Annotated in this window: 51 protein-coding genes, 1 tRNA gene and 1 other RNA gene (1 of these 53 cut by a window edge); 26 read left to right on the top strand and 27 right to left on the bottom strand. The window is 65.0% G+C overall.

What is annotated here, in order from left to right; translation table 11 throughout:
• Positions 1–411: the 5' portion of an Mrp/NBP35 family ATP-binding protein gene (locus tag HNW77_RS09390; protein ID WP_241694378.1), read on the bottom strand. The gene continues 744 nt to the left of window position 1, outside the view; the window shows 411 of its 1155 coding nt (coding positions 1–411); its start codon is at positions 409–411; its stop codon lies beyond the left edge, outside the window.
• Between the two features lie 222 nt (positions 412–633).
• On the opposite strand from HNW77_RS09390, the gene HNW77_RS09385 reads away from it, so the two are divergent.
• From HNW77_RS09385 to HNW77_RS09370, 4 genes are all read left to right on the top strand, one after another.
• Complete coding sequence (locus HNW77_RS09385) at positions 634–1785, top strand: OpgC family protein (protein ID WP_172157182.1); 1152 nt, start codon at positions 634–636, stop codon at positions 1783–1785.
• Positions 1786–1865: 80 nt separating this feature from the next.
• Positions 1866–3449 (top strand): DegQ family serine endoprotease, encoded by a 1584-nt coding sequence (locus HNW77_RS09380; protein WP_172157181.1) that lies wholly within the window; start codon positions 1866–1868, stop codon positions 3447–3449.
• A 5-nt stretch (positions 3450–3454) separates the two neighbouring features.
• Entirely contained in the window at positions 3455–4603 is a 1149-nt protein-coding gene (locus HNW77_RS09375; RefSeq protein WP_172157180.1) for an FUSC family protein, read from the top strand.
• Positions 4604–4621: 18 nt separating this feature from the next.
• On the top strand, positions 4622–6088 hold the full coding sequence (locus HNW77_RS09370) for a mannitol dehydrogenase family protein (RefSeq protein WP_172157179.1): 1467 nt from the start codon (positions 4622–4624) through the stop codon (positions 6086–6088).
• 59 nt (positions 6089–6147) lie between these two features.
• On the opposite strand, the gene HNW77_RS09365 is transcribed toward HNW77_RS09370, so the two are convergent.
• Positions 6148–6681: a GNAT family N-acetyltransferase gene (locus HNW77_RS09365; RefSeq protein ID WP_172157178.1), complete on the bottom strand. Its 534-nt coding sequence runs from the start codon at positions 6679–6681 to the stop codon at positions 6148–6150.
• Positions 6682–6762: 81 nt separating this feature from the next.
• On the opposite strand from HNW77_RS09365, the gene HNW77_RS09360 reads away from it, so the two are divergent.
• The 3 genes from HNW77_RS09360 (at position 6763) to mdoH (ending at position 10910) form a co-directional block, all read left to right on the top strand.
• The gene (locus HNW77_RS09360; RefSeq protein ID WP_061272474.1) at positions 6763–7107 is read left to right on the top strand and encodes a winged helix-turn-helix domain-containing protein; all 345 of its coding nucleotides are present in this window, start codon (positions 6763–6765) and stop codon (positions 7105–7107) included.
• Between the two features lie 135 nt (positions 7108–7242).
• Positions 7243–8748 (top strand): glucan biosynthesis protein, encoded by a 1506-nt coding sequence (locus tag HNW77_RS09355; protein ID WP_172157203.1) that lies wholly within the window; start codon positions 7243–7245, stop codon positions 8746–8748.
• Entirely contained in the window at positions 8736–10910 is a 2175-nt protein-coding gene (gene mdoH / locus HNW77_RS09350; RefSeq protein ID WP_172157177.1) for a glucans biosynthesis glucosyltransferase MdoH, read from the top strand. The genes HNW77_RS09355 and mdoH overlap by 13 nt, the downstream gene beginning before the upstream one ends.
• Before the next feature lie 267 nt (positions 10911–11177).
• On the opposite strand, the gene HNW77_RS09345 is transcribed toward mdoH, so the two are convergent.
• The 5 genes from HNW77_RS09345 to queA are packed head-to-tail and all read right to left on the bottom strand — an operon-like array spanning position 11178 to position 15599.
• Positions 11178–11993, bottom strand: coding sequence for a TerB family tellurite resistance protein (locus HNW77_RS09345; RefSeq protein WP_172157176.1), 816 nt, complete (start codon positions 11991–11993; stop codon positions 11178–11180).
• A 27-nt stretch (positions 11994–12020) separates the two neighbouring features.
• Positions 12021–12320, bottom strand: a complete 300-nt coding sequence (locus tag HNW77_RS09340; RefSeq protein ID WP_241694377.1) for a ribbon-helix-helix domain-containing protein — start codon at positions 12318–12320, stop codon at positions 12021–12023.
• Positions 12317–13384, bottom strand: a complete 1068-nt coding sequence (gene queG / locus HNW77_RS09335; RefSeq protein ID WP_172157175.1) for a tRNA epoxyqueuosine(34) reductase QueG — start codon at positions 13382–13384, stop codon at positions 12317–12319. Before queG ends, HNW77_RS09340 begins: the two co-directional genes overlap by 4 nt.
• Positions 13384–14544 (bottom strand): tRNA guanosine(34) transglycosylase Tgt, encoded by a 1161-nt coding sequence (tgt, locus tag HNW77_RS09330; RefSeq protein ID WP_172157174.1) that lies wholly within the window; start codon positions 14542–14544, stop codon positions 13384–13386. Before tgt ends, queG begins: the two co-directional genes overlap by 1 nt.
• On the bottom strand, positions 14541–15599 hold the full coding sequence (gene queA / locus HNW77_RS09325; protein ID WP_172157173.1) for a tRNA preQ1(34) S-adenosylmethionine ribosyltransferase-isomerase QueA: 1059 nt from the start codon (positions 15597–15599) through the stop codon (positions 14541–14543). The genes tgt and queA overlap by 4 nt, the downstream gene beginning before the upstream one ends.
• 310 nt (positions 15600–15909) lie before the next feature.
• Between queA and HNW77_RS09320 the strand changes: the two genes are divergently transcribed.
• Together HNW77_RS09320 and HNW77_RS09315 are read left to right on the top strand one after the other, a co-directional pair.
• On the top strand, positions 15910–16137 hold the full coding sequence (locus tag HNW77_RS09320) for a hypothetical protein (protein ID WP_061272309.1): 228 nt from the start codon (positions 15910–15912) through the stop codon (positions 16135–16137).
• 61 nt (positions 16138–16198) lie between these two features.
• The gene (locus HNW77_RS09315) at positions 16199–16693 is read left to right on the top strand and encodes a kinase inhibitor (protein WP_172157172.1); all 495 of its coding nucleotides are present in this window, start codon (positions 16199–16201) and stop codon (positions 16691–16693) included.
• Positions 16694–16782: 89 nt separating this feature from the next.
• Here HNW77_RS09315 and HNW77_RS09310 read toward each other — a convergent pair whose 3' ends face one another.
• The 4 genes from HNW77_RS09310 to ssrA form a co-directional block, all read right to left on the bottom strand.
• Positions 16783–17175: a VOC family protein gene (locus HNW77_RS09310; RefSeq protein ID WP_061272305.1), complete on the bottom strand. Its 393-nt coding sequence runs from the start codon at positions 17173–17175 to the stop codon at positions 16783–16785.
• A 65-nt stretch (positions 17176–17240) separates the two neighbouring features.
• Positions 17241–18893, bottom strand: a complete 1653-nt coding sequence (locus tag HNW77_RS09305) for a fumarate hydratase (protein ID WP_172157171.1) — start codon at positions 18891–18893, stop codon at positions 17241–17243.
• 109 nt (positions 18894–19002) lie between these two features.
• Positions 19003–19578: an SspB family protein gene (locus tag HNW77_RS09300; protein ID WP_172157169.1), complete on the bottom strand. Its 576-nt coding sequence runs from the start codon at positions 19576–19578 to the stop codon at positions 19003–19005.
• Between the two features lie 194 nt (positions 19579–19772).
• Positions 19773–20094, bottom strand: a transfer-messenger RNA (tmRNA) gene (gene ssrA / locus HNW77_RS09295).
• A 278-nt stretch (positions 20095–20372) separates the two neighbouring features.
• Here ssrA and thyX point away from each other — a divergent pair.
• The 3 genes from thyX (at position 20373) to HNW77_RS09280 (ending at position 23117) form a co-directional block, all read left to right on the top strand.
• Complete coding sequence (gene thyX, locus HNW77_RS09290) at positions 20373–21329, top strand: FAD-dependent thymidylate synthase (RefSeq protein ID WP_172157199.1); 957 nt, start codon at positions 20373–20375, stop codon at positions 21327–21329.
• 419 nt (positions 21330–21748) lie between these two features.
• A complete protein-coding gene (locus HNW77_RS09285) occupies positions 21749–22483 on the top strand; it encodes an MlaA family lipoprotein (RefSeq protein ID WP_187353223.1) in 735 nt (244 codons plus the stop codon).
• Between the two features lie 19 nt (positions 22484–22502).
• Positions 22503–23117 carry an MlaC/ttg2D family ABC transporter substrate-binding protein gene (locus HNW77_RS09280; protein ID WP_172157167.1) on the top strand — a complete coding sequence of 205 codons (615 nt, stop codon included), beginning with the start codon at positions 22503–22505 and terminating at the stop codon, positions 23115–23117.
• A gap of 166 nt (positions 23118–23283) precedes the next feature.
• Here HNW77_RS09280 and HNW77_RS09275 read toward each other — a convergent pair whose 3' ends face one another.
• Positions 23284–23472, bottom strand: coding sequence for a hypothetical protein (locus tag HNW77_RS09275; RefSeq protein ID WP_172157119.1), 189 nt, complete (start codon positions 23470–23472; stop codon positions 23284–23286).
• Between HNW77_RS09275 and HNW77_RS09270 the strand changes: the two genes are divergently transcribed.
• From HNW77_RS09270 to HNW77_RS09260, 3 genes are read left to right on the top strand one after another with little or no spacing between them, the layout of a single operon-like run.
• Positions 23386–24354, top strand: coding sequence for a glycosyltransferase family 2 protein (locus HNW77_RS09270; protein WP_172157165.1), 969 nt, complete (start codon positions 23386–23388; stop codon positions 24352–24354). The two genes, HNW77_RS09275 and HNW77_RS09270, sit on opposite strands and share 87 nt — an antisense overlap.
• A gap of 4 nt (positions 24355–24358) precedes the next feature.
• Positions 24359–25441 carry a hypothetical protein gene (locus HNW77_RS09265; RefSeq protein ID WP_172157163.1) on the top strand — a complete coding sequence of 361 codons (1083 nt, stop codon included), beginning with the start codon at positions 24359–24361 and terminating at the stop codon, positions 25439–25441.
• 17 nt (positions 25442–25458) lie between these two features.
• Positions 25459–25704 carry a hypothetical protein gene (locus HNW77_RS09260; RefSeq protein ID WP_172157161.1) on the top strand — a complete coding sequence of 82 codons (246 nt, stop codon included), beginning with the start codon at positions 25459–25461 and terminating at the stop codon, positions 25702–25704.
• A 20-nt stretch (positions 25705–25724) separates the two neighbouring features.
• Here the strand turns inward: HNW77_RS09260 and HNW77_RS09255 are convergent, their stop codons facing one another.
• The 4 genes from HNW77_RS09255 to HNW77_RS09240 form a co-directional block, all read right to left on the bottom strand.
• On the bottom strand, positions 25725–26708 hold the full coding sequence (locus HNW77_RS09255) for an isoaspartyl peptidase/L-asparaginase (protein ID WP_172157159.1): 984 nt from the start codon (positions 26706–26708) through the stop codon (positions 25725–25727).
• A 123-nt stretch (positions 26709–26831) separates the two neighbouring features.
• Entirely contained in the window at positions 26832–27362 is a 531-nt protein-coding gene (locus HNW77_RS09250) for a GNAT family N-acetyltransferase (RefSeq protein ID WP_172157157.1), read from the bottom strand.
• Positions 27363–27437: 75 nt separating this feature from the next.
• A complete protein-coding gene (gene ettA / locus HNW77_RS09245; RefSeq protein WP_172157155.1) occupies positions 27438–29117 on the bottom strand; it encodes an energy-dependent translational throttle protein EttA in 1680 nt (559 codons plus the stop codon).
• 99 nt (positions 29118–29216) lie between these two features.
• Positions 29217–29290 (bottom strand) — tRNA-Ile (locus HNW77_RS09240).
• Between the two features lie 262 nt (positions 29291–29552).
• Here HNW77_RS09240 and ppa point away from each other — a divergent pair.
• The gene (ppa, locus tag HNW77_RS09235) at positions 29553–30080 is read left to right on the top strand and encodes an inorganic diphosphatase (RefSeq protein ID WP_172157153.1); all 528 of its coding nucleotides are present in this window, start codon (positions 29553–29555) and stop codon (positions 30078–30080) included.
• 104 nt (positions 30081–30184) lie between these two features.
• Here the strand turns inward: ppa and HNW77_RS09230 are convergent, their stop codons facing one another.
• The 8 genes from HNW77_RS09230 to HNW77_RS09195 all read right to left on the bottom strand — a co-directional run bounded on the left by HNW77_RS09230 (position 30185) and on the right by HNW77_RS09195 (position 43098).
• Positions 30185–31432: a glycosyltransferase family 4 protein gene (locus tag HNW77_RS09230; RefSeq protein WP_172157151.1), complete on the bottom strand. Its 1248-nt coding sequence runs from the start codon at positions 31430–31432 to the stop codon at positions 30185–30187.
• 25 nt (positions 31433–31457) lie between these two features.
• Complete coding sequence (locus tag HNW77_RS09225; protein WP_241694376.1) at positions 31458–32633, bottom strand: hypothetical protein; 1176 nt, start codon at positions 32631–32633, stop codon at positions 31458–31460.
• An 82-nt stretch (positions 32634–32715) separates the two neighbouring features.
• Positions 32716–35649, bottom strand: a complete 2934-nt coding sequence (locus HNW77_RS09220; protein WP_172157149.1) for a glycosyltransferase — start codon at positions 35647–35649, stop codon at positions 32716–32718.
• Positions 35646–37283: a tetratricopeptide repeat protein gene (locus tag HNW77_RS09215; protein ID WP_172157147.1), complete on the bottom strand. Its 1638-nt coding sequence runs from the start codon at positions 37281–37283 to the stop codon at positions 35646–35648. The genes HNW77_RS09220 and HNW77_RS09215 overlap by 4 nt, the downstream gene beginning before the upstream one ends.
• 10 nt (positions 37284–37293) lie before the next feature.
• Entirely contained in the window at positions 37294–38748 is a 1455-nt protein-coding gene (locus HNW77_RS09210; protein ID WP_172157145.1) for an HlyD family type I secretion periplasmic adaptor subunit, read from the bottom strand.
• The gene (locus tag HNW77_RS09205) at positions 38745–40976 is read right to left on the bottom strand and encodes an ABC transporter transmembrane domain-containing protein (RefSeq protein ID WP_172157143.1); all 2232 of its coding nucleotides are present in this window, start codon (positions 40974–40976) and stop codon (positions 38745–38747) included. Before HNW77_RS09205 ends, HNW77_RS09210 begins: the two co-directional genes overlap by 4 nt.
• 101 nt (positions 40977–41077) lie before the next feature.
• Positions 41078–42619, bottom strand: coding sequence for a glucosyltransferase domain-containing protein (locus HNW77_RS09200; protein ID WP_172157141.1), 1542 nt, complete (start codon positions 42617–42619; stop codon positions 41078–41080).
• A 104-nt stretch (positions 42620–42723) separates the two neighbouring features.
• Positions 42724–43098 (bottom strand): hypothetical protein, encoded by a 375-nt coding sequence (locus HNW77_RS09195; protein WP_276592076.1) that lies wholly within the window; start codon positions 43096–43098, stop codon positions 42724–42726.
• A gap of 186 nt (positions 43099–43284) precedes the next feature.
• On the opposite strand from HNW77_RS09195, the gene metH reads away from it, so the two are divergent.
• From metH to ybaK, 6 genes are all read left to right on the top strand, one after another.
• Complete coding sequence (gene metH, locus HNW77_RS09190; protein ID WP_172157139.1) at positions 43285–46794, top strand: methionine synthase; 3510 nt, start codon at positions 43285–43287, stop codon at positions 46792–46794.
• A gap of 69 nt (positions 46795–46863) precedes the next feature.
• Entirely contained in the window at positions 46864–47271 is a 408-nt protein-coding gene (locus HNW77_RS09185) for a phosphoribosyl-ATP pyrophosphatase (RefSeq protein WP_172157137.1), read from the top strand.
• A 175-nt stretch (positions 47272–47446) separates the two neighbouring features.
• Positions 47447–47971 (top strand): CvpA family protein, encoded by a 525-nt coding sequence (locus HNW77_RS09180; RefSeq protein ID WP_172157135.1) that lies wholly within the window; start codon positions 47447–47449, stop codon positions 47969–47971.
• Between the two features lie 52 nt (positions 47972–48023).
• Positions 48024–49538: an amidophosphoribosyltransferase gene (gene purF / locus HNW77_RS09175; RefSeq protein WP_187353219.1), complete on the top strand. Its 1515-nt coding sequence runs from the start codon at positions 48024–48026 to the stop codon at positions 49536–49538.
• Complete coding sequence (locus tag HNW77_RS09170) at positions 49535–50275, top strand: SDR family NAD(P)-dependent oxidoreductase (protein WP_172157133.1); 741 nt, start codon at positions 49535–49537, stop codon at positions 50273–50275. The genes purF and HNW77_RS09170 overlap by 4 nt, the downstream gene beginning before the upstream one ends.
• Positions 50272–50748 carry a Cys-tRNA(Pro) deacylase gene (gene ybaK / locus HNW77_RS09165; protein ID WP_172157131.1) on the top strand — a complete coding sequence of 159 codons (477 nt, stop codon included), beginning with the start codon at positions 50272–50274 and terminating at the stop codon, positions 50746–50748. The genes HNW77_RS09170 and ybaK overlap by 4 nt, the downstream gene beginning before the upstream one ends.
• Before the next feature lie 95 nt (positions 50749–50843).
• On the opposite strand, the gene HNW77_RS09160 is transcribed toward ybaK, so the two are convergent.
• Positions 50844–52229 carry an MFS transporter gene (locus tag HNW77_RS09160; RefSeq protein ID WP_172157129.1) on the bottom strand — a complete coding sequence of 462 codons (1386 nt, stop codon included), beginning with the start codon at positions 52227–52229 and terminating at the stop codon, positions 50844–50846.
• Positions 52230–52443: 214 nt separating this feature from the next.
• The gene (purD, locus tag HNW77_RS09155) at positions 52444–53739 is read right to left on the bottom strand and encodes a phosphoribosylamine--glycine ligase (RefSeq protein WP_172157127.1); all 1296 of its coding nucleotides are present in this window, start codon (positions 53737–53739) and stop codon (positions 52444–52446) included.
• A 66-nt stretch (positions 53740–53805) separates the two neighbouring features.
• Here purD and xseA point away from each other — a divergent pair, with 66 nt between their 5' ends.
• From xseA to HNW77_RS09135, 4 genes are all read left to right on the top strand, one after another.
• Entirely contained in the window at positions 53806–55266 is a 1461-nt protein-coding gene (gene xseA / locus HNW77_RS09150; protein ID WP_172157125.1) for an exodeoxyribonuclease VII large subunit, read from the top strand.
• A gap of 47 nt (positions 55267–55313) precedes the next feature.
• A complete protein-coding gene (locus HNW77_RS09145; RefSeq protein WP_172157190.1) occupies positions 55314–55667 on the top strand; it encodes a BA14K family protein in 354 nt (117 codons plus the stop codon).
• A 329-nt stretch (positions 55668–55996) separates the two neighbouring features.
• Complete coding sequence (locus HNW77_RS09140) at positions 55997–56404, top strand: MerR family transcriptional regulator (protein WP_172157123.1); 408 nt, start codon at positions 55997–55999, stop codon at positions 56402–56404.
• Positions 56405–56530: 126 nt separating this feature from the next.
• On the top strand, positions 56531–57247 hold the full coding sequence (locus tag HNW77_RS09135; RefSeq protein WP_172157121.1) for an OmpH family outer membrane protein: 717 nt from the start codon (positions 56531–56533) through the stop codon (positions 57245–57247).
• Here HNW77_RS09135 and HNW77_RS17515 read toward each other — a convergent pair.
• Positions 57210–57418: hypothetical protein (locus HNW77_RS17515; protein ID WP_206677823.1), on the bottom strand; the 209-nt coding region annotated here is incomplete at its 5' end. The genes HNW77_RS09135 and HNW77_RS17515 overlap by 38 nt on opposite strands.

The raw sequence follows: 57418 nt of genomic DNA, 5'->3' as shown, positions 1-57418 counted from the left end.
GCCCGAGGCCACGGCAATGACCACGCCAACGCCTGCGGGCTGCGGGCCAGTGGCTGCTTTGCCGACCTTGCCGCCGCCCAGGTTGAGCGGGCGGTGGCCACCGCCCGCCGCCGGGGCGGCCGCAGCGGGAGCCGCAGTGGAGGCGGCAGTGGAAGCCGGGCGGTGCGCGGTCAGGATGACGCTGGCCCCCGTGCTGCCGGGAACTGCCGCGACAAGGGCACGTTCGAGTGCAGGCAGCAGGGGCTGCAGGCGTTCGGCCCGCGCCCGGTCGGTGGCCAGGGCGACATGGAGCACGCCATCGCGCACCATGAAGGCATCAAGGCTGCCCAGTTCCGCAACGCTTGCGGCATGATCGTCCGTACGCACCTGGCGCAGAACGGTTTCTAGGGTTGCCCGGTCGGGACTGGTCATGGTTGCGCTCCCTGCTCTCTTGCCCGTGCGGGTATAGAAGGGGTGAGGCAGGGTGGTCGAGTCATGAAACGGTGCGCACCCGCCCATCGCGCCGCCATGACAGTGTTGCGGGGCATCCCTGCCATGATGAGAATGGTTTGCGATCTGATTTGCTGCTTTACGCTCATCAGGCGGCACCGGGCATGGGCCGGGCGCATCGTGTTGGGGCAGGCAGGGAACATCATGGGCATTTCAAGTGAGCGGGCGGCGGCCCCGCACCGGCGCGACCACCGGATCGACGCCCTGCGCGGGGTGGCCCTGCTCATGATGTGCATCGACCATATCCCCCAGAACTGGCTCAACCGCTTTACCATGCGCAATATCGGCTTTGCCGATGCGGCCGAGGTGTTCGTGCTGCTGGCGGGCTATGCCTCATGGCTGGCCTATGGCCGGGCCTTTGCCAAAAAGCCGGTGCCTGACGTGCTGGCCCGCATCGGGCGGCGGTGCTGGCAGCTTTACGTGTTCCAGATCGTGATGGTGGTGGTGTGTATTGCCACCATCCGCATCTGGCGGCATTTCTGGCCGGTGCCGGTTGATTTTCTGGAGCCGGAACTGGCGCACGGGCTTGATTCGGTCTGGCGGGTGCTCTCGCTCGTGGCGCTGCCGGGCAACCTCAACATCCTGCCGCTCTATATCGTGCTGCTGCTGGGCTTTGCTCCGCTTTACGCCCTGCTGCGCGGGGTGGGCACGCCGGTGGTGCTGGGGCTGAGTGCGGCGGTGTGGCTGGGGGTCAATTACGACCCGCGGCTGAACTTTCCCAACTGGCTCGATCCTGATGGCTGGTATTTCGACCCGCTGGCCTGGCAGTTCCTGTTCGTGCTGGGCGTGTGCGCCGCCCGGGTTGCGGGCCGGCATGATGGCAGCCTGCCGCGCTCGCGGCCGCTTGCGGGCCTGTGCGCGCTCTACCTGCTGTTCTCCGCCGTGCAGTCCTTTCCGTGGACGGACTGGGGCTTTGCCGACCTGAGGCCCGTGGTCATGGCGCTGCCGGACAAGATGATCCTCTCGCCGTGGCGGCTGGTGGATGTGCTGGCGCTGTTCTACCTCGTGCAGTCCTCGCCGCGCGCGAGCGTGTGGGCCAATACGCGGCCGGGCCAGCTCATGGCGCTGTTTGGCCGCCATTCGCTTGAAATCTTCACCGCGGGCACGCTGGTCGACCTGTACGGGCGGCTGGTGCTGACCAGTTTCGGCACGGGCTGGATGATGCAGGTGGCGGTGAACGTGGCGGGATTTTACGTGCTGCTGGCCGTGGCAAGGGTGAAGGAACGCCAGCGCGTGGCGGCACGGCAGGGCCGGGCGGCCGCCATGCCTGCGGGCGCTCCGCTATGCCGGGGCTGAAGCCGTGGTTTCCGCCCCCGTAAAGGGCGTGATATAGGTGCCCGTCCGATCGATCCCGTTCAGCAGGATGTAAGAGCCCCATGTCCTTTCGCGCCGCAGTCTTTTCCCGATCCTGCCTTGCCATGGGGCTGGTCACGGCCCTTGGGGCCCAGGCCGCCCGCGCGGCCGATCCCGCCCCGGCCTCGACGCCCGTTCCGGCCCCCGCCACGCCGGCTACTCCCCCGGCGCCGCTGCGCCTGCCCGGCGAGGGGCGCAACATGCCCGACAGCTTCGCCGACCTGGCCGCAAGGCTTTTGCCCGCCGTGGTGAACGTCTCCACCACCGAGATGGTCCGCCCCGGCGAGGACGATGACGACGGCGATGATGGCGACAGCACGCCGCAGGTACCCAACTTCCCCGAAGGGTCGCCGTTCGAGAAGTTCTTCCACGACTTCATGAACCGCCAGGACAGCCCCAACGCGCCGCCGCGCAAGATGCAGGCGCTGGGCTCGGGCTTCATCATCGACCCCTCGGGCGTGATCGTGACCAACAACCACGTCGTGCGCCATGCCGACCAGATCACCATCACGCTGCAGGACAACACCGTGCTCAAGGCCCGCCTGCTCGGCCATGATGACCGCACCGACCTTGCCGTGCTGAAGGTGGACAGCCCCAGGCCCCTGCCCGCCGTGCCGTTTGGTGACAGCGACCACGCCCGCGTGGGCGACTGGGTGCTGGCGATCGGCAACCCCTTTGGCCTGTCGGGCACGGTGACGGCGGGCATCGTGTCATCACGCGGGCGCAATATCGAGCAGGGGCCGTATGATGACTTCATCCAGACCGACGCGCCCATCAACAAGGGCAATTCCGGTGGCCCGCTGTTCAACCTGCGCGGCGAGGTGATCGGCATCAATACCGCCATCTACTCGCCTTCGGGCGGGTCGGTCGGCATCGGCTTTTCCATCCCCTCGGCGGAGGCGCAGGGCATCATCGAGCAGTTGCGCCACCACGGGCGGGTCACGCGCGGGTGGATTGGCGTGCGCATTCAGGACGTGACGCAGGAAATTGCCGATGGGCTGGGCCTGAAAGACCCCCACGGCGCACTGATCGCGGGCGTCGAGCCCAAGGGGCCGGCGGCGGTGGCGCATCTGCAGACAGGTGACGTGATCCAGAGCCTGAACGGCAAGGACATCGATGGCCGCGCCCTGCCGCGCCTCGTGGCGGAACTGGCGGGGGGCAGTGTCGCGCATCTGGGCATCTGGCGTAAGGGCCAGCAGATGACCGTGGCCATTACCATCGGCGCCCTGCCCGAGGAAAAGACCGACAAGGCCGACAGCAAGCCCGCCAGCAAGAACCCCGCCCAGGGCAGCCTGGCCATTGCGGGCATGGGCTTTACCGTGGGCGAGATCGATGACATCGCGCGCCAGAAATACAACATGGCCGAAGGGCAGAAAGGCGTGCTGGTCACTGGTGTTACCGATGACAGCCCCGCCGCCGAGCGCGGCCTGCGCCCCGGCGACGTGGTGACCGAGGTGCAGCAGGCGGCCGTCAACACGCCCGCCGACCTGCGCCGCCAGATCGACGCCGCCCGCACCCAGCACCGCAAGACCGTGCTGTTCCTGGTGCAGAACGCCGATGGCCTGCGCTGGGTGCCCTTCCCCCTGCCGGAAGGGGGCGGCCACTGAGCCGCATGCCGGAACGCGTGAAGACACTCTTTTATTCCATCATGGGGCGGGGCACGTGGCGGCAGGTCGTGCGGATGAATGTCTCGCTCATCCTGTCCGGCATTGTCGCCACCATCATCCATCTTGATGAGCCGGTCTGGGCGCTCATCACCTCGGTCATCGTCATTACCCAAAGCCGCCTGACGCAGACGTTGTCTACCGGGCGCGAGCAGATCGTGGGCACGCTCATCGGGGCTGCGGCGGGCATGTCCGCCATTGCGCTCGAGCAGTACACCACGCTCTCGGTGGGCATGGTGTTCTGGGTCATGCTCATGCCGCTTGCCGTGCTGGTGGCGCTGCGGCCCAAGATGCGGGTGGCCATTGTCACCCTCATGGTGGTGCTGCTGTTCCCCGCCACGGGCGAGCCGTTTTCGCGCCCGCTGCAACGCATCGCCTCGATCATGACCGGGGTGGTGGTATCATTCGCTGTCTCGTTCTTCGTGCTGCGTGGCGAGGCGCGGCGCGAGGTGCTGGGCAATGCCGCAAGCCTGCTGCGCCGCCTGTCGGACCTGCTTTCGGGGGCATTGCAGAACCACCCCGACCACGATGCGCTGGCCACCATCGATACGATGTGCCGCTCCCTGCTGCAGGACATGAATGACGGCGTGCAGGAGGCGGAGGTGGAGCACCCGTCCTCGCTGGCGAAGCATGACCCGCTGGTGCTGCGCCTGCCGGGGCTTTTGCGCCGGATCCGCTCGGATGCCATTTTCATCGCGCGCGCGGGCACCGAGGGCGAGACCGCCCGTACGGGTGATATCCTTGCCCATGAGCGCGACATGCTGGTCGATATACTGGGCCAGATGGCCGCGCGGTGCGACCGGCTGGCCGCGACCCGCCGGGGCCACACCCTGCCCGATGATGACATGCGCCCCCTGCTCGACCGGCTTGAACAGCAGCAGGGCAGGGAACACTGGACCCCTGTCATGCGTTTCGCTTTAGGGCTGCTGCATGCCGACATGCGGCTGGCCGTGCGAAATATCTGGTCGGACGGGCGCACGGATGATGGTCCGTTCCCGCTTGATGGCCACCCGCTGGTGGCCGAGGCCGGATTCGAACCTGCGGGCAAGGCTGCGTCCGTCCCCCTGCCGGAGGGTCGTGCCCGCCCCTCACCCTAGAAGGAGCGCAAGAACACCATGCTGAACGAAACAACCCTCACCACCCTTCCCGCTGGCGTGCAGGCGCTGCCATACAGGCGCGAGGCGGTGGGGCGAGGGATCGTGCATTTTGGCGTGGGCAATTTCTTTCGCGCGCATGAGGCGTGGTACGTCAACCGGTGCCTTGGCCTGCCGGGCCAGGCGCAGTGGGGCATCGTGGGCGTGGGGCTCAATGGCGGCCCGCGCGGGGAGGCCAAGGCGCGCCAGTTCCAGCAGCAGGACTGCCTGTATTCCCTGACCGAGGTGGCGGCGGATGGCGCGCGCACCGTCTCCATCATCGGGGCATTGCGCGAATACCTGCTCGCCCCCACCGACCCCGAGGCCGTGCTGGCCCGCCTGGCAGACCCCGAGACGCGCATCGTCAGCATGACGATTACCGAAGGCGGCTACAATATCGATGAGGAAACCGGCCGCTTCCGCCTTGATGAGGCAGGCGTGAGCGCGGACCTTGCCCATCCGCGCAGGCCATCCACCGTGTTCGGTTACGTGGTGGAGGGGCTGCGCCGCAGGCGCGAGGCGGGCCTGCCGCCCTTTACCGTGCTCTCATGCGATAACCTGCGCAGCAATGGCCATGTCGCGCGGGCGGCCTTTGTGGGCTATGCGCGCGCGGTTGACCCCGATCTGGCCGACTGGATCGAGGCCAGCGTGACCTTTCCGTGCTCCATGGTGGATCGCATCACGCCCGGCGTGGACCGGGCCACGCGCCAGGCGCTGAACGCGGCCAGCGGGCTGGATGACGCGCTGCCCGTGCTGGCGGAGGATTTCAGCCAGTGGGTGCTGGAGGACAATTTCTGCAACGGCCGCCCCGCGCTGGAAAAGGCAGGCGTGCAGTTTGTGGATGACGTGGCAGGCTACGAGCAGGTGAAGGTGCGCATGCTCAATGCCGGGCACATCCTGCTCGGTGCCGCAGGGCTGCTGCTGGGCTACCGCTACGCGCATGAAACCGTGGCGGATGCCGACCTCGAGCGCCTGGCCAATGCCTACTGGACGCTGGATGCCATGCCCCAGATCGATGCGCCCGCCGGTTTCGACCTTGATGCCTATCGCCTGCGCCTGCTCAGCCGTTTCTCCAACCAGGCGGTGGCCGATACGCTGTTGCGGATCTGTAGCGACGGGGCCTCGAAAGTGCGGGTGTTCTGGACCGATACGGTGCGCCGCTCGCTGGAGAGCGGGCATGATCTGGGCCGCATCGCCTTTGGCATTGCCGCCTATCTGGAAATGCTGCGCGGCCGTGACGAGAAGGGCGAAAGCTACGCCCCGCTTGAACCCACGCTTGATGCCGATGACATGGCGCTGGTCAATGAGGCCAATCTTGCGGCAGCCCTTGCCCTGCCTGCCTTTGATGGCTGGCGCGACATGGATTCGATCGCGCTTGATGCCGCCGTGGTCAAAACGCGCCACGCCATCCGTGAACGCGGCGTGCGAGCGGTCATGCAGAACCTGTAAAACGCCTCTGGTGAAGCTTTTTTCACAAGGCTTCATGACTTTTATTATTTTGAAATATGTCAGCCACCCGGTAACGCCCGGCGCATGGGGCAGGCATCCGCGCCATAACTTGCGGTAATGGCGGCGGGCACGTCAGGTATTGGCGCAAAGCCCAGATGCGCCCAGAGCGTGCGGGCCCCTTCCGCCGCCATCAGGGCCAGCCATTGCACGCCATGCACACGGGCCTGCGCGCTGATATGGCTTAGCGCCGCATGGGCATGGCCCTGGCCACGCAGGGCGGGGTCGATGGCGATATCGTGGAGATACCAGCAATCAGGCCGGGCGGGCAGGCGGCCAAGAGGGGTATCGAGCGCGGGCGGGCAGCCCATGCGCCACGGGTGGCTCAGCATGTAGCCACCCGCCTGCCCGTTTTCCGCCAGCAATACCCGGCAGCCCGCCGGGCACAGCCTGCGGCGTTCATCAAGCACCTCCGCCCGCTCGGGGCAGCCGGGGTGCAGGCGGGCGGCGAGCGCCACCACCGCGGGCAGATGGCCCGGCTGCATCGGGGCCCATGCGGTGGCAGGCGCCCCCGATGGGAGGGCGGCTTGGTGCATGATGGGAAAAATCCATTCCAGACAAGGATATTTCAGGTAGAAGGAGCCATTATCATAGCGGCTGCCGGGAGTATGGAAAATATGACACAGATGCGCCTGACCTTGCGGCTCGACGCCAATGGCACGCCCCTGCTCGGGCATGGCAAGATCCGACTGCTCGAACAGATTGGCGAGACCGGCTCGATCTCGGCGGCAGCGCGGGCCATGGGCATGTCCTACCGGCGCGCCTGGCTGCTGGTCGAGGCGATGAATACCACATTTGCCCGCCCGCTGGTCAGCGCGCGGCCGGGCGGCGGCGGCGGGGCCGGCCTTTCGGCGGAGGGCGAGGCCGTGCTGCGCCTGTATCGTGAAATCGAGCAGGCCGCGCGCGAGGCAGTACGGGGCCCACTTGAAACATTGGCAGGTATGTGTTCATCCACGCCGTGAAAAAGCCATCAGCACTGCTGATCACGGTTGTGGCATAAGTACCTTTGCCCAATGGTAAAAAATAAAGAATAGTGTGGCAGCACTCCTGAAAAGAAGAACGGACTGGAGTTGAATTAGGTGTTACGACGTAATTTCATGAAAGCGGGCACGGCCCTGTCCGCCCTGTCGGTCGTTGGGTTTGCCGCGCCACGCGCGGCAAGGGCAACCCAGAGCAGCAATTTTGACTCCAACACGGTTCGCACGCTGGCCCATCAGTTATCGCAGCAGGCATACCAGCCGCCTTCCCAGTCGCTGCCAGCACCTTTGCGCAACCTCAATTTCGATCAGTACAATTCCATGGCCTACCGCCCCGAGCAGGCATTGTGGCATGGCGAGAACCTCGGTTTCGAGGTCGAGTTCTTTCCCCGTGGCTATCTGTACGCGCCCCGTATCGACATGAACGAGGTGGTTGACGGCCAGAGCCGCCCCATCGCCTTCAACCCCGACATGTTTACCTTCAACGACCCCGCCCTGCGCGTGAATGATGACATCGGCTTTGCCGGGCTGCGCCTGCGCGCGCCCATCAATACGCCGGGCGTGATGGAAGAGTTCTGCGTCTTCCTTGGCGCATCCTATTTCCGCGCCGTGGCCAAGGGGCAGACCTATGGCCTGTCCGCCCGTGGCTTCGCCAATGGCACCGGCGACCCGACGGGCGAGGAATTCGCCCTGTTCCGCGCCTTCTGGCTGGAAAAACCCAAGGCGGGCGTGGATAGCGTGGTGCTGCATGCGCTGCTTGACAGCCCCTCGCTCACCGGGGCGTTCCGCTTTACCATCCGCCCCGGCGAGACCACGGTGTTTGACGTGCAGTCCTCGCTTTATCCGCGCAAGGCGATTACCGAGTCCGGCATAGCCCCCCTGACCGGCATGTTCTATTTTGATGCCAATGACCGCTCGCGCGTCGATGACTGGCGCCCCGCCGCCCATGACAGCGAGGGCCTCTCCATGTGGACCGGCAGCGGCCAGCAGTTGTGGCGGCCGCTGCGCAACCCGCGCGACCTCCAGTTCTCCGCCTTTACCGATGTGCGGCCGCATGGCTTTGGCCTGATGCAGCGCAAGCGTGCCTTCACCGATTTCGAGGATGTGGCGCTGAATTATGAAAAGCGCCCCTCGCTATGGATCGAGCCGATCGGGGACTGGGGGGCAGGCGCTGTCGACCTGGTGGAAATTCCCACCCCCAACGAGGTCAATGACAACATCGTCTCGTTCTGGCGCCCGCAGGAGCCGCTGGCCGCAGGGCGCGAATACGTGTTCACCTACCGCATGTACTGGGGTTGGGACACGCCGTGGCCCACAAAGCTCGCGCGTATTGCCGCCACCCGGGTGGGAGAGTCCACCGATGATTCGCATACGCGCTTCTTCGACCTCGATTTTACCGGCACGCCTTTTGACAGGCTGCCCGACAACCCGCATTTCCACCTGCAATGCCGCGCCTCGGCGGGTGAGATCCGCAATGTGGTGGTCGAGCCGGTCGAACCCATCCATGGCTGGCGCAGCACGTTCGAGTTTGCCCCCGGCGATGCGAAGGTTGCGGAACTGAACTGCGTGCTGGCCGATGATAACGGCCCCGTATCGGAAGAATGGGTCTATCGATGGACGCCGTAGGGGCGCCCCCATACCCGGCGCAGCCTGCAGCACCTGCCAGCCTGCTGCCGCAGGGCTGGGCCGCCCTGCCCCCTGCCGCCCCGCTCGACATGCCCGTGCGCGCGCTCGAAACCGATCCCGACCGGCATGGTCGCGGCCCGGTGCCCGCCACCCAATGGCGGCTGATCGGGCTGCGGCGGCTTTTGGTGATTGGCGGTGCCGTGGCCATGACCGGCATGGCCGGTTACGAGATGGACCTCGTGTTCAATGCCGTGCAGCGCTCGGTGGCGGGCATGGTCATGCTGCTGCTGTTCGTCATGCTGTTTTTATGGATTGCGCTGGCCTTTACCTCGGCGCTGGCGGGCTTTGCCTCCATGCTGGCCCATGGCGGGCTGGGGCTTGGCATCAAGCGCAGCGGGGCGCTGCCGCGGGTCACCACCCGCACGGCGCTGCTCATGCCCACTTATAACGAAGATCCGGGCCGGGTCATGGCCGGGCTGCGCGCCACCATCGACAGCCTGGGGGCCACGCGGCAGGAACGCGCGTTTGACGTGTTCATCCTGTCCGACACCACCGATCCCGACATCTGGGTGGCGGAGGAAGCCGCCTACATGGCCCTGTGCCGCGCCACGGGCTGGGGCGGGCGGCTGTTCTACCGCAGGCGCGCGGTCAATACCGACCGCAAGGCTGGCAATATCGGTGAATGGGTGCGCACCTACGGCGCGGCCTACCAGCAGATGATCACGCTCGATGCCGACAGCGTCATGTCGGGTGATGTGATCGTGCGCCTGACCGCGGCCATGGAAAGCAACCCCGGCGTGGCCCTGATCCAGTCCCTGCCGGTGATCGTGAACGGGCGCACGCTGTTTGCGCGCATGCAGCAGTTCGCAGGCCGCGTGTACGGCCCGCTGATCGCCCACGGCATTGCCTGGTGGCATGGGTCGGAGGGCAATTACTGGGGGCATAACGCGGTCATCCGCACCGCAGCCTTTGCCGAGCAGGCGGGCATGCCGCACCTGCCGGGGCGCAAGCCCTTTGGCGGCGCGATCCTGAGCCATGACTTTGTGGAGGCGGCCCTGATGCGCCGGGGCGGCTGGGCCATTCACATGGTGCCCGCCCTGATGGGGTCGTATGAGGAAAGCCCGCCCTCGCTGACCGATATCGCCATCCGTGACCGGCGCTGGTGCCAGGGCAACCTGCAGCACGCCAAGGTGCTGCCCGCGCGGGGGCTGCACTGGGTCAGCCGCATGCACATGCTCATGGGCATCGGCTCCTATGTCACCGCGCCGCTGTGGCTGATCTTCCTGCTCGTGGGCATCTTGGTCTCGTTGCAGAACCGCTTTTACAAGCCGGAATATTTTGGCGATACCAAGCTGCTCTACCCGCACTGGCCGCATGTTGACCCCGTGCAGGCGGAATACATGTTCATCGGCACCATGATCGTGCTGCTTGCCCCCAAGATCCTGGCCTACATGCTGCTGCTCATTGATGGCCCGCTGCGCCGGGGCTGCGGCGGCGCGATCATGGCGGCTGCGTCCATTGTGGTCGAGACCGTGATCGGCGGCCTGATCGCGCCCATTGCCATGATGATCCAGACGGCGGGCGTGCTGTCCATCCTGCTCGGCCGTGATTCCGGCTGGAATGCGCAGCGGCGTGATGCAGGCGGCCTGCAGATCATGCAGAACGTGCGGCTGTACTGGCTGCATACGGTGCTGGGCATTGCGCTGGCGGGGGCGGCGTGGAGCGTGTCGCTGCCGCTGTTCTTGTGGATGCTGCCGGTCACGCTGGGGCTGGTCTGCGCCATTCCGCTGGCCGCCCTGACCGGCAGCGAAGCCGCGGGCCAGGCCCTGCGGCGCGCGCGGCTGCTGCTCATCCCCGAGGAGACGGACCCGCCGCCGGTGCTGCACGAGGCCGTGGCCTATATGGGCCAGATGGCGGGCCGCCCGATACAGGAGGCCATCGCCGCCCTGCGTGCCCGCGCGGGGCTGTTGCGGGTGCATGAGATCATGCTGCCGCCGCCACGCAGGCGGGGCGACCCGATCAACCCGGCACTCCTCGTAGGGCTGCTCAAGCTGCGCGAAGCACCTGACCTGGCCACGGCAGTGCGCGAACTCAACCGCGCGGAAAAATCCGCCGTGCTGGGCAGCGCAGAAGGGCTGCACCTGCTGGCGCAGCTACCCTGATATGTGCTGACCTAGAGCAATTCCACTGAACCCTGGCTCAGTGGAATTGCTCCAACTCATTGTTTATCGAGCATCTTCACCAGTTTGAATGGATCCATTCAAACTGGATCTGCTCTAGAATAATAAGCGTTTCCGAGCGCCGCCTTTTTTCAAAAAGGCGGCGTTCTTTTTTGAAGCTTTTTGAAAAAAGCTTCACCAAAAACTTTTACTTTGAAAAGCAGGGTCCCTGGTTCTTTTTACAAAGAAGAACTGCCCGATTATATAATATTACAGCTTGCGATCCCGCTTGATCCGGTCCCACGCTGCGTTGATCTGGGCAATGCGGGCCTCGCCCTGCGCGCGGATGGCCTCACTCGCCCCACGCGCGGCCAGCACATCGGGGTGATGCTCACGCACGAGGCGGCGCCAGACCACGCGCACCTCGTCATTGCTGGCATTACGGGAGATGCCCAGCACCTCATAGGCATCGATTTCGCTCACGCCGGGGCGGGCGCCGCCTTCGCGCGCGCGGTCCCAGGCACCCGGGCTGAGGTTGAAGGCCTTATGCACGCCGCGCAGGAAGGCTTCCTCACGCATGTTTACCTCACCATCGGCGCGGGCGATGACGAACAGCGCGGCGAGTGCCTCTTCGAGCATGTCAGTCTTGTTGGCAAAGGCGCGGCCAAGCTCGGTGGCGAAGGCCTTGTAGTCATCGGTGCGCTGGCGGGCATTGTCGAACAGGCGGCCCACTTCCTTCATGTTCTCGGGCGGGAGGTGGAAGCGGCGCTTGAAGGCGTCGATCTCGGCGCGGTTCACCGGCCCGTCGCACTTGGCCACCTTGGCGGACAGGATGATGATGACCAGCCCGTACAACTGGTCGCGCTTGCCCATGGCAGCCGCCATCTTGGCGGCCATGAAGGTGGCCGCCCCGTTGGGGTCGGCATTGAGCCGCGGGCCCCAGCGGTCGGTCCAGCCGCCTGCCGGGGTTTCCAGCAATGAGCCGTTATCCGCCGCGTGCCCGAGCGCCGTGCCCACGACCGCGCCCATGGGGCCGCCAACCGCGAACCCCGCAACGCCACCAAAAATCTTGCCCCAGATTGCCATGCCCCAACGCTAGCACGACTTGCCTGCTCAACCCAACTGATCTTGCCCTTCCCCGTCCGCCGTTTCGGGCAGGGCTGGCATCCACTGCCGCAATGCCTCCACCCGCAGGGCGGACGCCAGAGGCCGGTCGGGCGGGCGCGCGGCATCGACCTGCCCCACAAGGGCGGCCAGCGCCAGCCCGCGAGCCTGGGCAATGAGGTGCAGCGCGTGCCAGAACTCCGGCTCCAGCGCCACACTGGTGCGGTGGCCCGACAGGTTGAGGCTGCGCTTGTGCAGCATCCTGGCACCCCGCTGGGCGGGCAGCGGCATGGCGGGCCGATCGCTCATGCGGGCAGCCGCAGCGTGGCCCATTGTGCGGCCTCGGCCACGACGGGATCAGGGTCATTGCACAGGCGGGCGACTGCCGGGCGCAGGGAAGCCTGCCCGCTATTGCCAATGGCCACCGCCACGTTACGCACGAAGCGGTTGCGGCCGATGCGCTTGATGGGCGAGCCGGAAAAACGCGCCCGGAAGGCTGCATCATCCAGGCCTGCCAGTTCGCGCAGCGCGGGGGCGTGCAGGTCCTCACGCGCGGCAAGCTTCATGTGGCGGGTGGCCTGCGCGAATCGGTTCCACGGGCACACGGCAAGGCAATCGTCGCAGCCATAGATGCGGTTGCCCATGGCCGGGCGCAGGGTCTGGGGAATCGGGTCGCGGTTCTCGATGGTGAGGTAGGAAATGCAGCGCCGCGCATCCATTACGCCCGGCGCAGGAAAGGCATCGGTCGGGCAGGCCTCGAGGCAGCGGGTGCAGGTGCCGCATCCCCCGCCCGAGGGGGCGGATTGCGGCAGGTCGAGCGTGGTATAGACCTCGCCCAGGAACAGCCAGCTGCCGTGCTGGCGCGACACCAGCGACGTGTGCTTGCCCTGCCAGCCCAGCCCCGCCTTGTGCGCCAGCGGTTTTTCCATCACCGGGGCGGTATCGACAAACACCTTGACCTGCGCCTCACAGCCCGCCCGCCTGCCCTCATTGACCACGAACTGCGCCAGATGCTTGAGCATGCCCTTGACCACGTCATGATAGTCGCGGTTGCGGGCATAGACGGAAATATTGCCCGCATCGGGCACCCGCGTGGTGGCCAGCACGTCGCCCGGTGGCGCGTAGTTCAGCCCCAGCGCGATCACGCTGCGCACCTCGGGCCACAGGGTGCGGGGATCGCCGCGCTGGGCCATGCGCTCGGCCATCCAGCCCATGCTGCCGGCAAAGCCGTTTTCAACAAAGGCAGCCAGGCGGGCGCGCGTCGCATCATCCAGCCGCGCGGGCGCAAAGCCCACGGCATCAAAGCCCAGCACGCGCGCATGTTCGGCAATGCGGGCCGCAAGCCGGGCCGGATCAGGCGATACCTGTGCCATCAGGGCACGGGCGGGATGTCGGGAAAGGGCATTTCATCCCCGCTCCAGTCCGCCATTGCCCACTCAGCCCGCAGGTGGGTGGCATGGGCTGCGAACGTGCCATCGACAATGGCCGCCCGCATGCCGCGCATGAGTCGCTGGTAATAGGCGATGTTGTGCCATGTCAGCAGCATCGGCCCCAGCATCTCGTTGGCGCGGAACAGGTGGTGCAGGTAGGCGCGGCTGTGGCGTGAGCAGGCCAGGCAGTCGCAATGCGGCGAGATGGGCCGCGAGTCGCTGGCATGCCGGGCGTTGCGGATGTTGAGCGTGCCGCGCTCGGTATAGGCACGCGCCGTGCGCCCCGCCCGCGTGGGCATGACGCAGTCGAACATGTCCACCCCGCGCTCCACCGCGCCGAGCAGGTCATCGGGCGTGCCGACCCCCATCAGGTAGCGCGGGCTGCCATCGGGGATGAGTGGCACGGTGGCCTCGAGGGTAGAGAACATAAGGTCCTGCCCTTCCCCCACCGCAAGCCCGCCAATGGCGTAGCCCTCGAAGCCTATGCCCGTCAGCGCCCTGACACTCTCGGCACGCAGTTCCGGCTCGGTGCCCCCCTGGATGATGCCGTACTGCGCATAGCCGGGCCGCTGCACGAAGGCCGTGCGGCACCGCTCGGCCCAGCGCATCGACATGCGCATGGACTTGGCAATCACCTCCGGGGCCGCGGGCAGGGCGGGGCATTCGTCAAAGCACATGCTGATGGTAGCATCGAGCGCGTGCTGGATGTCGGTCGAGCGCTCGGGTGTGAGGCGATGCTTCGAGCCATCGATATGCGAGCGGAAGGTCACGCCATCGGGGTCCAGCTTGCGCAGCGGGCCGAGCGACATGACCTGGAACCCGCCCGAATCGGTCAGGATCGGCCCCGGCCAGTCCATGAAGCGGTGCAGCCCGCCAAGCTGGCGCACCCGCTCGGCGCCGGGGCGCAGCATGAGGTGATAGGTGTTGCCCAGCACAATGCCAGCGCCCGTGGAGCGCACGCTGTCCATCGTCATGGCCTTGACCGTGCCCACCGTGCCCACGGGCATGAAGGTGGGGGTGGCCACCGTGCCATGCGCGGTGTCGAGCCAGCCCGCGCGGGCGTGGCCGGAGCGGGCTTCGGGCCGCCAGCTAAAGGTGGTCATGGCAGGTCTCCTTCGGTGCGGTGCAGCAGGCAGGCATCGCCATAGGAATAGAAGCGGTAGCCACTGGCGATGGCATGGGCATAGGCCGCCTGCATGCGCCGGTGGCCGCCAAAGGCGCAGACCAGCATGAACAGCGTGGAGCGCGGCAGGTGGAAATTGGTCAGCAGCACATCCACCGCACGGAAGCGGTAGCCCGGCCTGATGAAGATGGATGTCTCGCCATGGAAGGGATGGACGATGCCGTTTTCATCCGTGGCACTCTCGAGCAGGCGCAGCGAGGTGGTGCCCACGGCCACGATCCGCCCGCCCGCCGCCCGCGCGGCATTGATGCGCTGCGCCGCATGCGGCGAGATGGTGCCGCGCTCGGCATGCATGCGGTGGGCGGAAATCTGGTCGCTGCGCATGGGCAGGAAGGTGCCCGCGCCCACATGCAGCGTCAGGGTCTGGCGGATGACACCTGCCCTGTCGAGGGCGCCCAGCAGGTCCGGCGTAAAGTGCAGCCCTGCCGTGGGGGCGGCCACGGCACCGCGGTGCTGGGCGAAGATGGTGCTGTAGTCCTTGCGGTCCGCCTCGGTCGGGCCATCGGGGCGGGCGATATAGGGCGGCAGGGCCAGCTTGCCCGCATCATGCAGGAACTGGTCGAAGGCTGCCCCCTCGGCGCTGAAGCGCAGGGTCACATCACCCGCATCGCCCCGGCTGATGACCTCCGCCGTAACGGGGCTGCGGCCAAAGGTGAGCGTATCGCCCGGCCGCAGGCGGCGGGCATTGCGGGCCAGCACGTGCCATGACCCATCGGGCAGGATGCGGTCGAGCGTGATCCCGATCTTCGCCTCGCCGCGCATGGCGGCAAGCTGGGCGGGGATCACCGCCGTGTCATTGGCCACCAGGATGTCGCCCGCGCGCAGGCAGCCCGGCAGGTCGCGCACGTGGCGGTCGATGAAGGGGCCTGCCACGGGCACATCAAGCAGGCGCGCGCTGTCACGCGGGCGGGCCGGGTGGTCGGCGATGCGCGCGGGCGGGAGGGTGAAATCGAAATCAGAAACCAGATCCGTCATGCGGCTCCCTTTACGGAATCCGCACCCCAGTTGCCAGCACGAACTCTTGCATGCCCCATAAAGAAGATGCTGGAAAGCCATCCACGGCATGCCCTGCGACGCAGGAGAAAGTTTTGGGTGAGGCTTTTTTCAAAAAGGAGGCACCCAAAAACTTTTATTCCGTTTTTCAATACGCTTCGTGCGCCTGCTGCATGGCGGTGTTGGACAGACGCGGCCGGGAAAGCCACAATGCGGCAGCGATTCCCGCACGGGAATGTTCCCGCCCGCACCCGGCCTGGCCGGATGCCGCGCAATTTACGGAGTTATGACCATGTCCTACGCCGCCCTTGATGCCGTCCGCATTGCCCGCGCCTGCAAGACCGCGCTGCATGTGCTCGAGACGGTGGAAGAAAAGGACCGCAGCGAAGCCCACCAGCGCAAGACCATCATGATCCAGCGCATCGAGGCCCTGGCCCGCGCCGCCGCCGAGAGCAAGAACAACGACCAGGTCATTACCCTGACCTCGGAAGAATTCTGGCTGATCAGCCAGAACTGGTAATGCGCGGCACCGTTCTTCGCCCCCTATTCGCGCCCCCCGGCACGAAAAGCAGGAAACCCACATGACGTTTACACTGACCAGCCGCTCCTTCAAGGATGGCGACCGCCTGCCTGAAGCTCAGGTGTTTGAAGGCATGGGCTATTGCGGCGGCAACATCTCGCCGCCGCTGGCATGGCAGGACCCGCCCGCGGGCACCAAGAGCTTCGCCATCACCATGTACGACCCCGATGCCCCCACCGGCTCGGGCTGGTGGCACTGGGTTGTCATCAACATTCCCGCCACCGTCACCGCGCTGCCCGCCGGTGCTGGCTCGGGCGACAACAGCCTGCCCGAACATGCCGAGATGACGCGCACCGACTTTGGCGGCAACGTGTATGGCGGCGCCGCCCCCCCGCCGGGGCCTGACCACCATTACATCTTCACCATTCACGCGCTCGATATCGCGCAGATCGAACTGCCGAGCGATGCCTCGGGCGCAATGGTGGGATTTGTGATCAACCAGCACAGCCTTGGCTCGGCCAGGCTCACTGCCGTTTATGGCAAGAAGCCGAAATAAGAAACGGTTTCGGGCGCCGCCTTTTTTTGAAAAGGCGGCGTTTTTTGCAGCTTTTTGAAAAAAGCTTCACCAAAAACTTTTATCCGATACTACCCCTGATACGAGGCGATCTCGATCAGGTTGCCATCCGGGTCATGGCAGTAGACCGATGTGACCGGCCCAAGTGCTCCCAGCCGGGCCACCGGGCCCTCGGTCACGCGCACGCCGCATTTTTCCAGGTGTTCAATCACGTCCACGCTGTTGAGCGCTGTGGTGAAGCACAGGTCATTGGTGCCGGGCAGCGCATCTTCCGCCGTCACCCAGCCCTCGGCCCCGTGGGGGCGGAGGTTGATTTTCTGGCCGCCGAATTTCAGCGCCGTGCGGTTGTTGCGCCCGTATTCCTCGCGCTCCATACCCAGCACGCGCTGGTACCATGAGGCCGAGACCTCAAGGTCGCGCACACTCACCACAAGGTGGTCAAGACGATCGACGGTAAAACGCATGGCGCTCCCTAACCTTCGGTTGTCCGGCCCGACTCAGGCAGGCCGGACGCCCCATAGGGTAACGTTCAGCCGGTCAGGCCATCATAAAAATCATTACCCTTGTCGTCGATCACGATAAAGGCCGGAAAATTCTCGACCTCGATCTTCCACACCGCTTCCATGCCCAGTTCGGGGTATTCCAGCACCTCGACCTTGCGGATGCAGTCCTGCGCCAGACGGGCGGCAGGCCCGCCGACGGAGCCGAGATAGAAGCCGCCATATTCCTGGCACGCAGTGCGCACAGCCTTCGAGCGGTTGCCCTTGGCCAGCATGATGTACGAGCCGCCTGCCTTCTGCAGCATGGCCACATAGCTGTCCATGCGGCCAGCCGTGGTGGGGCCGAACGCGCCGGTGGGCATGCCTTCGGGCGTCTTGGCCGGGCCTGCGTAATAGACGGGATGATCCTTGAGGTATTGCGGCAGCCCCTCGCCCTTCTCCAGCCGTTCGCGGAACTTGGCGTGGGCGATGTCACGCGCCACCACCATCGTGCCGGTCAGTGACAGGCGCGTGCGCACGGGGTATTGCGAAAGCTTGCGGCGGATCTCGTCCATCGGCTGGTTGAGGTCGATCTGCACCGCCTCGCCCTCAAGGTCGTCATCCGTGGTCTCGGGCAGGAAGCGGGCGGGATCGGTCTCGAGCTGTTCCAGAAACACGCCATCGCCCGTAATCCGCGCCTTGACCTGCCGGTCAGCCGAGCACGACACCCCGATTCCCACCGGCAGCGACGCGCCATGGCGCGGCAGGCGCACCACGCGCACGTCGTGGCAGAAATACTTGCCGCCAAACTGCGCGCCAATGCCGAGGCGCTGGGTCAGCTTGTGGATTTCCGCTTCCATCTCAAGATCACGGAAGGCATGGCCATGCACGCTGCCCTCGGTGGGCAGGCTGTCGAGCCAGCGGGTTGAGGCCAGCTTGACGGTCTCGAGGTTCTGCTCGGCGGACATGCCGCCAATCACCACCGCAAGGTGATAGGGCGGGCACGCCGAGGTGCCGAGCGTGCGGATCTTGCCGTCCAGCCATTTCAGCAGGTTTTCCTTGTTCGAGAGGAGTGCGCGTGTCTCCTGGAACAGGAAGGTCTTGTTGGCCGACCCGCCGCCCTTGGCGATGAACATCAGGTCCATCTGCTCGGCATGGTAGTCGCCCGGCGTGGCCGAGATATGGAACTGCACCGGCAGGTTGGTGCCGGTATTCACTTCCTCGAACATGGAAACCGGGGCCATCTGCGAATAGCGCAGCGCCGTGCCGGTATAGGTATCATACACCCCGCGCGAGAAGGCTTCCTCCTCATTGCCATCCACCCACACGCGCTGGCCCTTCTTGCCGTACACGATGGCCGTGCCGGTATCCTGGCACATGGGCAGCACGCCACCCGCCGCGATGCAGGCGTTCTTGAGCAGGTCCATCGCCACGAAGCGGTCGTTCTCCGATGCCTCGGGGTCCTTGAGGATCTTGGCCAGTTGCGCCAGATGGCCCGGCCGCAGCAGGTGCGCCACGTCGTTGAAGGCGCGCGCGGCCAGAGCGGTCAGCGCCTCGGGGCGGATATGGACCACCGTGCGGCCCGCGAGGGTCGAGGTGGTGATGCCCTCGATCTCAAGCTTCTTCCACGGTGTGTCATCATCATGCAACGGAAAGAGCGGGCCATACACGAATGGCTTGCGCGCGGGTGCGGATACGTTCAACGGACACTCTCCTCTGCCTTTTCCCCCGGATTGGTTCCAGGTGGCGGCGTTATGGAATCAGGGCGCGTCCGGTGCATCCGGCGCACCCGGATGGTTGGTGTGGCGCAGCCTAGCCCGGCCCGCCCGGTCCCCGCTTGCGGAAGGCGGCAAGGCTTACGACCTGCGAGTCTTCGCCGCCCTCAGCCTCCGGGCGTGCCTGCGGCGGGGCTGCCTGCACGGCGGGGGCAGGCTGTACCGGCACCACGTTTTCACCCGCAGGCGCGACCGCCACGGGCGGCTGCTCGGGCACGGTGAAGCGCAGGGCAAGGCGGATATGCGGATCGGCAAAGGTGGAGATGGCGGCCACCGGAATCACCAGCGTGGAGGGCACGCCGCCAAACGACAGCCCGACCGAAACGATCTGGCGGGCGCGATCCACCTTGAGATCCCAGAACTGGTGCTGGAGCACGATGGTGATTTCGTGCGGGTACTGCGCGCGCAGGCGGTCGGGCATTTCAACGCCCGGCCAGTCGGTCCTGAATGTCAGGTAGAAATGATGATCGCCGGGCAGGCCGTGCTCTGCGGCGTAATCGAGCGCGCGCAGCATGACATGGCGATATGAATCCTCGATCCAGGAATCATAGGGCATGAGGCTGTCAGGGAGGGCGGTGTCAAAACCGTTTTCCTCATCATGATCATCGGACATTTCGGACTTCTCCGTACATCCGCCCGGGCAATGCTGACCCGGAACGGATTTTTGCAGACATGCGGGTTCGGACCACGCCGTGCCACAGCACCAAGCTGTGCGTCAAACTTCATGGCATGGCAAGCCACCCGCGGGCGGCATCCCTTCACGAAGCGGATACCGCGCCATCAACCTAACATGAGCAGAAAGAAAGGTGGGAGGGCTTCTGTTGCCCGGTGCCCTCCCGAACCGCGCTTATCGCTTATGCAGCGACAGCGAGCACCTCTGAGTTATCGTTGGCACTTGTGATTTAGCCCGATAACGGTGGTACAATGCCGGGCAAAAGGCGGGTCTTTACCATGCGTGTCGAGCCTGTTTCGTCCCCATATCCCCCATCTGGAGGGAAACTGGTGGAGACGCCGGGTACCGCCCCCGGGTCCACAACACTTATTCCACGCGCCGTTTATCGCCATAGCCAAGGGGCAAGCCCCTCCTGCACTTTCCAACATAGGCATTCGCCCCGCATCTGGCAAGTGCTGCGCGAGCGCGCGGTCCATCCGCCACGATTGCACCCACGCCCGGCAGATGGATTTTTGTGCCTGCCAGAAAATCATCCCGCCATGAACGCGATTGCCCCCACACCAGGCCATGCGCCATGATACGGCCGCAAAAACGGGTCAGGGCCACACGGCCGGGACAGCCCATGCGGGCTGCTGGCGGGACATGCCGCCTGCATATGGTCTGGCACAGGGTCTGGCCCGTATGGTATGGCCCGCGTCCTTGTGGTGATGCATATGAGCGAGGCGGTAGAACACATGTTTTCCAGCGAGCAGAAATCAGCCATCGAGGCAGCCCGCGCCGGATGGGCCCAGACCCGCCGCCTGGTCGTGCCCGCAGTGGAAGACGTGCTGTATTCCCCCATTCCGGTGCTCGAGACCGGATTCGTGCGCGCGGTGGACTACATGGGCGGCGATAGCGGCATCGTGCAGGGCGCGCGCGTCTCCTACGGCAAGGGCACGCGCAGCACGTCCGATGACCGGGGCCTGATCCGCTACCTCATGCGCCACCGCCACACCAGCCCGTTCGAACTGGCCGTGATCAAGCTGCATGTGCGCGCGCCCATTTTCGTCACCCGCCAGTGGTTCCGCCACCGCACGGCCAGCATCAATGAATACTCGGCGCGCTACTCCGTGCTGGAGAAGGAATTCTACTTCCCCCGCCCCGAGGACATCGCCACCCAGTCCACCAGCAACAAGCAGGGCCGCGCCGATGCCCTGCCGCCCGAGCAGGCACAGCAGGTGCTCGACATCCTGCGTGATGACGCCGCGCGGTGCTACGACCACTATCTCGACCTGCTCAACGAAGACGAAAACGGCGAGAAGCGCGACCCCGCGCGCCCGGCCATCGCCCGCGAGCTTGCGCGCATGAACCTGCCGGTCAACATCATGACGCAGTTCTACTGGCAGATTAACCTGTGGAACCTGCTGCACTTCCTGCGGCTGCGCGCCGACAGCCACGCCCAGTACGAAATCCGCGCCTATGCCGACGCCATCCTGCAGATCGTGGAAAAATGGGCGCCGTTCACCTTCGAGGCGTTTACCGACTACATGCGCGATGCCGTGCTGCTGTCCGGCCCGGCGCTGCGCGTGCTGCGCGTGGCCATGAGTGGGCAGGATATCGATCCTGCAACCCACGGGCTGAGCAGGCGCGAGGCGCGCGAACTTGGCGAGATGTTCCCCGAAATCGCGCCCCGGCTGGTCCGCCAGGGCTGACCGGCGCGTTCAACAAAGCGTGATCCGGTGCCACCGCTCCGCTGCGGTGGCGTTGAGGGGATGTGGATTTTACGTCACACCCAACGCGGCAATTCTGCCAGCATCCCCTTCACCCCGGCCACTCCGGGCCGGGTTCAGCCCCATGTGCATCCTGCAGGGCAGCCACAATCTTCCCTCATCATCGGGCTAGCGGATTGCACAACAGCCATCCCATGCTAGAGAGTGACGCGAGAAAGGGGCGGTATCGCCCGGTTCAGGATTCTTGCAAACACATTGGGCCACCCCGCCATGCCAGCATGGCGGTGAAGCGAAGACAGAGGGAAGCGGAAACGAGTATGCGCGCAGAGACAGGATCGAATTCTTGGTCGTCCCGCCCGTTCCCGTCCCCGCGTCGACCGGCGCTGCGCGTCGTGGGGGTGATGCTGGGCCTGCTGGGGCTTGCCTCATGCGCGGCCCCGCCCCCTACCGACCCGGACGCCCTGGCTGAATACAAGGAAGCCAACGACCGCTACGAAAAGCTGAACCGCAAGGCCTTCGGCATTACCATGTGGGCCAACAAATACACCCTGCGCCCGGTGGCCAAGGCCTATATCTGGGCCGTGCCGCGCCCGCTGCGCAATGCGTTTGGCGGCCTGTACCAGACCATGAACGAGCCGGTGGTGTTCTTTAACGACGTGGGCGCAGGCAGGCCCCGCCGCGCGGGTGACGCCTTCGTGCGCTGGTGCATCAACATGACGGTCGGCATCGGCGGGCTGATCGATGTGGCGAACTATGCGGGCTACAAGCACCATGACAATGATGCCGGCCTGACACTGGCCACATGGGGCGTGCCCTCGGGGCCGTACCTGTTCCTGCCGGTGCTTGGCCCGTCCTCCTTCCGTGACGGCATCGGCTACGGCATCGACGTGGGCCTCTCGCCATGGAACTACGTGCCGCGTGGCTACGGGCTGCTGACCTTCAACTGGGCCTACAACATCATGGGCACCATCAATGGCATGGCCACCAATGTCGATGCGCTTGACCAGGTGATGAAGGATTCGCTCGATCCCTACGCCACCATCCGCAGCGCCTACCAGCAGCAGCGCAAGGCCATGGCCGAAGCCATAAAGAACGACCACCGGGCCACCGTGCCCGACTGGTACCACACGAAATAACCAATAAAGGGACACAGCGATGCAGAGATTCATCCCCCGTCGCCACGCACTGGCCCTGCTGGCAGCACTCGCCACCATGCCTGTTGCTTCAGCATGGGCGGTTGATGCCGGCGCGCAGGCCCGTTCCTTCGTCACCATGTTTGGCAGCAAGCTCGTTGGCGTGGTCAACAGCGATATCTCGCTGGAAAAAAAGAAGCAGGACATCCTGCCCCTGCTCGAACAGTATGTGGATGTTGACGCCATCGGCCGCTACTGCCTGGGCCGCTACTGGCGCACCGCAACCCCGGACCAGCAGGCCCGCTACATCAAGCTGTTCCATCAGGTGCTGGTCAACGCCATTACCGACAAGATCGGCGACTATCGTGGCGTGACCTTCGTGGTCGGCACAAGCGCCCCCTCGGGCGATGACACGGCTGTCTCTACCGTCATCAACCGCCCCGGCCAGCCGGGGGCCGATACGCAGTGGATCATCAGCACCGCCAGCGGCAGCCCCAAGGTGGTGGACGTGGTGGGCGAAGGGGCAAGCCTGCGCCTGACCCAGCGGCAGGATTACGGCTCCTTCATTGCACGCAATGGCGGCAATGTGGACGCCCTGCTGCGTGCGCTCGACAAGCAGATCGCCAACCATCACTAAAAAAACCTGCCCCTGCGGGGGCAGGCATGGCGCATAGACAAGCCGGTTTCACGCCGGCTTTTTTAATGATGGCGGCACGGACCCATTAGCCGTTTGATGTCCGGGTGCCTGATATGCCATAAGGGGCCGCCGCATGGCGCGATGCAGGAAGTCTTCCCTCTTCATTTTACGGGATTTTTGCACCGATGTTTTTTGCGATAACGCAGAAAGTATGCTCAAACCCCTCCTGTGCGTCGATTAACCCCATGCCCATATTGTCTTCAGCTTCATGACGTCCAAAGAGTCCCTGCCGCTTCCGGAATACAGCGTCGTTGTTCCCTGTTACAATGAAGGGGAAAACCTGCGTGTGTTCCATGAACGCCTCTTCAATGTCATGCAGATGACAGGGAAGACGTGGGAAGTCGTGTATGTCAATGACGGCTCGACCGATGATACGGCTGAAGTCATCACGGCCCTGGGGGAGAAGGCCGACAACATCGCCTATCTCAACCTGTCGCGCAATTTTGGCAAGGAAATCTGCCTCACCGCAGGGCTTGATCACGCGCGGGGAACGGATGCGGTCATCATCATCGATGCCGACCTGCAGGACCCGCCGGAAGTCATCACGGATCTGATCGCCGCCTATAAGGACGTGGACACGGTCTATGCGCAGCGGCGCTCCAGAAAAACGGATAGCTGGCTGAAGCGCCTTACCGCCTTTGTGTTCTACCGCGTTATGGTCGGCCTGAGCAACCGCATCACCATTCCGCCCGATACGGGTGATTTCCGCCTGATCAGCCGCCGCGCGCTTGATGCCCTCCTCTCGCTGCGCGAGCGCCATCGCTTCATGAAAGGGCTGTTCGCCTGGATTGGCTTTCCCAGCCGGGCCGTTTTATATGACCGCGATGCGCGCTACGGCGGCTACAGCAGCTTCAATTACTGGAAACTGTGGAATTTCGCGCTTGAAGGCATTACCTCCTTCACCACCGTTCCCCTCAAGATCGCCACCTATATCGGCCTGATCACATCCACTGTTGCGCTGTTTTATGGCACGTTCCTGCTGATCAGAACCCTGATTTTCGGCAATAGCGTTTCAGGTTATCCCAGCCTCATGACGGCCATCCTGTTTCTGGGGGGGATACAGCTCATGGCAATGGGCATCATAGGGGAATATCTGGGTCGTGTATTTAATGAAACCAAGCAACGCCCATTATATATTGTAGAGCGGTATGTAAATAATTCAAAAAAATGGGACTAAGGCAGTGAAAAAAGATCTTTATAAAAATAAAATATTCCTTTTTTCATTTATCATATCTGCCCTGTCCCTTGCCATCTTCGACCTCCAGACAATCCCGTTTGGGGGCCTGACCTATAGTACCTGCAAATGGGACTGCCTGTGGTACAGGGATATCATCCTGCACGGATACAGGCCCCAGACCTATCTGGTCCCTTACCAGATGGGCAAAGCCGCATGGCCGTTCTTTCCCCTTTTCCCCGGAATTGCAGCGTCTGTCCGGTATCTCACGGGCCTGAGTGCTGAAGCCTCGGCGCTGCTTGTCAATCAGGCGCTGTTTTTCCTGATGGTCACGGTTTCAGCCTTATATTATAGAAGGTTTATAAGTCAAAGTAAGTGTTATCTTTTTATAATACTACTCTGTCTCGCGCCATTCTCTCTTTGGTATAAAATACAATATACTGAATGCATATATGGCATACTCACCATATTCATTCTCTACCTGACACGCGAGCGGAAATATATGCCGCTCTTTGTCTGCGCTTTCCTGGTAACCCTGACACGCCCCACAGGCATCCTGCTGGTGGGAACATGTAGCGGCTATCTTATGCTCAATGCGCTTAAAACCCGGGATCTGAACGGTTTTTTAAACGGCGCTTTCCCGGTCATGATCGCAAGCCTGGGCCTGTCCCTTTACATGCTCTATCTTTATTACCTGACAGGCGATGCGCTGGCATTTTCGCACATGCAAAGTAACTGGGGGCGCTATTTCCGCTTTCCCGGCGCCTGGATCATCGACTCCATTACACACCGCCACCGGATCAATGGGGTGATCTCGGCTTTTATCGACATGTTTTTCCTGTATTACGGTTTCAGGAAGCGCATGTATCTGGAAACATCGGTCCTGCTGGTCACTTTCCTTGTGGCCCTGAGTTCAGGCGTTGATTCCCTGCATCGATACATCATGGGGAACCCTCTGTTCGTTATGATTTTCTGCCATATATTTGACAACAAAAGCAATAATTTCAGAAACTACACGGTTTTATGCCTGTTTTTCCTGAACATGGCCATTTCAGCCATGTGGTTCAACAATTCGCACTACTTTTTCTAGGCGAGGTTTCTGGCACGATGCCAAAAAAATTGATTATTTTCTTTTCATTATTGATCATGTCGTTCGACATATTCGTATTGATAAAGGCTGCGCACCCGACTGCAAGCGAGAACTATATCGACCATTTCATAAAAAAGACCGTGTCTACCGACCAATACAACTACAATGAGCTGCGCGCCGCCAACCACGAAACGGATGCCTGGCGCTTCAACCCGATATGCCAGCTCAAACACGGTCAATGTGTGCTGCAACAGACCCCATGACCCTATGGGGCCGTGAAGGATCAGTCCCCTTTCAGGATGGCGACATGGACCACGCCATCATGCGTCATCCAGCCCCGGTACATGCCATCGGTATTGAAGGGCATGGCGATATTGCCTTTGTCATCAACCAGGATCGCGCCGCCATCGCCGCCAAGGGCGGGGATTTCGTGGTTGATCACTTCATCGGCCGCCTGTGCCAGCGGCTCGTGCATCATCGTCACCCGCATGCAGATTTCATGGGCAGCAACCGTGCGAATGTAATATTCGCCCCAGCCCGTGCCTGACATGGCGCAGCCTGCATTGGCGTATGTACCCGCGCCGATGATGGGCGAATCGCCCACGCGGCCCCACATCTTGTCTGTCAGGCCCCCTGTCGAGGTTGCCGCGGCCAGGTGGCCGTTGCGGTCAAGCGCCACGGCGCCCACCGTGCCATGATGGGTATCGGCTTCCTGCGCCTGCTTCTGCCGGTCCTTCTCCAGTGCCTCCTGCAACTGCGCCCAGCGGCGGTCCGTGCGGAAATAGGCGGTATCCACCAGCGCAATGCCCTGTGTTCTGGCAAAGGCTTCCGCGCCATCGCCAATCAGGAACACATGGGGTGAATGCATCATGACGGCAGTAGCCAGCGTTATGGGGTTGCGTACATGCTTCACCCCCGCAATCGCGCCTGCCTGCAATGTCGCGCCATCCATGATGGCCGCATCCATTTCGTTCTGGCCGTCATGCGTAAAGACCGCGCCCTTGCCTGCATTGAATTCAGGGTTATCCTCAAGCACCTGCACGGCGGCTTCAACAGCCTCGACAGCGGGCCTGCCCGCTTTCAGCCTGGCATAACCGGTGCGCAACGCGCGTTTAAGCGCGGCCCTGACCGCTTTTTCACGCGCGGGTGTCATATCCTTGCGGATCACGCCCGCCCCACCATGAATGACCAGCACCGGATCAGCCGCATGGGCCGGCACCGCTACAGAACACAGCAGACAGGCCAGCGCCGCAGAAAGTCTTTTCACCCGTCAATCTCCCCGAAGAATCAAGGGAGCGAGTTTACAGAAATAATACGGACAGGAAACGATTACTTTCGCCCACAGCCAGGCTGCCTCTTTTGGAAAAAGGCGACACCCAAGAACTTTTCATCAATGCAGGCTGGCCCCTGAAGGCGCGCCACGCAGGCTATGATAGAGCAGGATATCCGGCCCACAGCCTTCAGGCCGGTCGGCGCACACACTCATGCCTGCCCCGCCAAAAACCTGCCGGGCCACGATGTCATGTTCGCGCACATAGGCAATGACGCGGCTCACCCCCGCATCATGCGCAAAGGCCAGCGCCGTGGTGGCGGCCTCACGTGATAGCGCCGTGTCACGCGCACCGGGCACCATGGTGAACTGTAATTCATGGCAGTCAGGCGCCGTGGCCGAAGGCTGCACGCCAGCCAGCCCGATGAAGCGCCCCTGCTGGCGCACGGCAAACATGCCCACGCCTGCGCGGCCCCAGCTCATGAGGTCGGTCAGCATGTCCTGCTCGCTCAGCATGCGGTTGCATACGCCGCCCGCCAGCCGCCCGGTCACGCCAGCGCTGGCCTTGAGCCGCACCACGTCCTCAAGGTCGGTCCATGAGACCGGATCAAGCTGCAGGTGGCCTGTCTGTATGTTATATCGACATCCCATGACTGCCTCCCCCAGAGCCGGTGCGTGAACCCGGTCTTTATTGAAGGCAGATAATGGGGCTGATGGCAAATGGAATCAGCGCTCGATGGGGCGGTACTTGATGCGGCTCGGCTCGGTTGCATCCGGGCCCAGGCGGCGGCGCTTGTCTTCCTCATAGGCCTGGAAGTTACCCTCGAACCATTCCACGTGGCTGTCGCCCTCAAAGGCGAGGATATGGGTGGCCAGACGGTCAAGGAACCAGCGGTCATGGCTGATGATGACGGCACAGCCCGCGAATTCGGCCAAGGCCTCCTCCAGCGCGCGCAGCGTATCGACATCAAGGTCGTTGGTCGGCTCATCGAGCAGGATCACGTTGCTTTCCTGCCGCAGCATCTTGGCCAGATGCACGCGGTTGCGCTCACCACCCGAGAGCACGCCCACCTTCTTCTGCTGGTCAGCACCCTTGAAGTTGAAGGCGCCGACATAGGCGCGCGACGGCACGGCGCGCTTGCCAAGGTAGATCACGTCGGTCCCGCCGGAGATTTCCTCCCACACGGTCTTGTCGTCATCAAGGCTGAAGCGCGACTGGTCCACGTAGCCGAGCTTGACCGTGTCCCCGATAACAAGCTTGCCGCTATCGGGTGTTTCCTGCCCCATGATCATCTTGAACAGGGTGGACTTGCCCGCGCCGTTCGGCCCGATCACGCCCACGATGCCGCCCGGCGGCAGCTTGAAGTTCAGGTCATCGATCAGCAGGCGGTTGCCAAAGCCCTTGCGCAGGTCCTCGGCCTCGATCACCGTGCTGCCAAGGCGGGGGCCGGGCGGAATGACGATATCGGCCACGCCGTTCGCCTTCTCGTTGTTCTGGGCCAGCATTTCCTCATAGCGCGCGATACGCGACTTGCTCTTGGCCTGGCGGGCCTTGGGCGAGGAGCCGATCCATTCCTGCTCGGCGGCAAGGGCGCGCTGGCGGGCACTCTCTTCTTTTTCCTCCTGCGCCAGGCGCTTGCGCTTCTGGGTCAGCCAGGAGGAGTAGTTGCCCTCGAACGGATAGCCACGGCCACGCTCGAGTTCCAAAATCCAGTTGGTGACGTTATCGAGGAAGTAACGGTCATGGGTAATGACCATCACGGTGCCTTCGTAGTCACGCAGCGTCTTTTCCAGCCAGGACACGCTTTCCGCATCAAGGTGGTTGGTCGGCTCATCGAGCAGCAGCAGGTCGGGCTTTTCAAGCAGCAGGCGGCACAGCGCAACACGGCGGCGCTCACCACCGGAGAGCTTGTCCACCGGGCTGTCGGCTGGCGGGCAGCGCAGGGCCTCGAGCGCGATCTCGAGCTTGCGGTCGAGTTCCCAGCCATCGCCCGCGTCGATCACTTCCTGCAGTTCGGCCTGTTCAGCCAGCAGGGTGTTCATCTCGTCATCGCTCATGGGCTCGGCGAACTTCATCGAGATCTCGTTGAAGCGGTCCACGGCCTTCTTCAGCTCGCCAAAGCCCAAGGCCACGTTCTCGCCAACGGTCAGGCTTTCATCGAGCTTGGGCTCCTGCTCGAGGTAGCCCACGCGCGCGCCCTCGGCCGCCCAGGCCTCGCCGCCGAATTCCTTTTCCACGCCTGCCATGATCTTGAGCAGCGTCGACTTGCCGGCACCGTTGACGCCGAGCACGCCAATCTTGACACCCGGCAGGAAGGACAGGGTAATGCCCTTGAAGACCTCACGCCCACCCGGATACGCCTTGGTCAGGTCCTTCATCACATAGACATATTGCGTGGCGGCCATGACGGTCGGCTCCTGATAAACTGGTGAGAAAATGGTCAAGTCAGCGCACGGCATGGGCTACAATCGGGGCATGCCCGCCGTGCCGCATGCTGAAAAGCCTGCGCCCGGCAGGACTTGAACCCGCAACCAAGCCGTTATGAGCGGCCCGCTCTAACCAATTGAGCTACGGGCGCGCAGGCAGCCCCTGATCTCGCGCATGTCGCGGGATTTGGCAAGATCAACGTGGCTTTTTGTGCGTAATTTTTTCCGCTGCCAGGGCGATATTGCCATAAAAAAAACAGGTTCATGATCTGGCTCATGGCTGGCCACCCTGCCACGGAACATGACTTGCACAGAAAACGGTGGGAGATGTAGCGTCACCCCCCGTTAATTCATGCTGCTCCGCTCCGGGGTGGCCCTTAACGCACATACAGGCAGCAGGAGGCCTGAACAGCAATGGACGTATCGAAGATTTCCCCCGGCAAGGACGTACCCAACGACATCAACGTCGTGATCGAAATTCCGCAGGGTTCAGGCGTCAAGTACGAAATCGACAAGGAGAGCGGCGCGCTGGTGGTGGACCGCATCCTGTTCACGCCCATGGTCTATCCGGCGGCCTATGGCTTCATTCCCAACACGCTGGCCGCCGATGGCGACCCGACCGATGCGCTGGTGCTGATGCCCGCCGCCGTTGTGCCGGGCGTTGTGGTCCGTGCGCGCCCCATCGGCGTGCTGCGCATGGAAGACGAGAGTGGCCAGGACGAGAAGATCATCTGCGTGCCGCACGACAAGGTGCATCCGTACTATTCCAACGTGGAAAAGCTCGAGGACCTGCCCGAGATCGTGCTCAAGGAGATCGAGCACTTCTTCACCCGCTACAAGGACCTGGAAAAGGGCAAGTGGGTCAAGGTTGCAGGCTGGGCCGACAAGAAGGTCGCGGGCGAAGTGATCCTTGAATCCGTCAAGGCCGTTGCTGGAAAATAAGACGTTACCGGATAAAAGTTTTTGGTGAAGCTTTTTTCAAGAAGCTTTGAAAGAACGCCGCCTTTTTGAAAAAAGGCGGCGCCCAAAAACTTTTATCCTCTTTATCAGGCAGCGTTGGTCAGCCCGCTGTCGGCGTGAGTGAGTTCCCCGATCAGCCGGTGGTAGCCCGCCATGTAGTCCTCCATGGCCAGCGTTTTGACGGCATGGACGCGGACATTGGCCCGCAGTCGCGCGGCCAGCCCTTCATCTTCCAGCAGTTCCACCACGCCCTGCGCAATGCGCCGTGGCGCGAGGAAGGGCACAAGCCGCGCGGTGCGGCCATCGTGCAGGAATTCCTCTACCGGCGCGGTCTGGCTGCCCACGATCGCGCAGCCACAGGCCATGGCCTCACGCAGGGACCATGACGCAACAAACGGGTATGTCAGGTAGACATGCGCGTCCGAGCGCTGCAGCAGGCGGCGAAAATCATCATATTTTATCCGGCCCGCAAAATGCACGCGCCGCAGGTCCAGCACGCTGCCCAGTTCGGCCAGCATGTACTGCCGCCATGTCTGCCCGCCCGGCGCGGCACTCCCATAACTGACCCCATCGCCACCTGCCAGCACCACCCGCGCATCGGGCCGCGCCCGCAGGATATGCGGCAGCGCACGCATGAACACATGGAACCCGCGATACGGCTCAAGGTCACGCGCAACATAGGTGACCAGTTTCTCGTCCGGCTGCACCACCACATCACCCAGCGTGAAGGGATGCAGGCGGGCCTGCGGGTTGGGCGCGCATTTTTGCAGGTCCACCCCTTCGGGCAGCAGGGTCAGGCGCGGGCGCGCCCAGTCAGGATAGGTCGCGTGCTGGAAGCGCGTGGGCGTATGCCCCCATCCCGGCTGGGCAAGAGCGAGCAGGTTGAGCGTATTGCGCGCGCGGATCAGGGGCGCCACATCGCTGGCGGGGGCAAATTCAGGGTCAAAACCCACATCCAGCCCGGTGGGATGATAGAAGAATTCATAATAACCCAGCAGCGGCACGCCGGGATACACATCCGTCAGGTCCAGCATCTCGCCCCAGCCATGGTGGCCGATGATGATGTCGGGCACATAGCCCAGGTCCCGCAGGGCGCGGGCCGCCTTTGCCACCGCCGCCGCGCGCTGCATGGCGCGCGCGAGTTCCGCCACCGGGCCGGAAGGGACCGGTTCCAGCGCGCCCGGCAGGCGATAGGACACCCGGCGCACGCCCGCCATGTGGGATGCGCCTGATTCGCTGATGAAAATGATCTCGTTGCCACCCTGCCCCCGCAGGTTGCGCAGCAGGTGCAGGAACTGGGCCGGAAAATTCTGGTGCACGAACAGATATTTCATGCCGTTCCCTCCCCGCCGCCTGCGGTCATGAACCGGCCAGCACGCCAGACCTGCGCGGCGCCCTGCCGCTACGGCGGGCCGATCTGGCGGGCGTGGCCGCGCCGCCGGGTTTGCGGTGCCACCAGGGCACGGGTCCCGGCGCGGCCTGCGCCTGCCCCGAACCTTTGCGCTGCGTGCCTTCTGGCTTTGTCACCTCAGGCGCCATCGTCGTGGCGGCGGGGGCCTCCGCCGCCCCGGTGGGTGCCATCCTGCCGGGGCGCTGGGGCGGAATACGCCTGCCCCGCCTGACCCGACCGGCAGGCGGCGCAGGGGCCACAGGCGGGGAGAGTGCCTCAAGCAACTGCTCTTCCATACGGTCATCAGCCAATACGGGCGCGCTTACGGCCGCTTCCGCCACAATGCGGGGCCGCACCACCACACGAAAGGACTCAAGCGGGGCCTGCGTTGCCGCCATGACCGGCGCATCCGCCACCGGCCCCATCCGGCTGCCATCGGTAAAACTGGCTTCCACCTGGCATTCACAGGCTTCAGCCGCCGCCCCCTTCAGCCGCACGCGCAGGCCAAGCAGGGGCAGCGCCATGCCCCGGCTGCCACAATACGCCCCCCCGCTCACCCACGGCGAGAACCAGTCCTGCCCCAGTACGGCCTGATATTCGAGATCATGCGGCGCAATGCCAGGGGCGGGCTGGATGGCAAACCCCTCCAGCCAGTGCCCGCTCCCGCTCTCTCCCATCCATGCGCCAAGCTCTGCCTGCACATCGCCGCGGTGCTGGATATGGGCCATCATGCGCCCTTCTGGCAGCGCGGGTGCGGCCTGTGCCACCCGTGCCGGCTGGGCTGCGGCAGGCCGGGCCGCAACCGGGCCGCCCAGGCGGACAATCTGCAGGGCAGGCAGTTCACCCGGCGCATCGCGATCGCGATAGGTAGTGACCAGCACCGCGCCACCGCCTGCGGGCACCGCCACCAGTGCTGCCCCCGCGCTAGCCCCGATCCAGCCCTGCGCATCAAACGTGCTGACCTTTACCCCATCGCCGCCCGGTGGCGCGCTGATGCGCATGCCTGTCAGCCTCCCAAACTGCGCGGGTGCGGGCGCGGCGGCGTGAAACAGGCAGTACAGCCCCGCATCCAGCCGCATGAGCCGCGCCGTGACATGCATGGTGTCGGGCTTGGCCACGGGTGCCGGTTCGCTTGCAGTCTGCATCAGGACCACTCCACCCACAATGAGGACGGCACGGGCACTGGAACAGGGGCGGGATAGGTCAAGGCGGGCCTCTTGCAACGGATCAGGAACAGGCCGGGCGCGCGACATCACGCCCGGCCCGTGCATAAGACAGCAAAAACGTATTCAATTGGTGAACGGGCAGCCCCAGCGGCACGCACGCGCCCCGCCCCGTGGCCCGGATGCGCTGCGCCACGGTGCCGATATCAAACGCCACGGCCCGCAGCCCCGCCCGCCACAGCAGGGTCAGCGTGAAGCACCAGGTCTCGGGCCACAGTGCCGGCATGAGGCCCACATCGCCCGCGCAGCCGCGCACCAGCGCCAGGCCATCCGCTTCATCATAATGGCCGGTCACGAACACGCGCTGCGTTGCCAGCAGGGCAGCATCATCCGCCGTGTGGCCCACCACCACGAATTCCAGCGGCAGGTCGCGCGCGCGCGCATCCATGGCTGCCGCAAGCACGATGGCATGACCTTTTTCCAGCCCGATCCCGCCCACGATCACCACCCGGCAACGCCCATTGCGTGGCGGCAGGCCGGTGGCAGGCGGTGTTGCATCCCGCGCGGCAAATTGCGGCAGGGACTGTGCGGGGCAATCCTCCTCCAGCGCCTGCACATGGGGCGTGACATGCGCAAAATACCGGCCCAGCCGCAGCGCCACCTCCGCCGAGGGCACGATCACCCGGCGCGCACCGGCGAGTTCGCGGGCCGTGTCACGGCGCAGGCGCATCACATCGCGCTCGCCTGCCACGGAGCCGAGCACGCTGACGCAGGCCGCACATCCCGCCGCGTCCGGCTCGCCGCAATACCGCCCCGCAGGCCCCACCAGCGTTACGCGCGGGCACAGCCCGGCATAATCATGCACGTAATAATCATACGGCAGGGCCAGCAGCCGGCCCAAAGCCCGCGCACGCCCGTTATGGCCAAGGTGGTGATGGATCTCGACCCGCGCCACGCCCAGCGCGCGCAGCAGCGCCACAAGGGCCTGCCCATCGGCAGGCCAGGCAAAATGCAGGTCCGGCCACCGTGCCACCGGCCTGCCATCGCGCAGCACGAACCCCTCGGGCGTGGGGTCGAGCACGACCGGCAACTGCCCCGCCGCAAGGCAGTCCCGCCCGCGCGCGCGCACCACGCGGGCCACGCCGCCGCCCTCGCCATGACTGACCAGCAGCACCGCCGCCCCCAGCCCTGCCGCGACAGCCCCCCGGCACCAGACCAGAACCGACAGCCTGCGCCGCGCCGCCCGCAGCGGGTCCGCCCTGATATGGGCCGCCACCAGTGCGTCATAGCCGGGAAAGAGCCGGTTCAGAATCCAGAGGTTGCGCCGCAGCAGGTCCGCCCGCGCGCTGGCAAACGACACGCCGCCCGCATGCCCCACAAACGCCCCCACCGCCGCCCGGTGCCGCCAGCCAGCCAGACGCGCGCGCATGCAGAAGTCGTTTTCCTCACCATAGCCCCGCCCGAACAGTTCGGGGCGGAAAGAGCCGGTCTGGCGCAGGCAGTCATGGCGAATGAACATGCAGAACCCATGCGCGGTGGGAATCTCCACATCCTGCCCGCCATTGGCCCGCCTTGCCGCTTCCATCAGCCGCCGCACCGCCGCAAGGCCGCCCGCTAGCGGGGCGGGGCGCGCAGGATCAGGCCATGTGAGAATGGTGGCGTCATTGGAAAGCGGCGAGACGGTGCCCGTATCGGCGCGGGCATAGGCCACAAGCCGCATTTCCTCCAGCCAGCCGGGTGCGACCAGCGTGTCGCTGTTGAGCAGCACCACGTCATGGCCCTGCACATCCGCCAGCGCGGTGCAGACTGCCGCCGGATAGCCCTGGTTGCTGGCATGGCGGCGCAGCATGATCCGCCCCTGCCCTGCCAGCGCGTCCAGCGCGCGGGCCAGATCAGGGTCCGGGGTGGCGTCATCCACCACCATGATTTCGGTGGTGGCATGCGCCGGGGTGGCGAGGCTGGCCAGCACGCTGTCGATGCAGGCCAGCGTGCCCGCCCGGTCGGCATAGACCGGAATCACCACCCGGCAGCGCGGGGCGGGTGGCGGCACGCGCACCGGCGCCATGCCACGGCCGCGCATGGCGGGAAAGACAGTGCATGCGGCAGGAAGCCCGACGGGCAGGGGGGAACCGGGCAGATCCTGTCCATCAGGCCGCACCACCCGCACGTTGCCGCCCGCCGCCATGGCCTGCCACGGCACATGAAACGTCCAGACCGGCAGGCCGGGGCCTGCCGCGCTGTCCTGCCTGCCCACCTTGCCCTGCCTGAGCATGACGGGCCGCCGGCCCCGGCCATCCATCAGGTACAGTTCGGGGCGATGATCGGGCCGGGCTGGCATGAAGGCCCAGCCTGCCAGCCCGCGGTCATCGGGCCATATGGCCCCGAGCGTGGCGCATAAGGCCGCGCGGTCGGGGCGACCGCCAAGCAGCACGGTGCCCGCATGGCGCACCATGATCTCGCGCCCGTGCCGCCAGTGCGCGGGCAGCGGCGTGCTGCCGCCGGGTTGTGTCGGGCAGGGCTGGCCATCAAGCACGATTTCAGGCAGGGCGCGCGCGGGCAGGCCGCCCCAGTGCAGCACGCCATCGGGGTCAGGCGCGCACCAGCCGACCTGTCCCGTATGCTGGCACACCAGCGCCGCAGCACGGCACAGGGCGGGATCGAAACCATAACGGGTGAAAAAACGCTCAAGGGCCGCCGCCGCCCGGTGCCATGCCCCCGCCGCGCACAGGGCCAGCACCAGCAGTTTCAGCCCCGCGCGGAATTCCTGCCCGGCCATGAGCCGTTCGACCGCCTGCGCGGCCTCCGGCGCCTGCCCCGCGCCCAGCAGCACCGCCGCCTGCGCGAAACGGACTGCCCGGTCGCCCGCGGCCATGCGGGCCGCACGCGCCATCCACGCAACGGCCTGCGCAGGCTGCCCCGCCGCCATCTGCCGCCATGCCTGCCGCATGGCATTGCTGACCTCCTGCTCCGGCACGCCATCAGGCGGCTGGCGGTTCATCCGCCTGCCAGTTGCGCGTAATCGGCCCGCGCGGCATCAACCCCCTGTGCAAGCGCCTGTTCCAGCCAGTGGCGGGCCTGTGCGCCATCCACGCGCCCGGCCAGCCCGCGCGCCAGGTAGCGCCCCGCCATCATCTGCGCCAGCGCATGGCCCGCCTGCGCCGCCTGCACGAACCAGTGCAGGGCCTGCTCGCGGTCGGGCGGGAGGCCGTGGCCGCCACCATACAAGGCGCCCAGCGCGAACATGGCCTCGGGCAGGCCATGCATGGCCGCCTGCTCCAGCCACTGCCGCGCCTGCGCAGGTGCGGCCGCCACGCCATCCCCCTCCAGCAGCATGCGGCCATACCAGTAGGCGGCATTGACCACGCCCGCGCGGGCGGCGCGTTCCATCCACAGGGCTGCCGCCGGGCGGTCCACGGGCCGCCCCACGCCCGCATGCAGGCTGACCGCGAGGTTGAAGGTGGCAACCGGGTCACCCGCCCGGGCCGCCGGTTCAAAATCAACCACGGCAGGCAGGGTGGCGGCCTGTTCCCCCCCGGCCGCCAGCACGGTGGCGGCAAGGTCGCTCATGGCGGTGACATCCCCCCCCGCCGCCGCGCGTTCCAGCCACTGGCGGGCCAGGCCAGGATCAGCCGCCACGCCACGCCCCTGCTGGTACAGCACGGCCAGCATGCGGCAGGCCAGCGCATGACCCTGATCCGCGGCCATGCGGTACCACATGACCGCTTCATGATCGGCAGGAATCGCCGCCTCGCCACGGGCATGCAGGTCGCCAAGCAGGGCTGCGGCCTCGCGGTCGCCACCAAGGGCCGCGCGGCGCAGCCATGTCTCGGCCATCAGCATATTGCGCGGCGCATCCTCCCGGTCCTGCAGCAGCAGCGCGCCGTAGCGCGCCTGCGCGGGGCGCACGCCCTGCCCGGCCGCCCGCCCGTACCACAGCGCGGCCTGACCCGTATCACGCGCCATGCCCCAGCCGCGCTCATGCAAAAGGCCCAGCATGTACTGCGCGGTGGGCAGGCCACTTTCCGCCGCCCGGTTCAGGGCGGCCACCGCATCAGGGTCGGTGCCCGGTGCCTGCGCCGCCAGATGGGCCACTGCCAGCCCCAGATCCCCCTGCGGGCACCCCGCCTGTGCCGCGCGGGCGCACCAAAAGCGCGCGGCCTGTTCATCGCGCAGGCTTTCTGGCCCGCAGGCCAGCAGGTAGCCATACAGCGCCTGCGCATCGGGCAGGCCAAGCCTGGCCGCACGCTCCGCCCAGCCGGTTGCGGCAACAGGATCGGGCCAGCGTTCGATTCCCGCAGGCAGGCTGGCTGGCAGCAGGCCGTCGGCCCCCCTGCCATCAGGCGGGTCGACCAGCAGCATGAGCGCCATGGCAAAACAGGCTTCGGCATGACCCGCCGTTGCGGCGCGATGCATCCAGCGCACGCCCTCCGCCGGGCTGCGGGGCACGCCGCATCCTTCCAGATAGGCGCGGGCCACCTGGTACTGCGCGGCCACCATGCCGTCCTGCGCCAGCCTGCCCAGCAGGGCGAAACCCTGCGGGGCACGCCCCTCCTGCTTCAGCCAGCTTGTGGCCCGCTGCAGACGCCCCTGCGCTGTAAATCCCTCCCGCCAGCGTGAAAACAGCCTGTACATGCGCCCCGCCTCAGGGTTCACGCATGCCGTCGGTCACGGCAGGCAGCAGGCGGTTGAGCAGATACTGCATCATGGTGCGCCGCCCGATATGGATATCGGCCTCGACCGGCATGCCCGGCTGCGGGTGGAAGAAGGGGGGCACCCCATGCAGGGTGTAGCGATCAATGGACAGGCGCACGCGGTAGAAGGCGTTCATCGGGTCGCCATCCTCCTCGCCCGTCTGCGCGCTGCTGCCCCCTGCATGGCCTGAGGCATCGGTAAACGCATCAGGGCTGATAACACGCACCGCGGCATCACCCCCGCCATATTGCGTGTAGGGAAAGGCGGAGAATTTGAGCAGCGCATGATCGCCCGCGCGCACGTAGCCCGCATCCACCCCGCGCAGCGTGGCCTCGACATCAAGCTGGGCGGCAGCGGGCACCAGCGTCATGAGCGGGCTTGCGGCCTGAATGACCGAACCTGCGGAAAGATGGGCGATGCTCAGCACCACCGCATCGCGATCCGCGCGCATGATGACAAGATCATGGTGCAGCATGGCCTTGCTGTAGCTGCCCTCGGCATCGGCCAGGCGGTGCTGGGCCAAAGCGAGGTCCTGGTAGACGGTGGCATGCCAGTTGCTGGCATAGCCATCGCGCTGCGCCGTCATGCCATCAAGGCGGGCGCGCGTGCTGTCGGCCTCGTGCCGGGCGGCAACCTGCGAGCGCACCACCTCCATCAGGCTGTCCTGTGCTGCCAGCGTGGAGAGCCTGCTGCCCACCTGCTCGTGCTGCAGGCGCATGCGCATGTCCTGCACGTCACGCGCCACGCGGGCGCGGGCGGCATACATCGCGGCACTGGCCTCATAACCCTGCAATTCGCTTTTCAGCCCCGCGATCTGCCGGTCGTAATTGGCCATCTGGGCCGTGTACTCGGCTTCACGCCGCAAAAAGGCCGCGGCCTCCTGCACGGAGGCGGGGTCATTGACATCCGCCCTGTAGGGCTGGCCCGCGGCCTCGGCCGTGCGGCGGGCGACCTCGGCCCGATAGGCCATGACCTGGCGGTGCAGGTTGGTCACGTCGGCATCGGTCATGGTGGGGTCGAGGCGGGCCAGCACCTGCCCCTTGTGCACGGTGTCGCCCTCATGCACGTCGATCGAGCGGATGATCGCGGTCTCGAGCGGCTGGATGACCATCGTTTCGTCAAACGGGGTGAGCCTGCCATTGACACTCACCACACGGTCAAGCGGCAGGAAGGTCATGACCAGCAGCCCCGCCCCCGCCAGCGCCGCGATCAGCCAGACCACGTAACGCGCGGCATCCGAGGGTGGCAGATCAACAAGTGCCGCACTGGGCGAGTAAAAGGACAGCAGCGCAGGCGGCAGGTCCGTTGGCACATCCGCCGCAGGCGGCGGCAGCACCGACAGGATCGCGCCCTCCGCAGCCCCCCCCTGCGCATCGGGCGGCGGGATCAGGGCCTGCCCGCTCATGCCGCGTCTCCCTGCATGGCGGCAAGCGATCCGGTTTCAGCCAGGTTGTTCTGCTGCATCCACAGCGTGCGATAGATGGTGCAGCGCCCCAGCAGTTCGGCATGCGTGCCGATATCGACCACATGCCCATGGTCGAGCACGCAGATCTGGTGACATTCCACCAGCGAGGCCAGCCGGTGCGACACGATGACCATGGTGCGCCCGCGCGCGAGATGGCGCAGGTTGGCGTTGACCACCGCCTCGCTCTCGGGGTCGAGCGCGGAGGTGGCTTCATCAAGGATCATGAGCCTGGGATCGGAAATCACCGCGCGCGCAATGGCGAGGCGCTGGCGCTGGCCGCCCGAGATGTTGGTTGATCCTTCCTCGATCCAGGTATCGAAGCCCGCGGGCATGCGCTCGATGAACTCCTCGGCGCCGGCAAGGCGGGCGGCGCGCACCACGTCCTCGAGCGTGAGGCCCGGCCGGCCGGCGATGATGTTGTCGCGGATGGTGCCGCGGAACAGGAAGTTGTCCTGCAACACCACGCCACAGGAGCGGCGCAGATAGGTCAGGTTGATCTCGCGCAGGTCGATGCCATCAAGCCGCAGGTGGCCGGTATAGCTGCGGCTTACCCCCTGCAGCAGGCGCGTGATGGTGGACTTGCCCGAGCCACTGCGCCCCACCAGCCCCAGCATGGTACCCGCGGGCACGCTGAAGGTGATGTCATCAAGTGCGGGGGCTGACGCGCCGGGATAGGTGAAGCACACGTTGGAAAACGACAGCGCCCCATGCAGCGGCGGGCGCAGGCCGGTGGTGAGCGCGCGGGTCTCGGTCGGGCGGTTGAGGACCGAGCCGGTCTCGGCCAGGGCGGCACGCACCTCGTTGAAGTCATCGATCAGCCGGGCCATGCCCACCAGCGGCGAGGCCACGCGGCCGCCCAGCATCATGAACGCCATGAGCGCGCCCGCCTCCATGCCCGATGTGGTGGAGGTAATGGCCATGTACGCCCCGATGAGGATGATGCCGCGATTGATGAACAGGTCGACCGGCATGACCGCCGTGCCCACCCAGTTGCTCATGCGCCCGGCATCGAGCGAGGCGGTGACGACATCAGCCGTTTTTTCATCCCACACCTCGCGGCGCACCGGCTCGAGCGCCAGTGTCTTGACGGTGCGGATGCCGGCCACCGTTTCATACAGCGCGGCGCTGCGCGCCATCTCGGCGCGGAGCTGCCGGTTGAGCAGCCGCCCCACGGTGGGCATGGCCAGCAGGATGATGACGCCGATCAGCGCGGCCCCCACCACGGTCATCCATGCCAGCGCGGCGCTGAGCCAGAACAGGAAGGGCAGCACCACCACCAGGGTGAACAGGTCGAGAAAGGTGTTCAGCAGCTTGCCGGTCATGAACTGCCGCACCTTGTAGATGGCGCTGATGCGGCCAATGATGTTGCCCGCCTGCTCGCGCTCGAAAAACTCCAGCGGCAGGGCCAGAAGCCGGTCGAACACCGCCAGCGAGATGCGCGTATCGAGCCGCGTGGTGAGCACCAGCGTGATCTCGCGCCGCGCATGGGTGAGCAGGATTTCATACACCGCCATGACCACGACCAGCCCGGTGAGCGAGACCAGCGTGGCCATGGAGTGGAAGTTCACCACCCGGTCGATCACCTGCATGACGATGAGCGGCGGGAAGATGGCCAGCACGCTGATCACCATGGAAGACAGCACCACATCGCGCAGCAGCCTACGCTCGCCCAGCACGAGGTGGCGCAGCCATGCAAAATCGACCGGCGGCTCGGGGCGCGTGCCGTCACGCTGCCCGCGCACCAGCAGCACGTCGCCCGTCCAGACCGCTTCAAGCCGCAGGGCGTCGACCGCGACCGGGTCTGCCCCGGGGCTGGCGAAGGGATCGGCCAGCCAGACCACACCGCCCGCTTCATCCGCGCCGACCATGAGCCCCGCCGAGCCATCGGCAAACATGAGCACGATCGGCGGCACGTCACGCAGGCGTACGAGGTCGCGCCATTGCAGGCGCATGCCCCTTGCCGTGCCGCCATTTTCCTCCACCCAGCGCGCCAGGGCGGGAATGGAGGGGACACGCTCGCCCGCCTCCCCGGCAAAATCACGCACGTCGAGGTCGATGCCATGAAAGCGCGCCGCGCGCAGCACCGCCTGCAGGCGGATCAGTTCCGGCGCGCGCCGTGGCGGTGTGTGCTCCCCGGCGGAGCCGCCTGCTTGGTCTGGATGGGCCACGGCTCCCCTTTGCGTTACACGCTCTGTCCACTGATCCGGGCAAGGTAGGGACAGAAAGCAAAGAGTTCCTTAACGCCCTCCGGGCGTGCAGCCGGGAGGCATTACATCTCCGTCGTGATGACGGCGCCGCGTGAACAGGACCTGGTGTAATCGGTTATGATGTAGCGCCCGATTTTATATGTATTGAAATCGGCGTGTTCCTTCATGCCATCAAAGGAACACTGGTGAATCGCCTGCTCGATCTTCTGCCAGGCTGGCGATGATCTGTACCGGGTCTTGTACTCCCACAGTCTCCATGGCAGGAAATCGACACTGTCGGGCAGGTTGTCCCTGCGCATGATGTCATACATGAAAATGGGCGAAACCGTATAACGGTCTATGAACGCTTCCGACATGATCGTGTCATCGAGGGAGGGATAGTAGGTGTACGCCCGCTTCGCGAGAGGGGCGAGCGGTTCATGGCCGATCGTGCCCCACAGCCAGTATTTATGCGCGATGTTGGGTTCTGGCCTGACGGCATGCCGTGTCAGGTCCGATATGTCCTCGATGACCTGCTCGGCCAGGTGCTCCCTCAGTTCGGTCTGGGCACGGATGGCATTGGCATAGCTCGCCGCCTGGAAAATGCCCTGGCACAGCAGGAAGCCGACAAGCACGAAGCAGACCTTGTCCGTAAACGTGCGGAAATCCCGCCCCGCGAGCACGACAAGCGACGCCGCCGTCAGGATTCCCCCAAAGCCGATGAAGGTCCGTGGCGCCAGAACCGGATAGCGCAGCAGGATCTGCAACCCGAAAAAGCATGACAGGATACATAGCGCGCATAGCCCGGCCATGGCCGCATTGCCCAGTGCCGCGCGCCTGCTGCCTGCCCCCGCCATGCTGCGGCGCATGCCGATGACAAGGGCCACGGCGATGAACGCCACGAGCAGGGATTCATAAACGCCGCCCCAGAAGCATTCCTTCAGTTTACCCAGTAATACAAGCAGACTGTCATGGAACTGGGCCGGGGACCTGATGATGGCTGCATGCAATTGCGCATATTCATTGACATTTACGAAAAGTAATTCCTCTACCTTATAGACGCCATAAGCGAGAACAAATGTCATGAGCCTGCATAATATAGTGTAAACAATCGCACTGTTGCGACGCTTCCCTATCATCAGGCCCGCTTCAATAAACGAAAAGCAGAAGAATATATTGATCGCAGCCTGATATGCATTCATCAGAAGAAACAGGCATGCAGCATCACGCAGGGTCTTGCGTGACATCAGGCCCTGCGTGTTCGGGGTGATGAAGGGCATCAAGGCAAAACAGATGGAAAGGGACATGAAAAAGCTGTCGTAGCGATATGACAGGTTTTCGAGGTAAAACGGCTGGCATATCAGGAAGGCAAAGGACAGGACAAAGGGCATTGTCCTGATGTTAAGGTTCTGGCCCAGCTTCCCTATTGTCAGGGCAACCATGAAAAGCCCCAGCACCTGCGGCCACGGGCCGCTGTCAACAGGCCAGAGCGGCCCCAGAAGGCACATCAGCCCGTAGGCCAGCGGGCGGCCATCATGCAGCCATGACTTGGGGTTGCCCAGACTATGGCCCAGATCATCCTGATAATAGATGTCGGCATTGATGAGCGGCAGCGAAAAGGCCATGAATATGGCAAATAAAATCAAAGACCTTTTTAGAAATTGCCGATTTTCTAATTGTGCCACCCTGATTACTCCACGATCCCGGACCCGATTTTATCTGTCCGTCATCAGTTTTTGATGCAAAAACGCGCCTGCGCCAGAACATCGCCCGCCACGCTGGCCCGCCATGCGGCTTCCTGCCCCGGCGGGGGCAGCACGGCGACATGGGTGAACCATTTCAGGCCGCCAGTGGCACGCTGGCGAAAAATATCGCCGAGCAGCCCCGCAAGGTTGCCACGCGGCAGGCAGCACTGGCAGCCCGCCTGATGCGTAAAAGCCATAGCACCGGGCCGCGCCACCACAATGCCGGCCCAGCCTGCCGCAGGCCCGGGCGGCGTGCCCGCGCCCACCACCAGCAGCGTATCGGCGCGGGGGGAAGCCGGCATGCCGGCTGGCAGGAATTCCAGCACGATGCGCCCATCTGCCATTGTGGCGTTCTCCACTTCTCATCACTCCGGGTCCGTGGTGTTCTTCCATTTGCGGCAATGATGCTGGACACCGGCGGAAAGTTCGGGGAATAAAAGGCACCAGACCGATCCATATGACAAGCCCGGCCCGGACAGACCGCGCTGGAAAACCGCGGCAAGCACAGGCTTCTGCCCGGCATCTACCAGGATTTCAGGATAACCATGACCACTCGCCCCCACCTTCTCGATGCCCTCCGCGACCAGGTCCTGCTGTGTGACGGCGGCATGGGCTCGCGCGTACAGCTTCTGGACCTCGAGGTCGAGCGCGATTACTGGGGGCAGGAAAACTGCACCGAGATCCTGAACCTCTCGCGCCCCGAACTGGTGCGTGAAATCCACCGTGGCTACTTCGAGGCCGGGGCCGACATGGTGGAGACCAACAGCTTTGGCGGCTCGCCCATAACGCTGGCCGAATTCGGGCTGGCCGACCGCACGCGCGAGATCAACCGCACCGCAGGCCACCTGGCGCGTGAAGCCGCCGAGACCTTTGCCGATGGCCGCCACCGCTATGTGGTCGGCTCCATCGGGCCGGGCACCAAGCTGCCCTCGCTGGGCAATATCGACTACGACACGCTTGAAGCGGGCCTGACCGAGCAGTGCCGTGGCCTGATCGAGGGCGACGTTGACTGCTTCCTCATCGAGACGTGCCAGGACACGCTGCAGATCAAGGCCGCCGTCAACGCAGCCAAGATCGCGCGCGCCGAGATGGGCGTGGATACCCCCATCTTCGTGCAGGTTACGGTCGAGACCACGGGCACGCTGCTCGTAGGCCCCGACATTGCTGCGGCGGCTACGGTCATCAACGCACTCGACGTGCCGCTGATGGGCCTGAACTGCGCCACCGGCCCACAGGAAATGGCCGAGCACGTGCGCTGGCTGAGCGAGAACTGGCCCGGCCTGATCTCGGTCCAGCCCAATGCGGGCCTGCCCGAACTGGTCAACGGCACCACGCATTACCCCCTCACCCCTGCCGAGATGGCAAGCTGGGTGGACCGCTTCATTACCGAGGACGGCCTGAACCTGATTGGCGGCTGCTGCGGCACGTCCACACCGCACACGCAGGCCCTTGACCAGATGCTGCGTAAGCGCGCCGAGGGCACGGGCCGCATCCGCCCTGCCCCCGTGCCGCGCAGGCCGGTGTGGATTCCCTCGGTCGCCAGCCTGTATTCACAGGTGCCGCTGCGCCAGGAGAACAGCTATTTCTCGATCGGCGAGCGCTGCAACGCCAACGGCTCCAAGAAGTGGCGGCAGTTGCAGGAAGCAGGCGACTGGGATGGCTGCGTGGCTTTGGGCCGCGAGCAGGTGGCCGAAGGCTCGAACGCACTCGACATCTGCACCGCCTTCGTCGGCCGTGACGAAATGCGCGAGATGAACGCGGTCGTCACCCGCTTCACCTCCTCGGTCAACGCGCCGCTGGTCATTGATTCCACCGAGACCCCGGTGATCGAGGCTGCGCTGAAGCTGCATGGCGGCAAGCCCATCATCAACTCCATCAACTTCGAGGATGGGGAAGCGATTGCCAACGAGCGCATGCTGCTCGCGCGCAAGTTCGGCGCCTCCGTCATCGCCCTGACCATTGATGAAGTGGGCATGGCCAAGACAGCGGAAGACAAGCTGCGCATTGCCACCCGTCTGGTCGAGTTCGCGTGTGACAGGCACGGCCTGCCGCAATCCGACCTGATGATCGACCCGCTCACGTTCACCATCGGCACCGGCACGGAAGATGACCGCAAGCTGGGTGAATGGACGTTGGAGGGCATCCGCCTGATCCGCGAGCGCTTCCCCGATATCCAGATCGTGCTGGGGCTGTCGAACATCTCGTTTGGCCTCAACCCGGCAGCCCGCGCGGTGCTGAACTCGGTATTCCTTGACCACGCGGTGCGCGCGGGCATGACGGCGGCGATCGTGCATGTGTCGAAAATCCGCCCGCTGCACCTGATCGCGGCAGAGGAAGTGAAGGTGGCCGAGGACCTGATCTTCGACCGCCGCGCCGAGGGCTATGACCCGCTGCAGCGCATGCTGGAAATCTTCGCCGACCGCAAGGCCGCCGACGCGGTAAAGAAATCCCGCGCCGAGACCGCGCCCGAGCGGCTCAAGGACCGCATTGTCGATGGCGACCGCAAGGGGCTGGAAGACGACCTGGCGGAAGCCATGCGCGACATGGCCCCGCTCGACATCATCAACACCGTGCTGCTCGATGGCATGAAGGTGGTGGGCGAACTGTTTGGCGCAGGCAAGATGCAGCTCCCCTTCGTGCTGCAATCCGCCGAGACGATGAAGGCCGCCGTGGCGTGGTTGGAACCCCACATGGAGCGCACCGAGGGCCAGGCGCGTGGCACCATGGTGCTGGCCACCGTGAAGGGCGACGTGCATGACATCGGCAAGAACCTTGTCGACATCATCCTGACCAATAACGGCTACCGGGTCATCAACCTCGGTATCAAGGTGCCGGTGGCCGACATGATTGCAGCCGCCCGCGAGCACAAGGCCGATGCGATTGGCATGTCGGGGCTGCTGGTCAAGTCCACCGTCATCATGCGTGAAAACCTTGAGGAAATGAACCGCCAGGGCGTGGACGTGCCGGTCATGCTCGGCGGTGCCGCGCTGACGCGCAACTACGTGGAAGAGGACTGCACCGCAGCTTACGGCGAAGGCGGCCGCGTGGCCTATGCGCGTGATGCGTTCGATGGCCTCTCACTGATGGACAAGGTGGCGCAGGGCGAATTCGACACCTATCTTGCCGCCATCCAGTCCCGCCGCGCGGGCAAGGCCACGCGCGCCAACCGCACGCAGGACATCGAGGCCGCCGAGACCCGGGGCTTCGGCCCGGTGGATATCGCCGCCGCCCGCGCCCGGCGCGAGAAGCTGACGGCGGATGAACCCGTGCTGACCCCGCCGTTCTGGGGCCCGCGCGTGCTTGAAGCCACACCGGAGGCGGTGCTGCCGTTCCTCAATGAGCGCTCGCTGTACCAGTTCCAGTGGGGCTTCCGCAAACAGGGTCGCTCGCTTGATGACTTCATGGTCTGGGCGCGCAAGGAACTGCGCCCGGTGCTGCGCCACATGCTGGCCCTGTGCGCCGAGCAGAATATTTTGCACCCCAAGGCCAGCTACGGCTACTGGAAGGCAGCAGGCGAGGGCAACGACCTCGTGCTGTTTGGCGAGGACGGCACCACCGAGGCCGCCCGCTTCACCCTGCCCCGCCAGCCCCGCGCGGATGGCGCCTGCATTGCCGACTTCGTGCGCGATATCGACGATGCCCAGCGCGACGTGATCGGCCTGCAGGTGGTGACCGTGGGGCAGGATGCCTCAGACCGCGCGCGGGAATGGTTCGAGGCGGACCGCTACAAGGATTACCTCTATCTGCATGGCCTGTCGGTCGAGATGGCGGAGGCCATGGCGGAATATACCCACAAGCGCATCCGCGCCGAGATGGGCTTCGCCGCCGAGGATGACCGCGACATGGCCAAGCTGCTCCAGCAGGGCTATCGCGGCTCGCGCTACTCGTTTGGCTACCCCGCCTGCCCCCGGCTGGAGGAGCAGGAGCCGATCCTGAAACTGCTCGATGCACAAAAGATCGGGGTTTCGCTGACCGATGGCTTCCAGCTCCACCCCGAGCAGTCCACCTCCGCGCTGGTCATTTTCAACCCGCACGCGAAGTATTTCTCGATCTGACAAAAGCGCCGTCCCGCCACCCTGCGGGACGTGTTGACCGGTGCGGAAAATGATGCCCATCATTGCATTATGTTTCGCCCCCGCCACACGCCCTCCAGCCCCGCCCATACGCCGGACGCCGAGCACGCGCTCGGTCGCCTGCTGGCGCGGCTGCGCAGGGCCGCGCCACCTGCGGGCCAGGGCAACCGCGCCACGCGTCACGGCGCGCGCGCCTTTACCTGTGCCGCCGAGCAATGCGTGATGGACCTCATGACCGAAGACCACGCGGGCCTGGTGGCACACAGCGCCGATGTGCTGACCCACCTGCTGCAGGTCTGGGCAGCAGCCGGTATCGACCCCGAGGATGTCTGGACCGAGATCGACCGCCGCACCCGCATGGGCAACCTGCTGCTGGCCCTCAACGCGGCCGAGCGCACCTCCACCCCCACCCGCGCGCGCAGGCGAGCATGGAAGATCCGCACCACCAAGCTGCCCTGAACGCCCCGCCACCCCACGCGTGCATGAAATCGCAACGAACCGTTTTTTGGCCTAGCCGCTAGGCCATGCGGGTGGCATAAGCTGGCCGCTGGCGGAACAGCAGGGAATATCGCGATAAGATGGACCGGGTCCATGCCTGTTACGTGCCCGTGGGGCCTGCCCCGGCCCGGCACGCATGAACTGGATTGACATCACGGCCCTCGCCATTGCCGGGCTTTCGGGGGTGGTCGGCATCGTGCGCGGCTTCTCGCGTGAGGTGCTTGGCCTGGCCGCCTGGGTCATGGCCACCATCCTGGCCGTGGCATGGTACGGCACGCTGATGCCCTACGCCACGCAATGGATCAGCAACCACACGCTGGCCTCGTTTGCATCGTTTGCGGTGCTGTTCCTTGCCCTTCTTGTCATTTTCACCACCACTGCCCATCTATCGGGTCGGGCCGTGCAGGGTTCCATCCTGTCGGGGCTGGACCGCGTGCTTGGCCTGCTGTTTGGCCTGGCGCGGGGGTATGTGTGCCTTGTGCTGATCTATGCGGGCATGACCGCCCTCGTGCCCGCCAGTGAATGGCCCGAGGTCATGCGCACCAGCCAGATCATGCCCCTTATCGGCAACAGCGTGACCTATCTTCATGCCCACGTGCCCGATAACTTGCCCGCGCATCTTGCGCAACCCGCCGGGACGCGGCATGACGCGCCCATCTGAACCTTATCGTCGGTCCCCGCCGCCCCCGTCCGTCAAGGAAAGATCGCCCACCATGTCCCGCACCAGCCTGCACACCACATCCGGTAACCCGCCCACCCGGCACGAGCGCGATGACATCGCCGCCCAGTGGCGCCATGACGATGACAAGCCGCATGAGGAATGTGGCGTCTTTGGCGTATGGAACACCAAGGATGCCTCCGCCCTGACCGCCCTTGGCCTGCATGCGCTCCAGCATCGCGGGCAGGAAGCCAGCGGCATCGTGTCCTATGATGGCGAGCGCTTCCACACCCACAAGGGGCTGGGGCTGGTGGGCGACGTGTTTGGCGATGCCCGCGTCATGGCTACCCTGCCCGGCCGGTGCGCGGTGGGCCACAACCGCTACGCCACCACGGGGGCGACGCTGATCCGCAACGTGCAGCCGCTTTTTGCCGATTTCGAGTTTGGCGGCCTCGCGGTGGCCCATAACGGCAACCTGACCAATGCCGAGACCCTGCGCAAGGCGCTGGTGCGGCGTGGCTGCATCTTCCAGTCCACCACCGATAGCGAGGTGTTCATCCACCTCATCGCCATCTCGCTCTATTCCAACGTGGTGGACCGGCTGATCGATGCGCTCAAGCAGGTGCTGGGCGCCTATTCCCTGATCGTGCTCTCGCGCAATGAACTGATCGGCGTGCGCGACCCGCTGGGCGTGCGCCCGCTGATCCTGGGCCGCATCCGCGAGGAAGACGGCACGGAAGGCGCATGGGTGCTGGCCAGCGAGACCTGCGCACTCGACATCGTGGGTGCGGAGTTCGTGCGCGACGTGGAACCGGGCGAGATCGTCATCATCAATGACGAGGGCATCCGCTCGGTGCGCCCGTTCAACAACACGCAGTCGCGCTTCTGCGTGTTCGAATACATCTATTTCGCCCGCCCCGATTCGGTCATGGATGGCCGCGCGGTGTATGACACGCGCAAGCAGATCGGCGTGGAACTGGCGCGTGAAAGTGCCGTCGAGGCCGACGTGATCGTGCCGGTGCCCGATTCCGGCGTGCCCTCGGCCATGGGCTTTGCCGCCGAGAGCGGCATTCCCTTCGAGCTTGGCATCATCCGCAACCATTACGTGGGCCGCACCTTCATCGAGCCGACCGACCAAATCCGCAACCTTGGCGTCAAGATGAAGCATTCCACCAACCGCCCTGTGCTTGATGGCAAGCGCGTGGTGCTGGTCGATGACTCCATCGTGCGCGGCACCACCTCGCGCAAGATCGTGGACATGGTGCGCGCTGCCGGTGCGAAGGAAGTGCACATGCGCATCTCCTCGCCGCCCACCACGCATTCATGCTTCTACGGCATCGACACGCCCGAGCGCAGCCAGCTGCTTGCCGCCCAGCACAATATCGAGGAAATGGCCAAGCTGATCGGCGTGGACAGCCTTGCCTTCATCTCGTTCGACGGGCTGTACCGCGCATTGGGCTACAAGGACCGCCAGAGTGCGGCCAACCGCTACTGCGATGCCTGCTTTACTGGCGACTACCCGATCGAACTGGTGGATTACGAGGCCGAACACCACCCCGAACCCGCATGACCAACCCCGCCACCATGACCGAAGGCCGGGTGGCCCTTGTGACCGGGGCCAGCCGGGGCATCGGGCAGGCGGTGGCCATTGCGCTGGCGCGGGCGGGCATGCGCTGCATCCTGACCGCGCGCACGCAGGGCGGGCTGGAATACACGGATGACCAGATCCGCCAGCATACCGGCCACGGCGCCACCCTGCTGCCGCTGGACCTGACCGATGGCGAAAAGCTCGACACGCTCGGCCCTTCCATCGCGGCCGGCTTCGGGCGGCTGGACTGCGTGGTGCACTGCGCGGGCACGCTGGGCATGCTCTCGCCGCTGGCCCACCTGCAACCCAAGGACTGGGAGCGCGCGCTCCACGGCGGCCCGCTGACCACATGGCGGCTGATCCGCACGCTCGCCCCCCTGCTCGAACGCGCACCCGCCGGGCGCGCGGTGTTCCTGACCGACCGGCATGCCCGCCAGCCCGAACCCTTCTGGGGGCTGGTTGCCGCCACGCGGGCCGCACAGGAGGCCATTGTGAACACATGGGTGCGCGAACTGCCCACAGGCAGCCCGCTGCGCATCAACCTGTTTGAACCCGGCCCCGTCGCCACCCGCCTGCGCAGGCTGGCCATGCCCGCGCTCGACATGGCCAGCCTGCCCACGCCCCACGACATTGCGCCCCATATCGTAAGGCTCTGCCAGCCCGGCCCCCAGCCGCAGGGCCAGTACGTAACAGCCAACCTGCACGAGCCGGTAGCATGAGCAGCAAGTCAACACCGGGCGCCGCCGCCCTGCAGAAGGCAGGCATCGCCTTTGATGTGGTGGAATATGAATACGACCCCACCGCGGGCCAGACCGGCAACCACGCCGCAGCCTCCATAGGCGAGAACCCCGAGCGCGTGTTCAAGACGCTGATGGTGCTTGTCGATGGCAGGCCCGCCTGCGTGGTGGTGCCGGTGGCGGCCAGCCTGAGCATGAAGAAGGTGGCCGCCGCCTTTGGCGGCAAATCGGCTGAAATGATGCCACCCGCAAGCGCCGAACGCAGCACGGGCTTCCGCGTGGGGGGCATCAGCCCGTTTGGCCAGCGCAAGCGGGTGCGCACCGCCCTCGCACGCGAGGCGCTGGCGCAGCCCTATGTCATCATCAATGGGGGCAAGCGCGGCTATCTGGTGCGCCTGGATGCTGCCGATGCCATTGCCGCAACAGGTGCCCTGACTGCCGACCTGCTGGCCTGACAAGCAAGCGTCTTTGGTAAAGCTTTTTTCAAAAAGCTTTGAAAGAACACCGCCTTCTTGAAAAAAGGCGGCACCCGGAAACGTTTATTCTTTCCTCAACGCGTCGCGGGCCGCCAGATCAGGCGGCTGGCGCTGCACAGCACGCCAATCATGGCCACCACCGCGCCAAAGCCCAGGCAGTCGCGCTCCGCGCCATGCGCAATCAGGCCAAAGGCCATGGCCACGCACATCGCCCCGGTGGCCTGCCCGCACTGCCGCGCAATCTGCACCATGCCCGATGCCCCGCCCGAGCGCCCCGGCGGGGCCGTAACCATCATCACCCGGTTATTGGGCGGCTGGAAAATGCCAAACCCCATGCCCCCCAGCATGATGCGCCAGGCAATGTTGAACCAGCCCGGATCAGGCGGCAGCAGGTAAAGGGCGAAAAACCCCATCGATGTCATGAACAGCCCCACCGAGGACAGGATGGCCGCGGGCACCCTGTCGCTCAGGCGGCTGATGAGCGGCGAGACCGCCATGATGCCCACCGGCCACGGCGTCATGAGCAGGCCCACGGTTGCGGGCGGGTAATGCAACATCGACTGCAGCGTGAACGGAAACGAGATCATGAACAGGTTGGAGGCGACAAAGGCCACGAACCCCACCAGCGTGCCGATGCGGAAGGCGGGAATGCGCAGCATGTCGATGGGGAACATGGGGTGTGTCTGCCCATGCTGGCGGCGCACCAGCAGCCCGCCCGCCACGACACCGGCCGCCAGCAGGGCCACCACCTGGGCCGCACCCGCGTGATGGGCCACGGAATCACCGGCCATGATCAGCGCGCCAAACGCCACCACGTTCAGCACCGCGCTCACGCCATCAAACGAGCCGGGACTGACCGGCGTGCGCGGCAGCGACACCAGCGCCAGCACAAGCGCTGTCAGCCCGAGCGGGATGTTGATGAGGAACAGCCACGGCCATGTGGCGAATGACAGGATGACCGACGCCACGGTCGGCCCGCCGCCCACGCCAAGGGCCACCATCAGCCCGTTGAGCGCAATGCCGCGCCCGATGATGGCATGCGGGTAGATGAAGCGGATCAGCGCGATGCTGACACTCATGATGCATGCGCCCCCCACGCCCTGCACCGCACGCGCCAGCGAAAGCATGAGCAGTGAGTGCGACAGGGCGCAGAACAGCGAGGCCACGGTCAGCAGCGCCAGCCCGATCTGGCACAGCCGCGCAAAGCCGATGCGCGTGCCAAGGGCCGCGGTGGGCAGCAGCGAGACCACGGAGGCCAGCTGGTAGGCATTGACGATCCAGACCGACGAGGCAGGCGAGACATGGATATCCGCCGCAATGGTGGGCAGCGCCACGTTGGCGATGGCGTAGTCCAGCAGCGCCAGCAGCACCGCAAGGGCAATGGCGGTCACGGCACGCACGCGCGCCGCCCCATGCAGGCCTTCGCCTTCGGTCAGGACAGGTTTTGGTTGGGGGGGCATGGCAGGAGCTTTTCGGGGCGGGAAGGAAAAATGTTCTGTTGTGTAAACGATATCCGGGACTGCCCTGCCTATCAATCCGCCGGGGGCAGAAGGCGGCCTGAAAAGGCTATCCACCCGACATCGCGCAAATCATGAAGAAGTTTTTGGTGAAGCTTTTTTCAAAAAGCTTCGAGAGATGCCGCCTTTTTGAAAAAAGGCGGCACCCCAAGAACTTTTACTCTTTCCCCGTTTTTTCCTGTGCCGCGAGCGCACGCTGGCCAATATCATGGCGGTAGACGCCATCGGGCCAATCGATCAGCCCCACGGCCTCATAGGCACGATTGCGTGCCTGCGCCAGCGTATCGCCCGTGGCGCACACGGCCAGCACGCGACCGCCCGCGGCCACGAGTTCGCCCGCGTCATCGCGCTTCGTGCCCGCCTGGAATACATGCACACCGGGCAGCGCCTCGGCTGCCGCAAGGTTACGGATCACGCCGCCGGTCACCGGCCTGCCGGGGTAGCCCTTCGCCGCCATGATGACACTGATGGAGGACCGGGCGGAAAAACGGATATCCGTGCCCGCAAGGTCGCCCTTCGCCACAGCGGCAAGGGCGGTGAGCAGGTCGCTTTCCAGCCGGATCAGCAGGGCCTCGGCTTCCGGGTCGCCAAAGCGGACGTTGTATTCGATCAGTTGCGGACCATCATTCGTGAGCATCAGGCCAGCGAAGATGATGCCGGTAAACGGCGTGCCGCGCCGGGCCATCTCGCGCAGCATGGGGCGCACCAGCACATCGAGGGCGGCTTCCTGCGCCGCGCGGTCAAAGCCGGTGGGCGGCGAGACAGCACCCATGCCGCCGGTATTGGGGCCGGTATCATTATCGCCTATGCGCTTGTGGTCCTGTGCGGCACCGATCAGCACCGCCGTCTCGCCCGCGCAGAAGGCGAACAGCGAGACCTCATCACCCACAAGGCAATCCTCGATCACCACGCTCTGGCCCGCCTCGCCCAGCGTGCCATCGGTCATCATGTCGGTAATGGCCTGCTCGGCCTCGGCCACGCTCTGGGCCACGACCACGCCCTTGCCTGCCGCCAGCCCGTCCGCCTTGACCACAACCGGCGCGCCGTGGCGGCGCACGTAGTCCAGCGCGGGTGCGGCGGCATCAAAGCGCTCCCACCGCGCGGTGGGGATGCCGGCGGCGTCACACACTTCCTTGGTGAAGGTCTTGCTGCCCTCAAGGGCGGCTGCGGCCTGGGTGGGGCCTGCACACGCAATGCCTGCTGCCTTGCAGGCATCGGCCAGGCCCGCCACCAGCGGGGCTTCGGGGCCGGGCACCACAAGGTCGATGCGCTCTTGCTGCGCCAGGGCGATCAGGCCCGCCACGTCATCAGCCCTGACGGCACAGTTCGTGCCCAGTGCTGCGGTGCCGGGGTTGCCCGGCGCGATGAACAGCGCCTCAAGTCGCGGCGAGCGCGCAATGGCAGCGGCCATGGCATGTTCCCGTCCGCCTGATCCAACCAGCAGCACCCGCATCACTTGTTTCTCCCGTTTTTCATCTCTGCCCTTTCGGGGTGGCCGTCTCTATCATACCTTGTGCGGATGGTTGAACAGTTTCCCGACTCCGGCCGCGCCATGGGCGGCAATACGCCCGAATTTTCGGTGGCCGAGATTTCAGGCGCCATCCGCCGCGTGCTCGAGGGCACGTTCGGCCGCATCCGCGTGCGCGGCGAGATTACCGAATTCAAGCGCTACCCTTCGGGCCACCTGTATTTCTCGCTCAAGGACGAGGGGGGCAAGCTCTCCTCGGTGGTGTGGCGCGGCACGGTCTCGCGGCTGGGGCTGAAGCCGGAGAACGGGGTGGAAGTCATCGCCACGGGCAAGATTTCCTCCTATGGCGAGCGCTCGTCGTACCAGATGGTGATCGACCGGCTGGAATATGCGGGCGAAGGCGCGCTGCTCGCGCGGATCGAGCGCCTGCGCCTGCGGCTGGCGCAGGAGGGGCTGTTTGATGCCGAACGCAAGCGCCCCCTGCCCTTCCTGCCGCGCCTGATCGGGGTCGTGACATCGGCACAGGGCGCCGTGCTGCATGATATCCGCACCACCATCGCCCGGCGCTTTGCGCTGCCGGTTCTGGTCTGGCCGGTGCCGGTGCAGGGCGAGGGCGCTGCCGAACGCATTGCCCAGGCCATTGCAGGGTTTGACGCCATCGGCCCCAAAAGCGGCGTGCCCCGCCCCGACGTGCTGATCGTGGCCCGTGGCGGCGGCTCGCTTGAAGACCTGATGGCCTTCAATGACGAAGCCGTGCTGCAGGCCGTGGCCGCATGCCGCATTCCGGTCATTTCCGCCGTGGGGCACGAGACCGATACCACGCTGATCGACTTCGTATCCGACCGCCGCGCGCCAACGCCCACCGCTGCCGCCGAGATGGCCGTGCCGGTGCGCGCCGAGCTTGAGGCCGGCCTGGCCCAGCGCGCCGCCCGGCTGCGCAGCGGGCTGGAGCGTGGCCTGCAACTCGCCCGCGCCCGGCTGGAGCGGGCAGCAGCAGGCCTGCCCGATCTGCCTGCCGTTGTGGAAAACGCCCGCCGCAGGCTTGATGACCGCGCCTACCGCCTCGACCTTGCCCTGCCCGCCCGCCTCAGCCGCCTGCGTGAGCGCGTGCAGGCTGCCTCCGACCGGCTGCCCGCCCCGCAGATGATCCTGGCCCTGCGCCGCGCGGAACTCGACCGCGTGGGCACGGCCAGCCAGCAGGCCATGAGCCGCCTGCTGCACCGCCACGCCGCCACCCTTGGCCGCCTGCGCGTGCCGCCCGCCGTACTGGTAGCGCAGTTGCGGGCCAGCAAGAGCATGCTGGCAGGCGTGGCGGGCCAGCTTGACTCCCTCTCGCCCCAGGCCGTGCTGGAGCGGGGCTACGTGCTGGTGACAGACCGCGCGGGCCGCCCGCTGGCACAGGCGGCACAGGCACGCGCCGCACCCGAGGTGATCATGACCTTTGCCGATGGCACGGTCGCCGCCCGCCCGCTTGAAGCGCCCCCCGGCCCACAGGGGCAACTGGATCTGTAATGCACATACGCGCCCCCTCCATGACCTTATCCCCACGCTTCCACGCGATGCTGGCCGCCCTGCTCCTGGGCGCCTGCACGCATAACGCGCCCCATGCGCCTGCCCCCCACGCGGCGGCCCGGCCCGCCGCCACGCCGGGGCGCATCCCGCCGCAGGACTTCGCCCCCGGCCTGACCGGCGAGGAAGGCACGCCGCCTGCGGGCACCATCCTGACCAATGACCCGTCCGCCCCGGCCGATACGCCCCTGTGTGGCCACGCCGCGCGGGAGGCCAATGCCATGGGGGCTAGCATTCACCCCGAGGTCACGCCCACCGCCAGCAGTTGCGCGGCCAATGCCTGCTTCGATGCGCAGACCGGCACCTATATCGCCGCCGATGGCAGCCGGCGGGTGTGCCGTTAAGGGGATTTTTTGAAAACAGGTCGTTGATAAAGAAATGAGAAAAGTTTTCGGGTGCCGGCTTTTTTCAAAAAGGCAGCGTTCTTTTGAAGCTTTGTGAAAAAAGCTTCACCAAAAACTTTCAACATTTCAGGGTATTACCGGGCCTGACTTTTCAGGCAGCCGCACAGGACCGGCCTATAGGAACAGGCTGCATGGGTCATATGCCCAGGATGGGCAGGCCCGCACCATATTCCCATTGACTTGGCCGGAAGGGATGGTCGAGTTTCAAGGGCATCATGACCCTGCCCCCCTCGTCCGGTCCCATAGGTGAGCAACAGGCGACGGTCCACATGTTTCCCCTCAAGCGCATGCTCTCGATGCGCGAGGCGGCGGAATATGTCGGTATCACGCCCCGCAGGCTCCGCAGCCTGAGGCTGGTGGGGGCAGGCCCGCATGCCGCCATGCGCCATGCCCGCAAGGCGATGTTCCGCATCGAAGACCTTGATGAATACGTGGATGGCCTGTACCGCCGGGCCAATATCTCCCACACCGAGCAGGCCCGCCAGCGCACCGAATGGCGCGGCAGGCTGGCCGCCCTGCCGGATGATGCGCGCGCCCGCCTCTCCGATTCCTTCATGCAGATCGTAACGCGCGACGAATTGCTGGAAAAAGGGGCCAACCGGGGCTTTCGGGTACTGTTCCTTGGCGGGCTGTGCCTCATTTTCCTGTCGCATACCCCCCTGATCTGGCGGCTATAGGGGCATCGGTCCGCCATTTCGTGCCAAAGGCGCTTTTTTTGCCTGTGCGGGGATGTTCTTTCGCCATACGATCCGCTACGCAGAAACCACGATAGCGGAACAATAATGGATCGGATAATGACAGGTATGCGGAGCAGCATTATGGCCCGGACCGGACACGCCCGCCTGCGTGGCGCGCTTTGTGGGCTGGCTATTGCCCTGACCCCGGCCCTTGCCATGGCGCAGGACGCAGGCGGCCAGCAGCAGAACCCCATTCTGCCCATGCCGCCCGTGCCGGAATTCAAGCCCCTGCCTGCTGGCACCAAGCCCGCGGCGCCTGTTATCGGCATCTTCAACACCCAGCAGATCATGGCGCAGTCCACTGCCGTGCAGAAGCTGCAGACCGAGCTGGGCAATCGCCGCGAGGCGCTGGTCAAGGACGTGCGCGCCGAGGATACGCAGTTGCAGGCGCTGCGCCAGTCCATCATCAAGGCAGGCAAGGCCCCCACGCCCGAGCAGCAGCAGGAGTTGCAGAAGCGCGTGATGGCCGACCGCACCAAGTTCGGCAACCGCAACCGCATCCTTGAAGAAGACGCGCAGGTCGCCCTGAATCAGGTGCAGCGTGAAATGCAGCAGGTTGTCAGCGCCATTGCCGCCGCCCGTGGCATGAACATGGTGCTGCAGGCCGGCACCGCCGCCCTGCATGACAACAGCCTCGATATCAGCGACCAGGTCGTGACCTACCTCAACCAGGTGCTGCCCACCGTGTACCTGCCTGGCCCCACGGAAGACCCCGAGGAAATTGCCAAGAGCGGCAAATACCCCGTCATGCCGTTCCAGCCCGCTGATAACGGCGGCGAATAAGGCTTAAAGTCTTTAATAACAAAAGTTTTTGGTGAAGCTTTTTCCAGGGTCTGTTTGGAATTGATTTTTCACAAGGTCCCTGATGTGCTTTAAACTGCATATGGATCGCTTGATATTGACGGATGCCCAATGGGCGAAAATGGAACCGCTGTGCCTTGGCAAGCAAACGGA

The organism is Komagataeibacter melomenusus (assembly GCF_013155395.1).
Lineage (GTDB): Bacteria > Pseudomonadota > Alphaproteobacteria > Acetobacterales > Acetobacteraceae > Komagataeibacter > Komagataeibacter melomenusus.
The sequence above is the reverse complement of the archived record's forward strand: the minus strand, read 5'-3'. Positions and strand labels throughout refer to the sequence as shown.

Bases quoted from the DNA above. Each gene is read 5' to 3' on its own strand.
- HNW77_RS09385 (WP_172157182.1), top strand. From the start codon at position 634: ATGGGCATTTCAAGTGAGCGGGCGGCGGCCCCGCACCGGCGCGACCAC.
- HNW77_RS09380 (WP_172157181.1), top strand. From the start codon at position 1,866: ATGTCCTTTCGCGCCGCAGTCTTTTCCCGATCCTGCCTTGCCATGGGG.
- HNW77_RS09375 (WP_172157180.1), top strand. From the start codon at position 3,455: ATGCCGGAACGCGTGAAGACACTCTTTTATTCCATCATGGGGCGGGGC.
- HNW77_RS09370 (WP_172157179.1), top strand. From the start codon at position 4,622: ATGCTGAACGAAACAACCCTCACCACCCTTCCCGCTGGCGTGCAGGCG.
- HNW77_RS09365 (WP_172157178.1), bottom strand. From the start codon at position 6,681: ATGCACCAAGCCGCCCTCCCATCGGGGGCGCCTGCCACCGCATGGGCC.
- HNW77_RS09360 (WP_061272474.1), top strand. From the start codon at position 6,763: ATGACACAGATGCGCCTGACCTTGCGGCTCGACGCCAATGGCACGCCC.
- HNW77_RS09355 (WP_172157203.1), top strand. From the start codon at position 7,243: ATGAAAGCGGGCACGGCCCTGTCCGCCCTGTCGGTCGTTGGGTTTGCC.
- mdoH (WP_172157177.1), top strand. From the start codon at position 8,736: ATGGACGCCGTAGGGGCGCCCCCATACCCGGCGCAGCCTGCAGCACCT.
- HNW77_RS09345 (WP_172157176.1), bottom strand. From the start codon at position 11,993: ATGGCAATCTGGGGCAAGATTTTTGGTGGCGTTGCGGGGTTCGCGGTT.
- HNW77_RS09340 (WP_241694377.1), bottom strand. From the start codon at position 12,320: ATGAGCGATCGGCCCGCCATGCCGCTGCCCGCCCAGCGGGGTGCCAGG.
- queG (WP_172157175.1), bottom strand. From the start codon at position 13,384: ATGGCACAGGTATCGCCTGATCCGGCCCGGCTTGCGGCCCGCATTGCC.
- tgt (WP_172157174.1), bottom strand. From the start codon at position 14,544: ATGACCACCTTTAGCTGGCGGCCCGAAGCCCGCTCCGGCCACGCCCGC.
- queA (WP_172157173.1), bottom strand. From the start codon at position 15,599: ATGACGGATCTGGTTTCTGATTTCGATTTCACCCTCCCGCCCGCGCGC.
- HNW77_RS09320 (WP_061272309.1), top strand. From the start codon at position 15,910: ATGTCCTACGCCGCCCTTGATGCCGTCCGCATTGCCCGCGCCTGCAAG.
- HNW77_RS09315 (WP_172157172.1), top strand. From the start codon at position 16,199: ATGACGTTTACACTGACCAGCCGCTCCTTCAAGGATGGCGACCGCCTG.
- HNW77_RS09310 (WP_061272305.1), bottom strand. From the start codon at position 17,175: ATGCGTTTTACCGTCGATCGTCTTGACCACCTTGTGGTGAGTGTGCGC.
- HNW77_RS09300 (WP_172157169.1), bottom strand. From the start codon at position 19,578: ATGTCCGATGATCATGATGAGGAAAACGGTTTTGACACCGCCCTCCCT.
- thyX (WP_172157199.1), top strand. From the start codon at position 20,373: ATGTTTTCCAGCGAGCAGAAATCAGCCATCGAGGCAGCCCGCGCCGGA.
- HNW77_RS09285 (WP_187353223.1), top strand. From the start codon at position 21,749: ATGCTGGGCCTGCTGGGGCTTGCCTCATGCGCGGCCCCGCCCCCTACC.
- HNW77_RS09280 (WP_172157167.1), top strand. From the start codon at position 22,503: ATGCAGAGATTCATCCCCCGTCGCCACGCACTGGCCCTGCTGGCAGCA.
- HNW77_RS09270 (WP_172157165.1), top strand. From the start codon at position 23,386: ATGACGTCCAAAGAGTCCCTGCCGCTTCCGGAATACAGCGTCGTTGTT.
- HNW77_RS09275 (WP_172157119.1), bottom strand. From the start codon at position 23,472: ATGGAACACACGCAGGTTTTCCCCTTCATTGTAACAGGGAACAACGAC.
- HNW77_RS09260 (WP_172157161.1), top strand. From the start codon at position 25,459: ATGCCAAAAAAATTGATTATTTTCTTTTCATTATTGATCATGTCGTTC.
- HNW77_RS09250 (WP_172157157.1), bottom strand. From the start codon at position 27,362: ATGGGATGTCGATATAACATACAGACAGGCCACCTGCAGCTTGATCCG.
- ettA (WP_172157155.1), bottom strand. From the start codon at position 29,117: ATGGCCGCCACGCAATATGTCTATGTGATGAAGGACCTGACCAAGGCG.
- ppa (WP_172157153.1), top strand. From the start codon at position 29,553: ATGGACGTATCGAAGATTTCCCCCGGCAAGGACGTACCCAACGACATC.
- HNW77_RS09230 (WP_172157151.1), bottom strand. From the start codon at position 31,432: ATGAAATATCTGTTCGTGCACCAGAATTTTCCGGCCCAGTTCCTGCAC.
- HNW77_RS09225 (WP_241694376.1), bottom strand. From the start codon at position 32,633: ATGCAGACTGCAAGCGAACCGGCACCCGTGGCCAAGCCCGACACCATG.
- HNW77_RS09220 (WP_172157149.1), bottom strand. From the start codon at position 35,649: ATGAACCGCCAGCCGCCTGATGGCGTGCCGGAGCAGGAGGTCAGCAAT.
- HNW77_RS09215 (WP_172157147.1), bottom strand. From the start codon at position 37,283: ATGTACAGGCTGTTTTCACGCTGGCGGGAGGGATTTACAGCGCAGGGG.
- HNW77_RS09210 (WP_172157145.1), bottom strand. From the start codon at position 38,748: ATGAGCGGGCAGGCCCTGATCCCGCCGCCCGATGCGCAGGGGGGGGCT.
- HNW77_RS09200 (WP_172157141.1), bottom strand. From the start codon at position 42,619: ATGGCCTTTTCGCTGCCGCTCATCAATGCCGACATCTATTATCAGGAT.
- metH (WP_172157139.1), top strand. From the start codon at position 43,285: ATGACCACTCGCCCCCACCTTCTCGATGCCCTCCGCGACCAGGTCCTG.
- HNW77_RS09185 (WP_172157137.1), top strand. From the start codon at position 46,864: ATGTTTCGCCCCCGCCACACGCCCTCCAGCCCCGCCCATACGCCGGAC.
- HNW77_RS09180 (WP_172157135.1), top strand. From the start codon at position 47,447: ATGAACTGGATTGACATCACGGCCCTCGCCATTGCCGGGCTTTCGGGG.
- purF (WP_187353219.1), top strand. From the start codon at position 48,024: ATGTCCCGCACCAGCCTGCACACCACATCCGGTAACCCGCCCACCCGG.
- HNW77_RS09170 (WP_172157133.1), top strand. From the start codon at position 49,535: ATGACCAACCCCGCCACCATGACCGAAGGCCGGGTGGCCCTTGTGACC.
- ybaK (WP_172157131.1), top strand. From the start codon at position 50,272: ATGAGCAGCAAGTCAACACCGGGCGCCGCCGCCCTGCAGAAGGCAGGC.
- HNW77_RS09160 (WP_172157129.1), bottom strand. From the start codon at position 52,229: ATGCCCCCCCAACCAAAACCTGTCCTGACCGAAGGCGAAGGCCTGCAT.
- purD (WP_172157127.1), bottom strand. From the start codon at position 53,739: ATGCGGGTGCTGCTGGTTGGATCAGGCGGACGGGAACATGCCATGGCC.
- xseA (WP_172157125.1), top strand. From the start codon at position 53,806: ATGGTTGAACAGTTTCCCGACTCCGGCCGCGCCATGGGCGGCAATACG.
- HNW77_RS09145 (WP_172157190.1), top strand. From the start codon at position 55,314: ATGCTGGCCGCCCTGCTCCTGGGCGCCTGCACGCATAACGCGCCCCAT.
- HNW77_RS09140 (WP_172157123.1), top strand. From the start codon at position 55,997: ATGTTTCCCCTCAAGCGCATGCTCTCGATGCGCGAGGCGGCGGAATAT.
- HNW77_RS09135 (WP_172157121.1), top strand. From the start codon at position 56,531: ATGCGGAGCAGCATTATGGCCCGGACCGGACACGCCCGCCTGCGTGGC.